Source organism: Bacteroides ilei, from assembly GCF_900128495.1.
In the GTDB taxonomy this organism is placed as follows: Bacteria; Bacteroidota; Bacteroidia; order Bacteroidales; family Bacteroidaceae; genus Phocaeicola; species Phocaeicola ilei.
In genome coordinates, this window is record NZ_LT635801.1 from 980,418 (window position 1) to 1,038,088 (window position 57,671).

Below are 57,671 nucleotides of genomic sequence, written 5' to 3' on the forward strand. Positions count from 1 at the left end.
ACAAATCGGGAAAAGATTTGCTTGCCAATACAATGGGAGTTCCGACAGAAGGTTTCGGCTATTCTACTTATTCCATCAATAACGGTGAGATGATAAATCGGGGAGTGGATATATCCTTATCGGGAGATGTCATTGCAACCAGAGATTTCAGCTGGAACATATCATTGTTATATAGCCATAACAAGAATGAAGTCACTTATGTTAATGTAGAAGCTCCTGTGAGCTATTTGCTGCTCGATTATCCGGAAGCATATCCCCGTATAGGAAATCCGTATAATGCGATTTACGCTTACCGTTGGGCTGGGTTGAGTGAGGATGGTTTGCCTCAGGTGTATGACGAGAACGGTGAAAAGGTTCTTTCTCAGCCGACATCATTGGATGCGATTGTATATGCTGGATCCACAATTCCCACCTATAGCGGTTCTGTAGGCAGTACTTTGCGTTACAAGAATCTGGAATTCTCATTTCTGTTCATTTACGAAGGCGGACATAAGGTACGTAATACCTTCCTGCCATATTTGAACAATATTTATTCAAGTATTACCTATGGTTATCTGGCTACCATTCCGTCTACCTTAAGTGCGAATGTTGCCGACCGCTGGCAGAAACCGGGCGATGAGTTGTATACCGATGTGCCCCGTGTGGTATTTTCAGAAAGTCCCGATTATATGTATGATTCCGGTTCCATTTATAGTTACGCCGATATCAACGTTCTTGATGCCAGCAACATCCGTTTGAGTAATCTGTCGCTGGCCTGGAGGATCCCTTCTTCCTGGTGTGCCAAAGCTTTTCTGAAGAGTGCCAGGGTACAGTTCAATGTAGAAAATCTGTTTACCATAGCGAAGAGCAAGGAAGCTAAATACATGATAGGCGGATATGAGAATCCCAATCTGGTGTGGGGAATTTATTTGAATTTTTAATTGTAGACAGAAATGGATATGAAGAAATATATATCAAAAATTGTTATGGCAGGACTGCTGGCCGGAGGTGTAATGCTTTCGTCCTGCAATGATTATCTGTCTGTTGTACCGAAAGGTGAAAAGATCCCGACTACTCTGGCCGATTTCGAAGCTTTGTTGCGTGACGAATATAATTGCCAGCGTGTGGATGTACTTCAAGAACTGATTTTACTGAACGACCGTTATGTGTCATCGTCTAATCTGAGCTATTATCCGTTGTACAGTGCCAATTATAATTGGGATGAAAGTGCCGACCGCATTAAACTGAACGATGAGGACGAGGGAACATATTACACGACTTATAGTTCTATTTCCACTTGTAACCTGATAATCGAGAATGCCGCTTCTATGACCGAGACGACCGATACCGAACGAAAAGCATTGGTAGCTCAGGCGAAGGTGTTGCGTGCGATGAACTATTTTACGCTGGTCAATTATTATTCTGATACCTATACTGATGAAACTGCTGCACAAAAAGGGGGAGTACCGGTTATTCTGAGTGCGAACATTAATGCCCCTTATACGCAACCTTCTGTCAAAGAAGTGTATGATTTCATGCTGGAAGATATGGAAGAAGCTTATAATGACTTGCCTGAAAAGGCACAGACAATCCTTCATCCCGACAGAGCTACGGCCGATGCCTTTTATGCACGCCTGTATCTGCAGATGGGCAACTATGACAAGGCATTGGAATATGCCGATAAGGCTCTGGAAGCGAATGATGCATTGTTTGACTGGGTGGATTTTTACCGGCAGTATGAATCTGTTATTGAAGATTCTACTGATTTCAATACTAGCTTGCCGTCGCCGATGGGTTTCGATTATGTGGAGAATTATGATTTCCGTCATGGAAGTACCAGCTATTCTACTACAGAAAGTGGTTTGACGCTGGATAGGGCTTCACGTTTTGAAAAAGGTGATGCCCGTATGGCAGCCCGTTGGAAATTAAGGGATATGGGTGACGTAGGTTCATATTACGTAAGTACTATGAGGGGATATTTCAACTATGGTGGAATGACAACCGTAGAAGTTTATTTTATCAAAGCCGAATGTCTGGCGCGTGAAGGACAGTATCAAGAAGCCATGGATTTAGTAAACAAGGTCCGTCAGACACGTATACTGCCCGAGGTCTATACTCCATTGTCGGCCTCTGGAACAGATGAGGCAGTTCGCCTGATTATCCGTACAAAGGCGAATGAGATGATACAGACACAAGTGCCGTTCATTGATGCCCGGCGCCTCAATGCAGAAGGGAAATACCCTGTGACACTGACCAAGACAGTGGACGGAAAGACTTTGACATTGTCGCCTGATTCTCATTTGTGGACGATGCCTTTCCCTCAGGGAGCTGTCAAGAATCCGGGTAATGGTTCGATAACTCAGAATGTTTCAAAATAAAAAGTAAATTGATATGATGATATTGAAAAAATTAGTGTGCCTTGTAGGTTGGGGTTTGTGCAATGCAAGTCTTTTGTTTGCCCAAAGTACGTCATTCGGTATAGAAGGTTCGGTCAAAGGACTGTCCGATGGAACTTGTCTGCAATTGGTTCCGGTAAGTCACATCGATACATCTCCGGTTGCGGAGGCGGTTGTAAAAAACGGAGCTTTCAGTTTCTCGGGCAAGATAAATCCTCCGTTTGCCGTGCGAATGGTAGTAAAGGAAGGAGCCGGATTTTTACCGTTAGTACTCGATAGTTCTGTCGTGATGAAGATTGAGGGAGAAATTGTGAAGGAATCCCATCCAACCTATACTTCTTATGATTTTTCTAAAGTGGTAGTATCCGGATCTCCATTGTCTGATAAATACAGAAGTATATTGAAGGTACGCGATGCACTTGATTCCCTCTATAATGCCAATAACATGAAATATGGTCCGATAAGAGAGGCTTTTGGTAAGGCTTATTCCCGGAAGGATAAGGTGTTGATGGATTCTTTAAGGGCTACGACAGAGTATAAGGCTTCTGCTGAGGCCGATAGCTTGTTTTTTGTTAAGGTAGAACATACCTATTACGATGCAGTGATGCAGAACAAGGATTCATTTTGGGGGCCATTGACCATGATCAGTCTTTTTACTTATCTCGGAAAAGAACAGGCCGACTGGTATAATGCCTTGTCGCAGGAGGCCAAGGATTCCTATTATGGAAAATTGGTGAAAGATGAGATATGGCCTCCCAGACAGGAAGGCTTGAAAGTTGCTGATTTTTCGGTCAAGGGCCAGAATGGGGAAGATATTTCTTTGACTGAGTTATGTCAGGGGAAAAAATATATATTGATTGATTTCTGGGCTTCCTGGTGTAATCCTTGCCGGAAAGAAATTCCGAATTTGAAGAACTTATATGCTAAATATGCGGATAAAGGTTTTCAGATAATAAGTATCTCTATCGATAAGAAGAAGGCCGATTGGGAAAAGGCCTTGCAGGAAGAGCAGTTGGCATGGCCCAATTATTTGGATACAGAGGGTATAGCTTCTTTATATAAGGTAAGGTTTGTTCCTACCATGTATCTGATAGATATGAATAAAACGATTATAGGAGAGAATGTTCGAGGTGAGGCTTTGGCAGAGAAGCTGGCTGAACTTTTCCAATCAAAATAACGTTATCTGTTAATTAATTCTGACCTGATGTATGAGGCTATTCTGGCAGTGATGTTGGGATAGCCGCTTTTTTTATTCTTTCCGTAGGGATTGTCTATAAAAAAGAGCACGGCTTTTATGAATTTTCATAAAAGCCGTGTCGATAATATGTTGCCGTTTTCAAGGTATTCTGTCGTTTATTTTTTCAAAGCTGCAATGCTTTCTTTCAAGGCTGCAATCTTCGTTTCTGCGTCGGCTTGCTTCTTACGTTCCATTTCGATGACATTTGCCGGAGCTTTGCTTACAAACTTTTCATTGCCCAGCTTCTTCATGACACTCTGGAGGAAACCTTCTTGGTATTTAAGATCGGCTTCAAGTTTTTTCAGTTCTTCTTCCACATTAATCAGGTTACCCAGAGGTACTGCGTATTCGGTTGTTCCCACCATGAAGGCTGCAGCACCTTCTGCCTTGTTGCCTACCATATTGATGGATGACAGGTTGCACAGTTTGGCTATGACCGGATTGAATGTGGCAACCGGGCTTTCACCTATCACTTCCAGTGACAGGGCTTCTTTCTGTGCGATGTTCTTCTGCAGACGGATGGTACGGATACCACCGATCACTTCTTTTACGGCTTCGAACTGTGCAATGATCTTCTCATCGTATTTGTCGGAAATCTGCAAGAGCTGTACCATGATGCTTTCTCCCGGTTTACGATCGTAGATATGCTGCCACAATTCTTCGGTGATGAACGGCATGAACGGATGCAGCAGTTTCAGCAGGGTGTCGAAGAATTCCAAAGTCTTTTCATACGTTGTCTTGTCGATAGGCTGGCCATAGGCCGGTTTCACCATTTCGAGGTACCAGCTTGAGAATTCGTCCCAGAACAGTTTGTATACAGCCATCAGGGCTTCGCTCAGACGATATTTGCCGAAGAGGTCGTTTACTTCGGCTGCCGTCTTGCACAGCATGGCATCAAACCATTCTGTAGCCAGTTTGGCATATTCCGGCTGTTCCATGTCGGCTACATTCCATCCCTTGACCAGGCGGAAGGCATTCCAGATCTTGTTGTTGAAGTTACGTCCCTGTTCGCAGAGTGCGTCGTCGAACAGAATGTCGTTACCGGCCGGAGCCGAGAGCATCATACCCATACGTACACCGTCGGCACCGTATTTGTCGATCAGTTCCAGCGGATCGGGTGAATTACCCAGTGACTTTGACATCTTGCGTCCCAGCTTGTCGCGTACGATACCGGTAAAGTAAACGTTCTTGAACGGCATGTCGCCCATGTATTCGTAGCCAGCCATGATCATACGGGCTACCCAGAAGAAGATGATGTCCGGACCGGTTACCAGGTCGGAAGTAGGGTAGTAGTATTTTATTTCTTCATTGCCCGGATTGTTGATGCCGTCGAACAGGGAGATCGGCCACAGCCAGGATGAGAACCAGGTATCCAGACAGTCGTCGTCCTGACGCAGGTCTTCCGGTTTCAGGTTCTGGTTACCTGTTTTCTGTTTTGCCAGTTCGAGAGCCTGTTCCGGGGTTTCGGCTACCACATAGCCGCCTTGCGGCAGGTAATAGGCCGGAATGCGGTGTCCCCACCACAATTGACGGCTGATACACCAGTCTTTGATGTTTTCCAGCCAGTTGCGGTACGTATTCTTGTATTTGGCCGGATAGAACTTCAGCTCGTCGTTCATTACGGGCGGCAAGGCCATATCGGCAAAGTGTTTCATCTTCAGGAACCACTGCATGGAAAGCTTCGGCTCAATGGCCACGTTGGTACGTTCGGAGAAACCCACCTTGTTGGTATAGGCTTCCACCTTTTCCAGCAGTCCGGCAGCGTCCAGGTCCTTTTCAATCTGTTCACGTACATCGAAACGGTCCATGCCCACATACATGCCGGCAGCTTCGCTCAAAGTACCGTTGTCATTGAAGATATCGATCGATTTCAGGTTGTATTTTTCACCCAGCATGTAGTCGTTCACATCGTGGGCCGGAGTAACTTTCAGACATCCTGTACCGAATTCGATGTCTACATAATCGTCTTCGATAACCGGAATAACACGGTTTACCAGCGGTACGATGACCTGTTTGCCTTTCAGCCAGTGGTTTTTCGGATCGTTTGGATTGATACACATGGCGGTATCACCCATGATGGTTTCCGGACGGGTTGTGGCCACTACAGCGTAACGGCGTCCCTGGGCATCACGGTGGACTACTTCGCCTTCTTCACCGGTTTCACCGCTCATATCGTCATTGGCCACGTAGTAACGGAGATAGTACAGCTTGCTGTGTTCTTCCTTGTAGATTACTTCCTCATCGCTCAGGGCTGTCAGGGCTTTCGGGTCCCAGTTTACCATACGTACGCCTCGGTATATCAGGCCTTTGTTGTATAGGTCAACAAAAACTTTGATGACGCTTGCACTACGCTTCTCGTCCATGGTGAAGGCGGTGCGATCCCAGTCACATGAAGCACCCAGTTTGCGGAGTTGTTTCAATATGATACCTCCGTGCTCTTCGGTCCATGCCCATGCATGTTTCAGGAATTCCTCACGGGTAAGGTCGGTCTTCTTGATTCCCTGCTGGGCAAGCTTGTTTACTACTTTGGCTTCTGTGGCGATAGAAGCGTGGTCGGTTCCCGGTACCCAGCAGGCGTTCTTACCCATCATGCGGGCGCGGCGGACCAGAATATCCTGAATGGTATTGTTAAGCATGTGTCCCATGTGGAGCACTCCGGTAACGTTTGGCGGCGGAATGACGACGGTGTAAGGTTCACGTCCGTCGGGTTTAGAACTGAAAAGTTTGTTGTCCAGCCAATACTGGTACCATTTTCCCTCCACGTCAGCGGGATTGTACTTACTTGCTAATTCCATTTTTCTATTTCGTTTGTTAATACTAATCAATATATACGGTTTAGGTTGCAAAATTAATAAAAGTAGTTGAATTACTTACATTGTAAGAGATGAAAATCCGTCCTTTGTCGGTAAAGGTGAACCTGTGCCGCAGGCCGGATGGAAATCTTCAAGTTCTTTTGTCTGGAAGTTCAAGTCCTTTTAACTGGTCCGTCAAGGCGTTTTCATTGACATTTCAAATTCTTTTTTCAGAAAATTCAAGTTCTTTTGGCAGAATATCAAGTTCTTTTTTGCCGTTCCGGATGTTTATACGGCTTAAATTCCGACAAAATGTGTAAATATTCGCCACTTTATTATATATTTGCGGATAAATAATTATTAATCCTTAAAAAAATTCATTGACTTATGTTCAAAAATCATCCTAAAGGTTTGCTGGCAGCAGCAATATCCAACATGGGCGAACGTTTTGGCTATTACATCATGAATGCCGTGCTGGTGTTGTTTCTCTGTTCCAAGTTCGGCTTGAGTGACGAAACCAGTTCCATCATCTATTCGGTATTTTATTGTGGCATCTATGTATTGAGCCTGGTTGGGGGTATCATTGCCGACAAGACACAAAATTATAAGGCTACTATCATGTCCGGGCTGATAGTGATGTCCTTGGGATATGTAATCCTTTCTGTTCCGGTATTGTCTACCGAAAACAATATCGGCTGGCTGTTGCCGCTTACCTGTGTGGCATTATTCCTGATTGCTTTCGGTAACGGTCTGTTCAAGGGGAACCTGCAGGCTATTGTGGGCCAGATGTATGACAATTATGAAAAGGAAGCTGCCGAAAAGGGTCCCGAGGCCCTCAAGGTTGCCAGAAGTCGCCGTGATTCCGGTTTCCAGATATTCTACGTATTCATCAATGTGGGTGGTCTGGTAGCCCCGTTCGTGGCTCCGTTGCTGAGAGAGTGGTGGCTGAAAGCACACAGTCTGGCTTATAACGCCGATCTTCCTGCATTGTGTCACCAGTATCTTAAGGAAGGTGCAGGTATGGCCGCCGAAAGTTTCCAGAACATGTCTGAGCTGGTAGTCAAGGTAGGAGGTACCATGACAGGCGATATGACTGCGTTCTGTACGGAGTATCTTGATGTGTTCAACACCGGTATCCATTATTCCTTCATCGCTTCGGTACTGGCTATGCTCATTTCCTTGTTTATCTTCATCATCAACCGGAATGTGTTCCCTACCCCGGGCAAGAAGACAGCCCAAAGTGCTGCCGGTTATACTCCGGAAGAGAAGGCTGCCATGGCCAAGGAAATCAAGCAGCGTATGTATGCCTTGTTCGCCGTGCTGGCCATCGTAATCTTCTTCTGGTTCTCATTCCATCAGAACGGTCAGTCGCTTTCCCTCTTCGCGCGTGACTTTGTGGTGACCGAAAGTATCGCTCCCGAAATTTGGCAGGCAGTGAATCCATTCTTCGTGATTGTGCTGACTCCGATCATCATGTGGTTCTTCGGGATGTTCACACGCCGCGGCAAAGAGATTTCTACTCCTAGAAAAATTGCCATCGGTATGGCTGTAGCGGGTATCGCTTACTTGTTCCTGGCTATTTATTCCGGTGTTATGGACTATCCTTCCGCCACCGATTTCAAGGCGTTGTCCGACTCGGCCAAAGCAGGTGTAAAGGCAGGTCCATGGGTCTTGATTGTGGTTTATTTCTTCCTCACCGTTGCCGAGCTGTTCATTTCTCCGCTGGGGCTTTCATTTGTTTCGAAAGTTGCTCCAAAGAATGTGCAGGGATTGTGCCAGGGATTGTGGCTGGGAGCTACCGCTGTTGGTAACATCTTCCTGTGGATCGGTCCGCTGATGTATAACAAACTTCCTATCTGGGAATGTTGGGCAGTTTTCTTTGTGGTATGTCTGATTTCGATGGGCGTTATGCTTGGAATGGTCAAATGGCTTGAACGTGTAGTGAACTGTTAAGACATTAACCAGTATATTACAGAATAAAATATCCATAAAAAAGAGTCGCTTCGGCCGGTGCCGGGCGACTCTTTTTTATGGATAAATAGCAGAGGATTATTCAGTGCCTTTCATCATTCCGTTGAGCTTGCCTGAAAGCAGGAAGAGGATGACGGCTGCCGTACCGCTCATGAATACGAACAGCATGAAGAATTCATACAGGTTGGTGATCTGGTATCCCATAAAGCTTCTGGCCATACCTCCTTCCGGATAATAACCGCTTAATACACCTGCAAACTTGTTGGCCGCCGATGTGCTGAGATACCATACTCCCATGAGCAGGGAAGAGAAACGGAGCGGGGAGAGCCTGTATACGAGCGACAGTCCGATTGGGGCCAGGCAAAGTTCACCGATGGTGTGTATGAGGTAAAGTCCGGTCAGCCACAGCATGCTTACCTTTACTCCCGGAGCCACGTCCTTTACTCCGTATGCGATAAACAGGTATCCCATAGATAGCAGGAACAGTCCGATAGCCTGTTTGCGGGGTGAACTCGGCTCAATCCCTTTCCGGCCCAGGAAGGACCAGAATGAAGCCAGTATAGGAGCCAGTACAACAATCATGATGGGGTTGAACGACTGGAAATAGGCCGCTGGCATTTCCCATCCACCTATCATACGGTCGGTCTGTTCGTCGGCGAAAAACGTCAGTGAAGCTCCTGCCTGTTCGTAGGCGGCCCAGAAGAAGATGACGAAAAAGGCTATGATATAGATTACTCCGATGCGTGTCTTTTCGGTTCTTGTCAGGCTCCGGTCGGTAATGATTGTTATCGGAATTACAATGGTTGTGGCATAGATGATGGAGCCTATCCAGTCGGCTCCGGTAAAAAGTCCTTCACCTGTATTTCCCCAGTTGACGGAAAACAGGACTGTAAGAATGACGGTTCCCGCCACCATCCAGGTTGTCCGTTTGTTCCCGTTCTTGTCTTTGGGTGTCTGCGCTTCGGAATCTGCCGGTTTCCGCTTGGGAGCGATTCCTACAGGATTCCCTTCGGGGTCATGAATGTATCTGTTCTTAAAGATAGAGAATACGGCTGCTCCCAGAATCATACCTATGCATGCCGAGAGGAACCCCCATTTGAAATCTTCCGGATGTCCGGTATTCCCCACAAGTCCGCATACCAGCGGGGCCAGCATCGAACCTGCGTTGACGCCCATGTAGAAAATGGTGAATGCCGAGTCTTTCCGTGTATCGTTGTCGGTATAGAGGCGGCCTACCATGGTGGAGATGTTTGGCTTGAAAAAACCGTTTCCTAAGATCAGCAGACCGAGGCCGCAGAACATGAGCCATTTGGCTAGTCCTATCTGGTGGAAATAGCAGGCGCTCAGGAAGAGGAAGAATTGTCCTACTGCCATGGTCAGTGCCCCAACTACGATAGAACGCCGGTTTCCCCAGTAGCGGTCGGCTATATAGCCACCTATCAGCGGAGTCAGATAAACCAATCCGGTATAACTTCCGTATACTTGCGATGCGAATTCTTTGTCGAAAAGAAGTGCCTGTACCATATACAGCATGAACAATGCACGCATGCCGTAGTAACTGAAACGTTCCCACATTTCGGTTACGAAAAGGAGATAAAGTCCTTTTGGATGTCCTTTTGTTGGATTCATTTTTGTTATATTGATAAAATGTTATAGTTTTCTGTAAAAACATTGCAAAAGTAACAAAAAGATTCTTCTTGGCAAAATTCAGGACATTCTCTGTATTGTAGCGGATTACAGAAATAAAAAAAGGCAGCAATTTGCTGCCTTTTTTCCCCTTACGGGCTGATACTGATGATGATACTATTTAGCGTTCGGCCGTTATTCCCTGATAGCTTGTTGTAACCCGGTCCATGAATGTCGGGTCCGGATTGGCCATGATAAGCTGTTGCATCAGGTCGAATACATCGGCTTGGCTGTCAAGTTTCAATGCAGACTGAATATCGGCAAGCGAAGCTTCGTAGTTACCGCTGTTGAGATAGATTTCCGCACGGGTCCGATAGTTTTCAGCGTCATTGGGTGTCAGGCGGATAGCTTCGCTCAGATCTTTTTCAGCATCGGCGTAGTCCTTTGCGTTCATGAGGAGGGAACCCCGTGTAAAATAGGCGAATGAGCGGTATTCGGCATCATTTTCCGGAATCAGTTCAAGGCTGGTGTTGGCAGCTTGGAGGGCCAGTTTCATATCGCCCGCCACGTTGCAGATCAAAGCCATATAACAATGTGCATATCCGTTGTTCGGGTTCCGGTTGATTTCTTCGTTCAGGTATTTGTAGGCCTTTTCTACATCTCCGTTGTTCAAGGCTTCTACGCCTTTGATATAATTGTCTCCTTGCGGTCGGTTAAGGGATTGTCCGGACAGCAGGTTAATGCTCATCAGACAACATAATAGTGTAACAAATAGTGTTTTCATAATAGTTATTAAATTTTTGAGTTGTCGGTTGCAAATCTAATCAGTTTTTAGGAAAGAGAATAATCTGCAAGAATATATTTTTTATGTTTAAAATCAGTTTTTTAACATTTCCGAAAACTGGACAGGTATAATCCGAAGAAGGTCAACAGTCCGTTCAACATCAAAATTTCATATCCGAACTGGTATCCGGTAGTGAGGTATACGCTCCGGTAGATGGCGTAACAGATGATGGGAGAGGCTATGGCTATATAGGGGACAAGGCGGTCGCGCGTGTGTCTTTTGGTAAACAGGCCGAAAGTGAAAAGTCCCAGTAGAGGTCCGTAGGTATAGGACGCCAGCGTATAGATGGAATCTATGACACTTTGGCTTCCGACAGCTTCGAAAGCCAGTATGCATCCGATGAATACGGCCGAAATCAGAAGATGGGCCTGTTTCCGTATGCGTTGTGCGTCGGGTTCGGAATATTTACGTATGTCAATGATATCAATGCAGAAACAGGTGGTGAGGGCTGTCAGGGCCGAGTCGGCACTGGAGAATGCGGCGGCAATGATACCTATTGTAAAGAGTATCAGTACTGTTGGTCCCAAATAACCTTCTGCGGCAAACAGTGGCAGTATATCGTCTCCTTTTTCGGGTAAGGTTATCCCCATCTGAGGGGCGGCGGCAAGCAACAGTATTCCCAGAATCAGAAAAAGGAAGTTGACCGGGACGAATGAACAGCCGTAACAATACATGTTTTTCTGTGCATCTTTCAGGTTGCGGCAGGTCAGGTTTTTCTGTATCATGTCCTGGTCCAGGCCAGTCATGACAATTGTGATGAAGATACCGCTGAAAAACTGTTTGAAGAAATTCTGTTTTGAACCCCAGTCATCGAAAACGAATATACGGTTATGACCGCTTTCCTGTATTGTCCTGATTACTCCGCCGAAGTTAAGATCCATGCTCTTGGTTACTTGTACGATAATGAGGACAAGTGCCAGCAGCAGGCAGAAGGTCTGGAGACTGTCGGTCCATACGATGGTACGGATGCCGCTTTTGCGTGTATAGAGCCAGATAAGGATTACGGTTCCGATGGCGGTGACGGCAAACGGTATCCGATAGGCGTCGAATACATAATGCTGCAGGATGATGCATACCAGATATAGCCGGGCAGCGGCTCCCAGCATTTTGGACAGAAGGAAAAAGGTTGCTCCGGTCTTGTAGGAATGTCGTCCTATCCGTTCTCCCAGGTAGGTATAGATTGATGTCAGGTTAAGCCGGTAATAGAGCGGCAGCAATACATGGGCGATAATCAGGTAGCCGAACAGGAATCCGAGACAGGTCTGCATATAGGTCATGTCGATGCTTCGTACCATACCGGGTACCGAGACGAATGTGACTCCGGAAAGTGAGGCTCCTATCATACCGAAGGATACGATATACCAGGGGGATTGCCTGTTCCCGCGGAAGAATGCGTCGTTGTCACTGTGCTTTTCGCCGGTGAAACGGGCTATTAGAAGAAGGATACTGAAGTAGGCAAGTATGGTTACAAGGATATAAATTCCATTCATGATTTTTCTTTTGTCGGCAAATATACGTGAATTTTATCTATATTTGCCGGCAAATAAGGAAACAATGAATCAACAATATCCGTCTGTTTTATTGGAAAAGGCTGTAGGCGAGTTTGCCAAACTTCCCGGAATTGGCCGTAAGACAGCCATGCGGCTGGTTCTGCACCTGTTGCGGCAGGATACCCAGACGGTGGAAGCTTTCGGGAATGCGGTCATCAAGCTGAAGCATGAGGTGAAATATTGTAAGGTATGTCATAATATATCCGATACGGAAGTGTGCCAGATCTGTTCGAACCCTTCGCGTGATGCTTCTACGGTTTGTGTGGTGGAGAACATCCGTGACGTAATGGCTGTGGAGAATACGCAGCAGTACCGCGGACTGTATCATGTACTGGGAGGAGTGATTTCACCTATGGAAGGAATCGGTCCTTCCGATCTGCAGATTGAAAGTCTGGTTGAAAGAGTGAAAAGCGGAACGGTCAAGGAAGTGATCCTTGCGTTGAGCTCTACAATGGAAGGTGACACGACCAATTTCTATATTTTCCGGAAACTGGCTCCTTATCCTGAGGTCAAACTGACGATGATAGCACGGGGAATCTCCATAGGCGATGAGCTGGAATATACGGATGAAGTGACATTGGGGCGCTCTATAGTGAACCGTACCTTATTTACAGGAACTATGTAAAAACATGAGAGAAAGAAGATGGAAAAGGAAATTAGCCGGCTGCTTAATTGCCTGAGAATAGAATACGGCGTGTTCTGGTTTGCCAGCCTCTTGCTGGTTGTGTTGTATGAGTCTGATATTTTGCCGCAGGGGATAATGGCAGGCGATGTCCGTATGGAATATATGTTGGAGGTTGTCGGCATATTGATGGCCGTTGCATTGATACCTTTGTCGTTACGTCTCTTCAGCCTTTCGCTCACCAGGTATGTGCGCAGCCTGGCCCTGGAGGAGGCCTTGCGGAGTTACCGACGCTGGAATGAAGTGCGCATAGCCTTGCTCCTCGTTCCGGCATTGTTGAATCTGTCGGTCTATTACTGGACGATGAACACCACCGGGGTGCTGTGTGGCTGTATGGTCATGGTGGCTGCATTGTTCTGTGTCCCTACCCGTGAACGTATGCTGGAAGAGCTTGATTTGCAGAATTTAAATCAATAAAGTATGGCGGCTGCTTTATATACCGATAAAATCCGCTTGCGGGCTCCGGAGCCGGAAGACCTGGATATCATGTTTTCGTTCGAGAATGATGAAGAGTTGTGGGAAAACGGAATTGCTACAGGACCGTATTCTCGTTATCAGCTAAAGCGGTATATAGCCGAATCACAGAACAACCTCTTTACCGACGGACAGCTTCGCCTGATGATAGAAATGGATTCGGGGGAGGTTGCCGGTATTGTAGACCTGTTTTCATACGATAACCGTCACCGCCGTGCCGAGGTGGGAATGGTAATCCGTCGGGAATACCGTAGACAGGGGATAGCACAGACAGCCTTACAGCTGTTGGAAAAGCATTGTTTTATGTTGCTGGGTATCCATCAGCTGTATGTCTATGTCTGTAAGGATAATATAGCCGGTATGGCTTTGTTTGAATCGGCAGGATATAAATTATCGGGGATATTGACCGACTGGTTACATTCCGGTTCCGGTTATAGGGATGTCTGCATTCTGCAGAAGATCGCTTCTTCAATTACATGACGGGTATTGTGGATATTTGGCCCATAAGGCATAAGAATTTCCTAAAGTGAACATGCTGGCCTGCCATAGCCTTTTATAGTTATAGTCCAGTAATAGATGTTTGTCGGTAACACCGGTAAACCAGGAATTGTCTTCTATTTCCCTTTCCAGTTGCTCATGTTCCCATCCGGCATAGCCGGCAAAGAAGCGGATATTCCCTTCAATGGGGTTTCCTTCAAGAATGTAGTTCTGCAATTCATTGAAATCACCGTTCAGGTACAATCCGTTTCCAAGGTTGATTGCACCGTTAAGGTCCTTTAGCGTATGAATAAAGAATAGAGTATCCCTACCTACCGGTCCTCCTTTATAGACTGGAATGGAGGGGACGGAATGTAGGTCCGGAACCAGTTGGTTGAGGGTTATATGGTACCGGAAATCTTTATTCATGACAATGCCCATACTTCCTTCTCTGTCATGAGTTACCATCAATACAACAGTCCGTGCGAAATGGTAATCATACAGCAATGGAGATGCAATAAGGATGCTTCCTACATGTGGAAGTACCTTATTCGATTCAACCTGAAAGATATGCATGTTCATGCTCATTAGTGCTATATGATTTGTTTATCATACCAAAGTAATAATTATTATTGAAATATGAAACATTTAGGCGTTTTTTCTAAAAATAATTCGAGAAAATTTGTGTGAATCGAAATTTGTTGTACCTTTGCACCCACAATCAGGAAAGATTGCAAGTGAAACAAAAACATATTGGTGCGTTAGTTCAGTTGGTTAGAATACATGCCTGTCACGCATGGGGTCACGGGTTCGAGTCCCGTACGCACCGCAATAAATATTGAAAATCAATGTTTTATAAAATAAGCACCCGATTTTACACCCCAAAATGTAAAGTCGGGCGTTTTTTATTTTTTAGGAAAAACACCAAGCGAAAAAACACTTGATTTTGTAACATTCCACATGGTTTCGTATCTAAATGGAAAAAGACTAAAGTTATGAAGAATTTAATTTGTATAGTCGGTCTGCTGTGTGTCGTGTTATTGGGTATCATAGATACGGGCTTTGCTCAATCCTTTTCTGTGCAACGTGTAGGTGATGGAAAACAAGCCATTATTCTGATTTCAGGCTTCGCGTGTTCTGGTGAGGTATGGAAACATACCGTTGATAACTTACAAAACAATTTTGCTCTAAATTGGTTTGTACTTCGGCCGCGTATAATAAGAAAACGCAATCGCAAGTCCAATGAATCTGTGAAGTACATTGAAAGTCATAGGGAACAGCTATTAGAATAGGTATTGTCTTTTTGGGCAAATACATAAAATACTTCTTAAAGATAAGGAGTTCTTTACTTTATTATAGGGCTTTTTTATGTAATTTTGCGGCCGATTTTAAAAACCATCAAAAACGAGTTAAATTTAAATGAAAAAATTATTTCTTTTCGTTCTTCTCCTGTCTGCCTTTGTGGGAGAAGTCGTGTCGCAGAACATTCAGTTACACTATGATTTGGGACGTGCCTTGTATAAATCACTTGACGAACGCCCTTGGGTAACTACTACTGTCGAAATGTTCAAGGCCGACAAGTGGGGAAGCACGTATTTCTTTGTCGATATGGATTATACGGATAAGGGAGTGGCTTCAGCCTATTGGGAGATTAGCCGGGAACTGAGATTCTGGAAAGCTCCTTTTTCTGCGCATGTAGAATATAACGGTGGTCTGAATTTCGTCAACAATGCTTTTTTGGGTGGTGCCACTTATTCCTGGAACAACAGTGACTTCTCGAAGACGTTCGGTATTCAGGTGTTGTATAAATACATCCAGAAGAATGTGAAACCACATAATTTCCAGTTGACCGGTACCTGGACCTTGAATTTTTGGCAGGAAAAGTTCACCTTCAGCGGATTTGCCGATTTCTGGCGGGAAAAGCATACGGATGAAAAGGGACAGAATCATAACTTCGTTTTCGTCAGCGAACCGCAGTTCTGGATTAACCTGAACAAGTTCAAGCATGTGAATGACAACCTGAATCTGAGCGTCGGTTCAGAGTGGGAGTTAAGTACGGACTTCGCCACACGCGACGGTTTTTATTTTATTCCGACACTGGCCATGAAGTGGACTTTCTGAAAAACTGATATAGACTTAAAGCAATTATAAAATGAAAATGCTGGAAAAATTATTTGGCTTTAATCCCCGTGAAACCCGTGTGCGTACGGAGATTCTGGCAGGTATTACTACCTTTTTGACCATGGCCTATATTTTGGCGGTCAATCCGAATATCCTGTCGGCTACTGGGATGGATAAGGGAGCCTTGTTTACGACAACGGTCGTGGCTTCTGCTTTTGCCACCTTGCTGATGGCGGTGTATGCTAAACTTCCTTTCGGACTGGCTCCAGGAATGGGACTGAATGCGTTCTTTGCCTATACGGTATGTCTGACATTGGGATATTCCTGGCAATTCGCCCTGACGGCTGTTTTGTTGGAAGGTATTATCTTTATTCTATTGACGATTACCAATCTGCGTGAAAAGATAGTGGATGCACTTCCGCTCACGCTTCGAAATGCCATTGGAGCCGGCATCGGTCTGTTCATTGCATTTATCGGTTTGCAGAATGCCGGTATCATTGTGAACAACGATGCTACACTGCTTTCATTGGGTGACATCACTTCAGGCTCTGCGTTACTGGGTGTGATTGGTCTGCTGGTTACTTCCATTCTGCTGATCAAGAAGGTACGCGGTGCCTTGCTGATCGGTATCCTGTTGACAACCATCATTGGTATTCCGATGGGACAGACCCATTTGAATGAGGTATTCAGTACACCACCTTCTATGGCTCCGATTTTCTGTCAGTTCCAGTGGGAACATATCTTTACCAAGGAAATGGTCATTGTGGTATTCACTTTCCTGTTTGTGGATATGTTTGATACCATTGGTACCCTGGTTGGAGTGACAACAAAGGCCGGGATGGTGACAAAAGACGGAAAAATTCCTCATTTGAAGCAGGCCTTCCTGGTGGATGCAATCGGCACGACGGCTGGGGCCGTATTGGGTACCAGTACCATTACCACCTTTGTGGAGAGTGCTTCGGGAGTAGGAGAAGGAGGACGTAGCGGACTGACTTCATTTGTTACGGCCGTTTGCTTCCTGTTGTCTTTGTTTTTGGCTCCTTTCTTTTTGGCTGTTCCGGGAGCGGCTACTGCTCCGGTGTTGATATTGGTGGGACTGATGATGATGTCGTCTGTCAAGAAAGTGGATTTTCTGGATTATTCTGAGGCTATTCCTGCCTTTATCTGTATCATTTTCATGCCGCTGGCCTATAGCATTTCTGATGGTATTGTGTTGGGAATGATCAGTTATGTATTGATTAATTTGTTGTGTGGACATGTCAAGAAGCTGACACCGGCCATGTATATCTTGTCGGTTATTTTTGTCTTTAAGTTTTTCCTGTAATTTAAGTCTGTTTTGATATATAAGTAGGTGGAAATACCGGTGTAATGAATACCGGTATTTCCATTTTTTTGTATAAAATCTTACCCGTTTTTTGTTGTCTTTTTTATTTTTAAGTTTAATTCGTTGTCTTATATTTGTCGAGTTCTGCATACTTATTTGGAAAATATTTGTTTTATTTTCGTATTGATATAATGGGGTATTTATATATCTGAAAGTATAAAGGATGTATCTGAAAGTGAAAGGTAGTTTGAAGAGGTCTGTGTTAATTTAGCAACATCACAGATAAGATAATATTATATGAAAAAAACACTTCTTTTGCTTGCTACGGTAATGGCAGGTGTCCTTCAGGCACAGAACCCCATTATCCGAGACCAGTTCACTGCCGATCCTACGGCACGAGTATTCAACGGTAAGGTATATCTCTATCCTTCGCATGACATTCCCAGTCCCGTAGATAGGTTGGATAAATGGTTCTGTATGGCGGATTATCATGTCTTTTCTTCTACTAATCTGACGGATTGGACCGATCATGGTGTGATTCTCGATCAGAATAATGTGCCTTGGGTACAGCCTGATTCTTATTCCATGTGGGCTCCCGATTGTGTATATAAAGACGGCAAATATTATTTTTATTTTCCCAGTACTCCGAAAGGGGAGGGACGACGTGGATTTAATATTGGTGTAGCTACGGCCGACAATCCTGAAGGTCCGTTTACTCCGGCAGCCGAACCGATAAAGAATGTTTTCGGAATAGATCCTTGTGTATTGGTCGATACAGATGGAGAATCCTATATATATTGGTCGGGAATGGGTATATCAGTTGCCAAACTGAAACCGTCCATGATGGAACTGGCTTCAGAACCGATACGTGTTCAGGGACTTCCTGAAGGTTTTAAAGAAGGTCCTTTTGCATTCAAGAGAAATGATAAATATTATCTGACCTTTCCATGGGTAGAGAACCAGACTGAAACATTGGCCTATGCCATGAGTGACAGTCCTACCGGTCCGTTTGAATTTAAAGGGGTGATTATGGAGGAATCTCCTGTGGGTTGTTGGACCAATCATCATTCTATTGTGGAATATAACGGACAGTGGTATCTGTTTTATCATCATAATGACTATTCACCGAATTTCGACAAGAACCGTGCGGCGCGTGTTGATTCGCTTTTCTTCCGTGAAGACGGTACAATCAAGAAGGTAAAAGCTACTTTGCGGGGAGTCGGTATTACTGCTGCGAAAAACAAAATCCAGTTGGACCGTTATACGTCTTTGAGTCCTTATGGAGCATTTATCGACTATTTGAATCCTGCAAATCCGTTTGAAGGATGGTTTTTGCAGATTAATCGTCCGGAAGCATGGGTAATATATAATACGGTAGATTTTGGATCTGATACCGTGAAGAAAATGAAGGCACGTGTGCGTTCTGAAAAAGGAGGAAAGATTGTTGTGCGGACTTCTGGAGAGAACGGAAAACCGATAGCCGAACTTCCGGTAAAGGCTACAAACGGATGGGTAGAAATGAATGCGGACGTAAGTTATGCGCCTGCGGGTATCCAGAACCTTACTGTTGTTTCAGAAGGAGAATACCCGGTGGCCATTGACTGGATCAGTTTTGAGTGAGATTCCCTGATTTCTGGCCCGACATGATTTCTGTCGGTGTTTTCCCAAAATATTCTTTAAAGACTTTACTGAAGTAAGCCAGACTGCTGAATCCGCACATCTCGCTTACTTCAGTTGCGTTGAATTCGCCTGAACTGAGTTTTTCCATGGCATAGTTGAGACGGATGGATCGGATAAACTCTACTACAGAAAGATTGGTCAGAGCCTTGATTTTCTTATAGAGCAGTGAAGGGCTTAATGCCAGTGTGGAAGCAAATTCTTCTTTCCCGAATTTTTCATTGGCTATGTTGGCACGTACACATTCTATGGCTTTCTGGATGAATTCGTCATTGATATGATTATTATGGGTTATGGTATGTATATCATTCTGTTTTGTCTGGATGGCTTTCTGGAAGACGGTTCGTCGGTTACGGATGATAGAATCAATACGGCTTGCCAGCAATGCCATGTCGAAAGGTTTGACCAGATAGTTGTCGGCTCCCAATCCTAGTCCGTGCAACTGGTCGGTCTTGTCGGAAAGTGCCGTAAGCAGGATTATAGGAATATGGGAAGTCTCGTATGTGGATTTTATTTTCCGGCACAGTTCGAATCCGTCCATGTGGGGCATCACTATGTCGGAGACTACCAGGTCGGGTTGTAGGGTGGCAATCATTTCCCAGGCTTCTTGTCCGTCATGGGCGGTTGTTATATGGAACCGGTCGTGTAGTGACCGACTCATAAATTCACACAAGTCTTGATTGTCTTCAACGATAAGGATATCGTATACGTTTTGTCCGCTATTTTCGGAACTGTCAGGGTCGTCTAGGGAAGGATGTGTGATTTTACATTCTGCCATTTCCTTGGATGAGGCTGCCTGTAGAGGGACGGTAACGTCAAAAGTAGTTCCTTTGTCGAGTTCACTTGTGACAGTTATTTTGCCATGATGGAGTGCGATGTACTTTTGGCTCATCAGCAGGCCGACTCCGGAACCGATAATCTGTGCATTGATAGCGTTGTCACTGCGATAAAACTCATGAAAAAGTTTACGTTGTGCTTTTTTGCTCATACCTATGCCGTAATCTTTGATACGCAAGTCCCAGCTTGCAGATAGTCCGGTAAAGGTGATTTCAACCTGTTCTCCTGGTCGGGAGTATTTTACGGCATTGGACAGCAGGTTGTCTATGACCCTTTCCATCATACGTATATCGGCCTGTATCCAATAATCTTCCGGTGAGAAACCGGCTTTGATATCTATCTGTTTTCCCATTGCATAGGCTTTGTATACTTCAATACGCCGTCTTATCAAGTCGGCTATGTTTACATTGCTGAATGAGGCTTGTTCACGTCCTATGTCAAGTTTTTCGAAATCAAGTAGTTGGGTGGCCGTATCCGATAGACGTTTGGTCTGTTCGGAGGCCAGTTGCAGGCATCTGTTACCCCATGGAGAAAGTCCTTTTTCTTTGTAAAGTTCTTCAATCGGTGCTTTTATAAGCATGAGTGAAGTACGTATGTCGTGAGCCATTTGGGTAAAGAAGCGTATTTTTTCATCGGCATATCGGCGGTGCAGGCGCTGCATGTAGTAGCGTATGCTTAACCATAATATGCCGATGATTACAGCTAGGATAGATATCCGGAACCATATGGTATTCCAGAATGGAGGCTTGACTATGATATCCAGTTGCCGTTGTGCCAGAATATTTCCGTCGTAGAGCCGGATGCAGAGCGTATATTTTCCCGCTGGAAGATTGGTATAGTTGATATACCGGTTTGAGTTGTATGTACTCCATTTTTTATCTTGACCTGTAAGTTTCCATGAAAATGTAGCCGAGTTGCTGACATATCCTATTGGAAGGACGGATAGAGTGAAAGAATTTTGTGGATAGTCCATCTGGAGGGTAGATAGATGGTCGACAGGAACCGAGAGGTTAAAATCCTCTATATCACGGATGGAACGTCCTGCCAATTGTATGTCGGAGAAATAGATACGTCCTGAAGAGGGGGTCGGATCTATTATATGAGGATTGAACATGATAACTCCTTTGTTGCATCCGAAGGCCAGTCTGCCGTCAGGCAGCCGGTAAGCAGAATTGGCATTAAAGGATTCGTCGGCCAGTAATCTCTGGTTGGCAAATGTCTGTACTTTCTTATCGGTAAGGTTAAGACGACATAGCCCGTTGTCGGTACCTATCCACAGCTCATTTCCTTCTAACAGCATACTTTGGGTACAATTGCTGGGAAGACCTTGTTGGGTAGTGATATGTGTCTGTTTGCCGTCGTGTCTGTCTAAACCGATGATGCCGTCACCGGAGGTGCATATCCATATTGTTTGTCTGGTGACGATAATGTTATGTACGGTGCGGTCAGACAGGAGTGTATTGGTCTTCCCTGTTTCCTTATTTATCTGAATCAGTCCATGGGCACATCCCAGTAGTATTTTTCCAGGAGAGAGTTCGGCAAAGCAATAGACATCTTGTGGCACATATGTGTTCAGTTTTCCACTTTCTGGATGATAGCAATGTACGTTGCCTTTGACTCCTCCTAACCATACATCGCCTTCACTGTCGGTGTAAGTGGCAAATACAAATCCACCGGGACTAAAAATGCCCCCCTTGTTGTCGCTATAATGACGGATTTCATGTCCGTCGGATTCATCCAATACATAGAAACCTTCTCCGTATGTGCCGGCATAAATCTGTCCTTTCTTATCGGTTGTAAGTGACAGGAAGGTGAGCTGGCGTCCTCCATATAGCTGTTTCCATTCATGTGTGCGGGCATTACGGTAACTGAGACCGTTGTTTGTCGCTATCCATAGGTTTCCTCTGGAGTCGGTAATAATATGGTTTACCTCGTTGTTGTGTAGGGACTGTGGATTGTTGATTTCATGTATCAGATGTTCGATTGCTGATGGCTTTGCATCTGTATATTGTAGTCCTCCGCTGGTAGTGGCTGTCCATATTCTGTTGTAATCATCGAGTAATAAGGCATAGACACTGTTTCCACGCAGAGAAGATGGATCATCTGGATTTTCATGCAGTTTATTCCCTACTTGGTTGGTTTGTCGGTCAAGTATCCAGATACCTGCCCCGTCAATTCCTATCCATATGGAATGGTTGTCCGGTATCAGTATGGACCGTACAATGAGTGCCGGAAAATCTGTGATAGTAACTTTTTTGAGTTTTTGTTCCTTCAGTCCATATTGCCATACTCCGGCATCGTAAGTTCCGATCCATACTTTCTGATTGACAACATCATAGCTGGAGGAAGATATAAGATGGGGCATTGTTCCTTTTAATTCCTTTAATGCATAGTTATGCGTATCAATCTTGTAGAAAGATGATTGTATGCAGGCCAATATTTCGTGTCCGTCCAGGGTTGTAACATATGACATACCTGCTTTTTGTACTAAAATAGGTATTGTTTCTTCTCCTTTCCGGATATAGATTCCCCGGCTGGTACTTATCCATACTTTACCGTCGGTATCTATGAGCAGGTTGGTTACCCAGTTTTCTTTTTGGAGTAGGAGTGAAAGGGTAAACCAGTATTCGAATTGGTCAAGAATAGGATTGTATCGAAATATCTCTCCGTTTTGTGTAGCAGCAATCAGTTGGCTGTCACGGCAAGCCAGTTTGATCTGCATGACGTTTGTTGTAACGGATGGAAGGCTATAAAGGCGATAATCATTGGACGCTACACGTAGGATGCCAGTGCGGGAGGCTGCCCAGATAAATCCGTTGTTGTCACGTACCACTGCTGTAATTCCTTTTACAGGCAGTCCTGAGAGGTCATTGATATTGTTGAATGCAAAATCCTGAGATACTGCATGAACAGGTAAAAGGAGTATTAAAATACTTGTTATTAATAATATTGTGTTTTTCATATCTTTGGTCTTTTCCTTTGGTAAAGGTGTTACAAAGATAAATAAAAATGCGTCATATTATTTAAAAGTGCAAGGAAAGTGTCTGAAAGTGCAAGATTGAGAGTGTATATCTGGTTATATTTGTGACAAAATCAGAAACCTTAAAGGATTGATATGGTGTAGACTTATCCATTTTTATATAATAATGAAAAACACAATTTTGATGAAGACTTTTTATTTCAGATCAATGCTGGCGATTTGTTTCGCCGTGCTGTCGGGTGTGTATGGATATGCCCAGAAAAAGGCAACGGATTATAGCTTGTCTCCTTATTTTTCACCGGGTACAACCCAAGTCATGTCGCCTGACCAAGATGGTTTTATCCGACGTTGGTTATTATTGGACCCTATTGACAAGCCAAACCGTAGCAATACAGTTTTTACAGACAGTTATCTTCGTGAAGTACTTACGGCCAAATATTATTCCGAACAATTTACGAAATTGCCTAAAGATGGTGAAAAGGTAAAGGTCGGAAAACAGAAACTGACATGGCATGCACTTGAGAGCAATATGTTTAATGTGAAACTTTTCCGTTTTGCCTCTAGACGTGATAAGCAGGTATATGGTGTATTGTTTCTTGCAGCTACTGTAATTGAGTGTCCGGAAGATTTGTCTGGCGTCAGAATGTCTGTAGGTTCGAATTCTGCTTCCATGTGGTGGCTCAACGGGGAGGAGGCTGTTCTGTTGTCTGGTGACCGTCGAATGGTAGTGGATGATTGTCTTTCAAGACGGCTTACATTGAAAAAAGGCAAGAATGTTATTTGGGGGGCTGTTATCAACGGACCGGGAATGAGTGATTTTTGTCTTCGTTTCCTGGATGAAAATGGAAATCCCATCAAAAATATTACTGTCAGTTACAAATAAACACTATATACTATCTACTACTTACAAATAAAATTATGAAAACAAAAGTTATATTTTGGGGTATGGCTGCCCTTTTACCTTTTATGATTTCAGAAAAAGCCGTAGCACAGATTGGTGAACCTTATATACATGATCCTTCTACTATAATGGAATGTGATGGAAAGTATTATACTTTCGGTACAGGTGGCGGTGGATTGATTTCTGAAGACGGGTGGACATGGAAAGGTGGAGGTGTAAGACCGGGCAGAGGAGCAGCTCCCGATGCTATAAAAATAGGAGACCGGTATCTTATTGCTTACAGTGCTACCGGGGGAGGCTTGGGTGGAAGCCATAGAGGGGAAGTTTTGACTATGTGGAACAAAACGCTGGATCCTGCTTCTCCTGATTTCAAATATACTGATGCGGTGGTGGTTGCTATGTCGGAAGATGGTGATGACTGTGATGCCATTGATCCGGGATTGTTGCTTGATCCCACAGATGGACGTCTGTGGTTGTCGTATGGTACATATTTTGGTTTTATCCGGCTGGTTGAACTTGATCCTGCTACCGGTAAGCGGATAGAGGGAAATGAACCTATCAATATAGCTATCGATTGTGAAGCTACTGATCTTATCTACCGTAACGGTTGGTATTATCTGCTTGGTACGCATGGAACATGTTGTGATGGTCCTAACTCTACTTATAATATCGTAGTTGGACGTTCACGTAAAGTTACGGGACCTTATCTTGATAATATGGGTCGGGATATGTTGGAAGGCGGTGGAAAAATGGTACTTGCTGCTGGAAACCGTCAGACCGGTGCCGGTCACTTTGGCCGCTTTATCGAGACAGAAGGCGTGGAGAAGATGTCGTGTCATTTTGAAGCGGATTTCGACCGTGGAGGTCGTAGCGTGCTTGCCATACGCCCGCTTTTATGGAAGAATGACTGGCCGGTGGCCGGTGAAGTCTTCAAGGAAGGTACTTATGAAATAGAATCAGAGCGAAGAGGTTATGGACTTGAACTGTGTGTTGACTTCATACGTATGGAAGGAGGAATGCATCGGTTCTGGGAAAAGACAGAAGAGCCTATTGTGCCGTTAAAATCGCAGACACTGGAAGATGTGATTGATACATGGCCGAAGGGTAATATAGACGTAAGGATCGGTGACTATATGTTCCGGCCTCATCAAAGATGGACTATTACTGCTGTACCCGATGCCGGCGGATATCTGGGAGCTCCTTATTATAAGATTGTGATTGAAGGCACAAACCGTGCTTTGGCGGCTACGTCTGATGCGGAAGTAGTGACTGTTCCTGAATTTACGGGGGCTCCTGAACAACTTTGGCGGATAGAACAACTGACCGATGGAACTTATCGTATTATGCCGAAAGAGATACCGGGTGTAGACGAAGAATTAGTATTGGTGTCTGTTGGTGATAGTACTCCTTCATTGGGTAAGTTCGATATGAACAGTGATAATTCCAAATGGAATTTCCGTGACCATTGATGCCGGGTTGTAGCGTCAGATTAAAGAACCTTGTTAACCTTAAATGCTATTTAAAAAATACCGGAAATGGGATTTCCGCATTCCATTTTGTGCTGTTTTGTCAGATGTTTTATTTGACTATTATATGTGTTATACGATTCAAAAGAACCAGAGGGTTCAGGTCATTGTAATCGGATAGTTATTATTAAAATGATATAGAGACAGATAAATGTTTTAATGTTAACCTTAATAATTAAAGATTATGAAATGTAAGTATGACGATGGTTAGCCGCTGTTGCAGCAATAGTGGCTGATTTAAACAAGAAAACACACAATTATTAATCCTTAAACTAATGGTAATGAAAAATGTAATTAAGAAAATTCAGAAAATTCCTTGCCTGTTTATGTGTATGCTTTTTACATGTGTATCAGCATATGCTCAATTCCAGGTTAAAGGTTCGGTCGTGTCGGCCAAAGATTCTGAGCCTATGATTGGTGTGGCTGTTCTGGAAGAAGGGACAAGCAATGGTACGATTACTGATTTTGACGGTATTTTTTCGCTTCAGGTTCAGAGTGAAAATTCGACACTGGTTGTGTCTTTTGTCGGTTATAAGACACAGACTATCAAACTTAATGGACGTAATTCTTTGGATATTCGTTTGGAGGAAGATTCCAAGTTATTGGATGAAGTGGTTGTTGTAGGTTATGGTGTCCAGAAAAAAAGTGACCTTACCGGTTCAATTGCTTCTGTCAATGGGGATGATATCCAAAATTTGGCTACGGTAGATGCTGCAGCCGCTCTTCAAGGTAAGGCTTCCGGTGTCCAGATTCTGAATACTTCCGGTGCTCCTGGTGCAGGGGCTTCCATCCGTATCCGTGGTTATTCATCAAATTCAGATAAGTTAGGCCCTCTGTTGATTGTTGATGGTTTGAAAGTTGATAATATCCAGTATCTGGATCCTTCCATGATTGAATCAATCGAAGTTTTGAAGGATGCTGCATCGGCTGCCATTTATGGAGCCCAGGCAGGTAACGGTGTTGTCCTCATTACGACAAAAACCGGTAACGGTGAAAACGGGCGTCCGAAAATCACGTATTCTTTCAAGGCTATCAATCAGAGTCTCGGTAAGACTCCTGAAATTTTCGGTGCCAAGGACTGGATAAAATATAAGGAATTGTCGGGTTATGATATGAAGACTCTTTGTGCAACCAATGGAGTGGATTATGACAATCCTCAGGAAACGAATTGGGTAAAGGAAGTTTTCGGTAACAGTTGGGCTACCCAACATTCGCTCACATTCCAGGATGGTAATGACAAGGGACATTTCTTTACATCTGTAAACTATGTCAACAATGATGGTATTGTACGTGGAAAGAAAGATACTTATACCCGTCTTACCGGTCAGCTTAATGCCGATTATCAGTTATATAAATGGATTAAGGTAGGAACGAATACTTCTATTGAAAAATGGGAGACTCGTAATATCAGTCATCAGAGTGCTTATGGTTCCATGTTGGCTCCTGCACTTTTGCTTGACCCGCTGACTCCGGTATATTGGGATAGTGTAGATGACTTTACGACAGATATGAAGGAACAGTATGCCATTGCTCCCGAAACCATTCTTATAGCTCCGAACGGGAAGTACTATGCAACTTCAAAATTCCAGATGGATGATAATGGTAACCCTCTGCTTCAACGTGACCGGCGTAATGCGAAAAGTTCCGGTTTTACAGTCCGTGGAACCGCCTTTATGGACCTGACTCCGTTCGACGGCTTTGTGTTTACATCACGTTTCTCATATCGTATCGCACAGACCAATAACCACGATTATTCTGAACCTTATTATATGAACGGTCAGGCCAAGGCTACTGATTACTCCATTTCGGCTTCGGCATATAATAATCATTATTATCAATGGGAAAACTTTGCGAATTATAACAAAACGTTTTTGGAGAAACACAATGTAGGTGCCATGATCGGTATGTCGTATACAGAATATCGTACAGATGATGTTTCAGGTTCGGCAACCGGTACAGGTGGAAATAAAATTCTTACCGGTGACACTCCGAATTTCCAGTATCTGAATTTTGTAAATTCGGCTGAAACAACGACAAAGTCTATTGGAAATCTCCCTGGACTTTCTACAAGTCTTTCTTATTTTGGACGTTTCCTTTATACGTATGATAACCGTTATAGTGTGCAGTTCAATTATCGTGCCGATGCATTCGATACTTCTAAGCTTCCAGCAGACAAACGTTGGGGAAAATTCCCTTCTGTTGCTGTAGGATGGAATATCAGTAATGAAAAGTTTATTTCGGAGAATATCAGCTCAAGCGTAATGTCTTTCTTGAAGTTCCGTGCTTCCTGGGGACGTAACGGTAATGTCAATGTGCTCAATAATTATCCGTATATATCACCTATCAGTTACAATGCTGCTTGGTATCAGTATGGTGATGATCCAGCTTTGCATTATGGTTCTTATCCTTCCGGACTGGCTAATCCAAACCTTAAATGGGAGACTTCCGAACAGTTGGACCTCGGTCTTGACATGCGTTTCCTGAACGATCGTTTGACTTTTAGTCTCGATTATTATAACAAGAACACGAAAGACCTTTTGATATCCATAAATCCGGTTCCTGAAGTTTATGTGAATTCTACCACAGTCAACGCCGGAAAGATAAACAATAAGGGTTTTGAATTCGAAGGCAGTTGGCGGGACCATATCGGTGATCTGGAATATGGTATCAATGCCAATTTCTCAACGCTGAAGAACGAGGTGACTTATCTGTATGATGACATTACCCGTATCATCAGTAATCAGGGTGGTGTAGACGGAACTAACAATATGGTATGTACCGCATTTGAGGAGGGACATTCTATCTGGTATTTCCGTGCATATGATTATGCTGGAGTTAATAGAGAAACAGGTGAGCCTCAATTCCGTAACCATAACGGTGATATCGTTTCATCTTCTGAGCTGACAGACGGAGATATGACCGACATAGGTAGTGCTATTCCTAAGTTCACTTACGGTGTGACTCTTAATTTGGCTTATAAGGGATTTGACTTTACCGTATTCGGTACCGGTGTGGCAGGAAACAAGATTTTCAACCTTCTTTACCGTGCAGATACTCCGATGCGTAATTCTCTGAAATATTATATGGACAATGCCTGGAGTGAAAATAACAGAGATGCTTCTATGCCGTCTGTAGCTAGTGTAGCTCACGACCGTTACTTCTGGAGTTCAAGTGCATCTATGTTCAACGGATCTTATTTCAAGATTAAGCAGATGCAGCTGGGGTATACATTACCTAAGAAACTGACTCAGAAGATTGCAATTAAGGATGTACGTTTCTTTGTTTCTTTGGATGATTTCTTTACATTCTCCAAATATCCGGGTATGGATCCGGAAACAGCAACGACTTCTAACAATGGTGGTGCGGGCTTCGATATCGGTACATATCCTACTATGAAGAAATGTACTTTCGGTGCAAGTATTTCATTCTAGTGAGAATTATGTTTTTGAGGAAAATTAAAAATAGTTCATTATGAAAAAAATAATATATTCCCTTTTAGGTATTGCGTTTCTTTTCAGTGGCTGTGAAGATCGTCTCAATATTGAGCAGAAAGGAGTTATCCCCTTCGATAGCTTTTATAAGACCGATGATGATGCAGAGAATGCACTCAATAATCTTTATCAGTCGTTTTGTTTGAATATAGCTGGAAATGAGGGTATTTATGTAGCTCTTCCGGTGCTTTTCAATGAGGCTGGCGATGATATGTTGGCTGCTGGTAATATGTATGGTGACAATGATTTCGGGGCACAGATTAATGAGTTCCGTTATGATTCACAGAATGAGGTCATTAAAAATACATATTGGGGACTTTATGGTGTGATTTATGATTGTAACCTCATATTGGACAATATAGAGCCGAATTCTACAGTCAAGAAGCGTGTTTGTGCCGAAGCACGTTCATTACGTGCTTGGTCACATCTGATGCTTGCTATCGGGTGGAATTGTCCTCCATTAGTCGACCATATTCTTCCGGCAGATGCTAAACCGAGTAATTATGAAGGCGGGCACGACGCCCTTTTGGAGTGGTGTGCTACGGAAGCGGAAAGTGCGGTTGCCGATCTTGAGGAACGTGAGAGTCCGACGGATAAGGTAGGGGCATCGAAGGTTACAAAAGGATTTGCCCTTACTGTAGCCGGCAAGGCCCGTCTGTTCAAAGGTGATTATGAAGGTGCCAAAAAGAATTTGAAGCAGGTCATTGATTCTAAGAAATATGAACTTGTGCCAACAGACCGTTGGGCAAACCTTTTCCATGCCTCCGGAGATCTTTGTGAAGAGATGATTTTTCAGGCAAATGCGCTTGAAAATACCGGTGTAGATGATTGGAGCAATAAGATTCAGCGTACATCCTGGATGTGGATTCAGTTCTGGAACTGGCGTACCGACAAGTTGGCTTCCAAACCTTCATTTATTGGTCCAGACGGTTGGGGAGGACATGCTATCCGTGCTGATTTTGCAGAACGGATGCTGGCGAATGACGGTGATTCACCCCGTCGTAAGGCGACCTTCCTTACCGGTGATGAATTCTTGTATGAAATGGAATGGAACGGAACTAAAGGTCAGAATCTGACTCGTGAAGAATTGGAAACATCCGATCAGATCGGTATCAAGGATCCTACGGGGCTTTATGGATTTGCCGGTTATTTTGCAAATAAGTTTGTTGCATGGCCGGAAGATAATGAAAAAGGATGGTATGGATTTAAAAATTTGACTATTTTCCGTTACGCCGAAGTGCTGTTGATGTATGCTGAGGCTTGTGCACAGACGAATGACCCTGACGGGTTGCAGTATCTGCAGGAAATTCAGAAACGTGCAGGTTCGGCACATATCTCAACAGAGCTTACATTGCAGGAAGTAAAGAATGAAAAGAGTTACGAAATGTGGCTTGAAGCTGTACGTTTCCCGGATATGGTACGTTGGGGAGATACAGACGGTATTGTAAATAACGGTAAGGATATTCCGTCTACTATGGATGCTTTCTTCTCCAAAGGTGAACCAAAACATCGTCTTTATGTTGAATATGCAAACCCGAACAAAGGCAAGACTGGTTTTGTAAAAGGTAAACATGAATATTTTGCATATCCGTATGCAGCGACTTCAATCAATCCTAATTTGAAACAGAATCCGAGCGGAGAATAACCATCAGTTTTAAAAGGTCACATCTGTGGCTGCAAATTCTTTTGTCGCCATTTTGAAAAGTGACAGCTTAAATGAGTCTATAAGTGAAAGGTGAGGATTTTCCTGTAACGTGGAGCCTCACCTTTCTTATTTTTAATCTGTTTATAAGTTTATGTGGAATTATAAAGTGTTTATGGAACGGTATGTAATGTAAATGAAAGCTTATGTTACATGGATAATGGCATTAGTTATAAAAAAATTCGTTCTTTGCATATGTTTATCATCGTATGATATACTAGTTTATAATATTATAATTTACTATGAAAAAACTTTTTTTATGTGTGGCTTGTGTGCTTTGTACACTTGTCGGTAAGGCCGAGAAATTTCCTTATCAGAACCCCGACCTGAGTCCGACAGAAAGAGCTAAGGATTTACTTTCCCGTCTTACTTTGGAGGAAAAGGCTATTCTGATGTGTGATGATTCGGAAGCTATTCCACGGTTAGGTATCAAGAAGTTTAATTGGTGGAGTGAGGCACTTCACGGAGTGGCTAACCAAGGAAATGTTACTGTTTTCCCGGAGCCGGTAGGGATGGCGGCTTCCTTCAATGATGATCTGGTATTTGATATCTTTACTGCCACTTCCGATGAGATGCGCGCCAAGTACAATGAACGTCAGCGTAACGGATTGGAGGATGAACGTTTCCATAGTCTGTCGGTCTGGACTCCGAATGTGAATATTTTCCGTGATCCGCGTTGGGGGCGTGGGCAGGAAACTTATGGTGAAGACCCGTATCTGACGTCCCGTATGGGAATAGCTGTCGTAAAAGGTTTGCAGGGACCTGAAGATGCCAAATACCGGAAGCTGTTGGCATGTGCCAAGCACTATGCAGTGCACAGTGGTCCGGAATGGAGCCGTCATTCAGTCAACCTGAATAATGTGAGTCCGCGTGATTTGTGGGAAACTTATCTGCCGGCTTTCAAGGCATTGGTACAGGAAGCTGATGTACGTGAGGTGATGTGTGCTTACCATCGGCTGGATGATGATCCTTGTTGCGGAAACAATCGGTTGCTCCAGCAGATTTTGCGTGACGAATGGGGATTCAAATATATGGTAGTATCCGATTGTGGTGCTATTTCCGATTTCTATACGTCACATAAGTCTTCGTCCGATGCAGTACATGCAGCTGCTAAAGGTGTATTGGCCGGTACAGATGTAGAATGTGGATATAACTATGCTTATAAGGAATTGCCGGATGCTGTCAGACGTGGACTGATTTCTGAAGAGGAGTTAGACAAGCATGTGCTCCGTCTGCTTGAAGGACGTTTTGAATTGGGTGAAATGGATGATCCGTCTTTGGTGTCGTGGTCAGCTATTCCGGCATCGGTCATCAATTGTAAGGAACATCGGAATCTGTCACTTGAGATGGCCCGTCAGACTATGACTTTACTGCAAAATGAAAATGGTGTGCTGCCTTTGGCGAAGAACCGTCGTATAGCAGTGATAGGTCCTAATGCCGATGAAAAGACGATGCTTTGGGGTAATTATAATGGTACTCCTAACAGTACTGTAACAATTCTGGACGGTATCCGGAGTAAGATCGGCAAGAATAAGGTCACTTATTTGCGAGGTTGTGATCTGGTGAACGACAAGATTCTTGAATCTTATTTTGACCAATGCAGTATAGACGGGAAACCGGGAATCAAGGCTACTTTCTGGAATAATCCCGACCGTTCAGGTGACCCCGTATCAACTATACAGGTTACTTCACCTATTAATGTCACTACTTACGGACAGCATGCTTTCGGTCCGGGTGTGAATCTGGAAAAGTTTTCGGCTTGTTATCAGACGGTATTCCGTCCGAAGGAGTCAGGTAAAGTGTTACTCAGTCTGGAAGGATGCAGTTATTTTGAATTGCTGGTAAACGGTGAATCAATGACAAAGCACCGTACATGGCGTACAACTGATACCCGTACTGAAATACAGGTTGAGAAAGGAAAGGAGTATAATATAGAGATACGTTATGCACAGGTGGAAAACTGGGCAGCTAACCTGAAATTCAATCTGGGAAGAGAAAGAGACATTGATTATGCACAGACCATTGAACATTTGAAGGGTATTGATGTCGTTGTTTTCGTGGGAGGCATATCTCCACAGCTCGAAGGTGAGGAAATGCCCGTAAAACTGCCTGGATTCAAAGGTGGTGACCGTACCGACATCGAACTTCCTGCTGTACAGCGTAATTTCCTGAAAGCACTGAAAGAAGCGGGTAAGAAAGTGGTGTTTGTCAATTGTTCGGGTTCTGCCATCGCTTTATTGCCTGAAACTAAGACTTGCGACGCTATCCTGCAGGCATGGTATGGCGGTGAACTGGGTGGAACAGCTGTTGCTGATGTTTTGTTTGGTGATTACAATCCTTCAGGAAAACTTCCGGTAACATTCTATAAATCAACCGACCAGCTTCCAGACTATGAAGACTATTCAATGAAGGGACGTACTTACCGTTATATGTCGGATGCTTTGTTCCCATTCGGTTATGGGTTGAGTTATACTACATTCCAGGTAGGTGATGCCCGTATGGATAAAGATGCAATGACTATTACGGTTCCGGTAAGTAATACCGGTAAGCGTGAAGGGACAGAAGTTGTACAGGTTTATGTCCGTAAGATAGGTGATACGGATGGTCCGTTAAAAACGCTGAAAGCTTACCAGCGTGTAGAACTTAAGGCTGGTCAGAGTAAGGATGTTGTGTTGAAGCTGGATTCAGGCGCATTCGAATTCTTTGATCCTGCAACAAATACTATGCGTGTAGACCCTCAGGCAAGTTATGAAGTGCTTTATGGAAACAGTTCCAGAGACTGTGACCTGAAGAAGTTTGTCCTGGATGGGGTAGCCATGAATAAATGATATGGAATAACTGATCTACCTAAATTCCGCAGCATTTTAGTTTAACTTATTTTATAAGTACCTGAGCAACAAAAAGTTGCTCAGGATTTTGCCATGTCAGATTTTTCACCTATCTTAGTGTTGCAAATCAAAATATGTATCAAACCCGACAGACATGGCAAAGGTAGCAATAAAATCTGAGAAACTCTCTCCTTTTGGAGGAATTTTTTCAATAATGGAGCAATTTGACTCCAATCTCTCATCTGTAATCGACTCAACCCTCGGTATGAGATGTAGGCTGTATGGTTATCAATACAGCGAAATCATCCGTTCGCTTATGAGCGTTTATTTCTGTGGCGGCTCATGCATAGAGGATGTCACCACTCATCTGATGTATCACCTCTCGCTTCATCCGACACTTCGCACATGCAGTGCCGACACGATTCTCAGAGCCATAAAGGAACTGACCCAGGATAACATTTCCTACACATCCGACACTGGCAAGACCTACGACTTAAACACGGCAGACATGCTGAATACACTGCTCCTCAATTGCCTATTGTCCACAGGGCAGCTGAAAGATGGCGAGGGGTATGACGTTGACTTCGACCACCAGTTCATAGAGGCTGAGAAGTTTGATGCGAAACCCACATACAAGAAGTTTCTCGGATACCGTCCTGGCGTGGCGGTTATTGGCGACTTGATTGTCGGCATTGAGAACAGCGACGGCAACACAAATGTCCGTTTCCACCAGAAGGACACGCTGAAGAGGTTCTTTGAAAGGTTTGAAAAGAACAAGCTTATGATCAACCGTTTCAGAGCTGATTGCGGCTCGTGTTCTGAAGAGATAGTGGAAGAGATTGCTAAACACTGCAAGACCTTCTATATCCGTGCCAACCGATGCAGTTCGCTCTACAATGACATCTTTGCCCTCAGAGGTTGGAAGAAAGTGGAATTGGGCGGCATTGAGTTTGAGCTGGCCTCCATTCTCATCGAGAAATGGAAAGGGAAGGCATACCGTCTTGTGATTCAAAGACAGAAGCGGATAGACGGCGAACTCGACCTGTGGGAAGGAGAATACACCTACCGCTGCATCCTTACAAATGACTACGAGTCTTCCGAGAAAGAGATTGTCGAATTCTATAACCTCCGTGGAGGGAAGGAACGCATCTTCGATGACATGAATAACGGATTCGGCTGGAACAGGCTTCCAAAATCCTTCATGGGAGAAAACACGGTGTTTCTTCTGCTTACGGCACTCATACGCAACTTCTATAAATTCATCATGGCGAGGCTTGACGTGAAGAGGTTCGGACTCAAAGCAACAAGCCGCATCAAGGCGTTTGTCTTCAAGTTCATCTCTGTGCCAGCCAAATGGGTCAGGACATCAAGGCAGTATGTGCTGAATATCTATTCATGCAACAACGCTTATGCTGATGTGTTCCAGAATGACTTTGGATGACACCGACAACTTATGGTCGTGATTTTGCGTATTGCCTCAAGTCGCATGGTGGGGTAAGGGGATTTAATGCGTCTTTGTGGCGATTTTTGCTGCGTTGCACCCTCTTTTGCCACAGTGTCGCTACCTTTTTGACCTCTGTGTCATCTTATGAGGGCGGTTGCGGATTTGAGGATCTATAAAAAATATATATGAAAAAGACATTTTTTTCTGTTTTACTGTTGGTCGGCTTGTTCTTTACAAGTCTGGCTGCATCTGCACAGGATGCAAATTTTTATATCTATCTGTGCCTGGGACAGTCGAATATGGAAGGGAACGCTCCATACGAGCCTCAGGATACTTTGGTAAATCCGCGTTTTCAAGTGTTGTCGGCTGTCGACAACAAGGAATTGGGTAGGGTGAAAGGTAAATGGTATCCGGCACGGGCTCCGCTATGCCGTGAACATACCGGACTGACTCCTGCCGACTACTTCGGACGGACAATGGTGGAAAACCTGCCGGAAAATGTACGTGTGGGTGTGGTACATGTAGCTATCGGTGGTTGTAAAATCGAGCTTTTCCAGAAGGATAAATGTGAGGAATACATCAAGACTGCACCCGACTGGATGTTGAATATGCTGAAGGAATATGATAATGACCCTTATGGACGTCTGGTTGAAATGGCCAAGATTGCCCAAAAGGACGGTGTGATTAAAGGTATCCTGCTTCATCAGGGTGAATCGAATACCGGTGAGAAGGACTGGCCCGAAAAAGTAAAGAGCGTATACGAAAGCCTGCTGGCCGATTTGAATCTGAAGGCCGAAGACGTTCCTTTGCTGGCTGGAGAAGTGGTAAATGCCGATCATGGAGGTACTTGTGCCGTGATGAATGACATCATTGATACGCTGCCTCAGGTTATCAAGAATTGTGCTGTAGTGTCTTCAAAGGGACTGAGCTGTGCTGCCGATCATCTTCATTTTGATGCTGCAGGCTATCGTATCTTGGGACGCCGTTATGCCGCTGCCATGTTGAATATGATGGGTATTAAGCTTCCTACAACGGAAGATGTCATCAAAAACACTGTAGAGGCTTCATCTAATATGCATGGTTGTGATTTCCCGCGTCTCGACAAGGAGAACCGTGCTTATTTCCGTATATATGCTCCGGATGTAAAGCGTCTTCAGGTAGACATCTGCGGAAAGAAATATGATATGGATAAAGATGAATTCGGCTGGTGGACTGTAAAGACTGATCCGTTGGTGGTAGGTTTCCATTATTATTTCCTGCTGGTAGACGGTTTTTCTGTTATCGATCCGATGAGTACTACATATTTCGGATGCAGCCGTATGGCAAGCGGTATCGAAGTGCCCGAAGGTAAGGAAGGTGATTATTACCGTACCCAGAATGTGCCTCATGGACAGGTACGTACCTGTACTTATTATTCCGAAACACAGAAGCGTTTCCGCCGTTGTGTAGTATATACTCCGGCCGAATACGAAAAGAATACCAAGAAACGTTATCCGGTACTTTACCTGCAGCATGGCATGGGAGAGGATGAAACCGGATGGAGTACTCAAGGATATATGTATAATATTCTTGACAATCAGATAGCTGAAGGGAAGTGTGTTCCTATGATTGTTGTGATGGAGAGCGGTGATGTGGAAGTAGGATTCCGTCCGCGTCCAGGTAAGGATGTAAATGAAGAACGCAACCTTTATGGAGCTTCTTTTGCCACTCTTATGATAAACGATTTGATTCCGATGGTAGACAAGACTTTCCGTACGTATACCGACCGTGACCACCGTGCTATGGCTGGCCTTTCATGGGGTGGTAAACAGACTTTTGACATTACGTTGACAAACCTTGATAAGTTCTCTTATATTGGAGGTTTCAGTGGAGCTATTTTCGGCTTGGATGTCAAGACTGCATTCAACGGTGTGTTTGCCGATGCTGATACTTTCAACAAGAAGGTACATTATATGTTCCTGGGATGTGGAACAGAAGAAAATATGGGAACAGCGCAGCTTGTAAAGACTTTGCGTGAATTGAATATCCATGTTGATTTCTATGAATCACAGGGTACAGCTCATGAGTGGCTTACATGGCGCAGATGTCTGAATGAGTTCTTGCCTCATCTGTTCAAGAAATAATGTATGTCTGTTCCGAATTAAGTTAAAGTAATGGAACAGATCAATTCAGCCCGTTTGTTCCGGTATCTGTATGTACCGGGACAGACGGGATAATTGTATCTATTGCCGACAACTTTCTGATCAAGGAGTCACGCAGTATGGTAAATTGTGGCATGTTGGCCGGACTGATCGGTTTCTTGGGCTGTGACTTGATTAGCAGCGGATTGATAGGCTTACCGTTTTCGAATACACGGAAATCCAGGTGTGGACCCGTAGAAAGTCCGGTTGAGCCTACATAACCTATCACTTCTTTCTGTTTTACTTCCGACCCTACCTTGATTCCTTTTGCAAATCTAGACAGATGCATGTAGGTGGTGACGTACACACTGTTATGTCTTATTTTCAGAAAATTCCCACCTCCGTTGGCCTGGTATCCTTTCGCTATTACCTTGCCGTTTCCTATACTGTAGACCGGTGTACCTGTTGGAGCGGCATAGTCTACTCCGTGATGGGCACGGTAACGTCGGAGTACAGGATGGAAACGGCTGTTCGAAAAGCGGGATGTTATCCTGTAGAAATCCAGCGGGGCTTTCAGAAATGCACCCTCCAGGCTGTTTCCGGTAGCTCCATAATATAATTCTTCACCGTCTTGCACGAAGGGGATAGCGTAATATAGACTGTCCGAATACCGGAATGATGCGGCCAGGATATGGAAACTGTCCAGTTCCTTGCCCTCCACACATTCCTGCTCGTAGATAACCCGGAATTCATCTTCTTTCTGAAGGCTGAAGAAATCGATAGTCCATCCGTATAGATTGGACAGTTCCATGGCCAGCAGAGGGGATGTGTCCAGCTTCTGCATGGCTACCCATAGGGATGATTCCACCTTACCGCGGATTTCCTTCTGTCTCCATTCTACCGGATTTTCTCCACGGTATACTTTACATTCATTGCGCAGGTCGAACACAATGTATGACTTGGGGTTTTCTTCATATACGAAGAAACGTACCAGACGGGTACTGTCAGGGCGTAGAAATACGGCATACGATTGTCCGTCGCGGATTTTCCGTACATCAAAAACCCCTTTTGCCTTTTCGTTCAGTTGATGTATTTCTTCTGTTGTTACCCCATGGTCTTTCAGAATGTTCGACAGATTCTGCCTGGGTTGTACGATACCATATTTGATGTCGTAACGGTCTACCGGTATTCCGTATTTGCAGACTATTTCTTCCACTTCGGTCGAATCGGTTATTTCCACTTCATCCAGCGGGGTATTTATCTGTGATTTCAAGCAGAAAATCAGTACTAATACTGCTGCAATGAGGACAAATATTCCTCCTATAGTTATTTTTAATGTCAGATTCTTTTTCATGCGGGTAAAGTTAAACATTATATCTGTATCATTTGCATGGGTTTTCAAACAAATATGCCAGTTGCAGGTTTATTGCGTTATCTTTTCTGATATTGGGATCCAGCATTCCCGCGATGGAATAGTTACATTCTCCACAGATATCTACTCCTATCAGCCGGTCATGCTTGAGCAGAATGAGCAGAAGTCTTTTCAGTTCCTGTAGGGTTGTTTTTCCTTGGTCCCAGTTGGTCTTGTCTTCTCCAGTGTCCAGGACATCTTTGTCTATAGAGATGTAGATGGGCAGGTTCAGGTGTATGGAATAGAAGTCCTGCCAGGCTTGATGGTCTTCCAGCTGTGATTCCTTGAATTCGATGATTCTGTCCAGATATCTGGGCTCGATTTTTTTCAGCAGGTCGTCCGATGTTCCGATCAGAAGGACCTTTTTCAGATGCCGGTTGGTATCCAGGGCTGCCTTTACCCATGATCCGCATGTGAGGAGTTCATCAAAAAGAGACGGCTGCATGTCGGGATGATGGTCGAATACCACCAGTATGAAATCCTCCTGTATCTTGTCGGTAAAGAATCTAGATATATAATGATAATTACCCGAATCTATGAAATGGATGCCTTGAGGTTGCAGATGCTGTATCTTCCGGGAGATTGTTGCCGAAGCTTCTTCATCACAGAAGCAGTCAGATCCTTTGATATCTGTACAGTCTATCCATTCTATATGTTCGTTTTTATAGAATGTTTCTTCTGTATAGACATTCGAAAAATTCATTATGACTATTTTGTTCATGTCTTTTTGGACTGTTTCTTTTATTGACATTTTATTGTATTTTATTCGATCGTTTCTGCTATTAGAGTTACCTTCTGCCGAATGGTTTAAATTGCTTCTTTTCTAAAATAAAGATATTATAGGTATATATCTCGGAATATTTTGACTTTTTTAAGACTTAATATGCATTTCTTGTTTCTGTTTTCGATACTTTTACTGACATTATGTAAATATAAGATATTTATTTTATGAATGTTAAAATCAATACAATGAAAAAACAATTTTTTTATTTCTCTTTTTATGTGGATTGGGGAGTTACTTGTGGGCTGCAGATGACGTAACTGTAAAATCTTGGCAGGGTATCCACCAGACGACTTTGGCACAAATGGAAGATGTTTTTGCCGATCCTCCCGCTACGTTTGCCAATCATGTCATTTGGGGTTGGAACGGACAGATGGATAGAAAAACCATATGCAATGATTTGGATTCTATTAAAAGTAAAGGTTTCCGTGCCGTCATTTTTGAGGCGGGTTACCAGCTTCCGTTCAAATATTTGTCCGACGGGTGGTTTAAGGCCGTCCGTACTGCTGTACTTGAAGCCAAGAAAAGAGGGTTGAAGGTATGGATTATTGATGAGGGTAAATATCCGAGTGGATTTGCCGGCGGAAAATTTACCCAAGAACGTCCCGACTTACGTATGCAGGCTTTGGTTGTAGATGAACGGATTCCGGTACGACGAGGGGAAACATGGGTCGGGAAGGAAGTGCCGGCTGGAGTCATCAGTGCAGTGGCTGTAAGCAAGAGCGGAAAGCCGAACCGTACCGTGGAGCTCAAGGACGGGAAACTGGATTTCAATGCCGGAAATGACGATTGGGAAATACTGCTTGTCCGCAGTGATTTCCGTACTGCTGTTACGCGTGCCGTCAATAATCCGACAGGAGGAAAGGATACAAGCAATTCCTTGTGCGACTATTTGAATCCGGTAGCGGTACAGCAGTTTGTGGACTGGACGCATGCCCAGTATAAGAAATATCTGGGTAAGGAATTGGGGACTACTGTACTGGGGTTCCGTGGCGACGAGCCCGACTATGCCCACATGCCTTGGACGCCGGAAATCATTACTGTGTTTAAACAGATGAAGGGGTATGACCCGACCCCTTGGCTGGCTTCGTTCTTTACACCGGTGCTTACAGTGGCAGAACAGCGTGTCAAGGCCGATTATTGGGATGTATGGTCGACTCTTTTTGCAACTCATTTCTTCAAGCTTCAGGCCGACTGGTGTGAAGCGAACGGTGTGGCGTATATCACTCATCTGAACAAAGACCATTACATGCCCGACTGCATACGTGCCGAAGGGGATTTCTTCCGTACCTTGAGTAAAGTCCAGATTCCGGGTGTTGACGCTATCTGGAACCAGATTTTTCCTGATACGGTCAATAACTTCCCGAAACAGGCCTCTTCTGTGGCACATGTATATGGAAAGCCTCGTGCATTCAGCGAAAGTTTTGCTGCCTATTATACATCTCCTTCTATCCGGCAGGCGAAATATGTTGTCGATTACCAGATAGTAAGAGGCATCAACTTCTTTGAATTCATGTTTTGGGGTGCGGGTTCCCGGCAGCCGAACTGGATGTCGGATCCGGGAATGAAAGATTTGAATGACTATACGAACCGTACCACTTATTTGATGACGCAGGGAAAACCCGGGGCACGTATCGCAATGTATTATCCGGTTTCAACTATGTGGACGGGAAATAATGCTGTCTATCCGGATATCAAGGCTTGTACGCAACTGTTGCTCGACCACCAGCGGGATTTCGATTATGTCAATGAGGACGCATTTTCCGAAGCCTTGAAAGTGGGGCCGGGATACCTGGAAAACATGAGCGGCCAGCGTTACTATACATTGATTATACCTTCGGCCGATGTAGTTATGGAGAAGGCGTGGGAAAAGATCCGGGAGTTTGTTGCCCGTGGAGGTAAGCTTTTGTTCTGGGGAAGAAAGCCGGCATCGGTGGTAGGGCAGAGCTTTATGACCCCGAAGCCTTTGCCCGAGGTGGACGCTTATGTATATGAACCGGCTGTGAAATGGACTCCGAAAGTGGAGGCTTGTATGCCCGAACCTGAAATGTCTGTCCTGCAGAATCCGGATCCGGATATCCAGTATACCCGTCGGGTGATGTCCGACGGTGACCTGTATTTTATATTCAACCAAGGGAAGGAAGCCGTGACATTTGTTGCTGCTTTTGATAAAGTCGGTACGGTACGTGAATGGGATACTTCTGATGGAACGCTCCGGAATATCCAGGCATCTGCAGTCGGAGGCCGTACCCGTTTGGAACTGACATTACAGCCATGGGAGAGTCGGATTATTTCTATTGAAAAGTGTAACCGGATCTATAATGTCAAGGATGCCGGAGTGAAAGGCGATGGTGTACAGGTGGAGACTGTTGCCATACAGAAGGTAATCGATGAAGCGGCATCACGAGGTGGAGGAAAGGTCGTTTTTCCTGAAGGGACTTATCTTACCGGTGCATTGTTTTTTCCCCGTGGTGTAGACCTGCATATAGATAAGGGTGCAACATTGGTAAGTACGGTCAATCCTGATGATTTTCCGGTAATCCCTACACGTTTTGAAGGTGTTGAACGTAAATGGCGTTGTGCTTTCCTCAATTTTACCGGCTCCGAAGGAGTGATTGTCGATGGTGAAGGGACTGTCGACGGGAAAGGGGTAGAATGGAAAGATATACCGTTCGGAGATTCCGGGCGTCCCCGGATGTTCTGTTTCACCGATTGTCCAGGTGGAAGAATTTCGGGACTGAAAATGGTCAACCAGGCATCCTGGTGTCTGCATGTGCTGTATACTGATGGTTTTGACATTGACGGGGTGGACATCCGGGCTTTGGAATACATTCCGAGTTCGGATGGTATTGACATCGATTCTTCTAATGATGTCAACATCCTGAACTGCCGGATAGAGGCTCATGATGACTGTATATCAATCAAATCGGGAAAGGATGAAGACGGTCGTAGGGTAGCACGCCCAAGCGAGAATATTCTGGTAGAAAATTGTCATTTTGCCTATGGACACGGAGGTGTGGCTATGGGTAGTGAAGTTTCGGGCGGCATACGCAACGTTACGGTACGTTCCTGTTTCATGGACAATGAAAACTGGAATCCTTTACGTTTCAAAAGCCAGCCCAGCCGTGGAGGAGTGGTAGAGAATATTCTGTTTGAAGATGTAACTATCAGGAATGCACGTAATCTGTTTGAAATCAATATGGAGTGGCGCATGGTCCCTCCCTTGGCTCCGGCTTGTCCGCAGCTTACGGTGTTAAGGAATATCTGTTTCAGAAATATATATGCCGAGACACAGTCTGCAGGGATGATACACGGATTCAAGGATGCTCCTTTCACGAAAGATTCTTTCCGTTTCGAGAATTGTACAGTCAAGGCACAGAAAGGTCTGCGGCTGGCCAATGCGGATGAAGTCTGTTTCGACGGATTGAATCTGGAAGTGGCCGAAGGTGAGAAATTTATCCGATAAACGTCGGTGGTGACAGATAGCAGATTGGAAAAAGCCCTTCTCCGGAGTCCCGTTTGGGATGGTAGGAGAAGGGCCTTTTTTTATTCCAGACATTCGTCCAGGTCGTGTGCCAGTTGTTCCTTGTCCAGGTGTTGGCCAATGAACACGATTTTCTGCATACGGTCGCCGTATTTTTCATCCCAGTCACGCAGCAGTCCCGGTTCTTGCTTCATCAGTTCGATCAGATCTTTTTCCGAAGCGGTGGCGTACCATAATCCGGCTTCTGTAAGCTGTTTCTGGATGCCGGCCTGCTCAAACAGGTAAGACATGTCGCGGTTATGTGCGAAATAACATACACCCTTGGCACGTATTACGTTGCGCGGCCATTTGGTTGCAATGAACTGGTCGAACTTATGGATATCGAAGGCTGGCCGGCGGTAGTATACATAGGTCCCGATTCCGTATTCTTCCACTTCTCCGCCTTCATGGTGATGATGGTGATGGTGGTGATGCCCTTCCCCTTCTTCGTGGTCGGAGTGATGTTCATCTTCGTCATGGTCATGATGATGTCCGTGCTCTTCTTCATGATGATGTTCATGCGCTTTTGCGTCTTCTTCCTGTTCGTCGGTGATCTGTTTTTCTATTTCGCGGATCCATCCGGCCGAAGTTGCTACATCACCGAAATTGAACATGTTTGTGTGGATAATCTTGTCGAGGTCCACGTCGGCGTAATTACATTCAATGATTTCTGCGTTAGGCTGCAGCGCTTTGATGATGTGTTTGATACGGTCCAGTTCTTCGGGTTTCACTTCCGATGCCTTGTTCAGCAGAATAATGTTGCAGAATTCAATCTGCTGGATAATCAGATTCTCGATGTCTTCTTCACCGATATTCTTACGTGTCAGGTCATTACCACAGGCGAATTCACTTTCAAGGCGTAAGGCATCGACTACGGTGGCGATACAGTCCAGCTTGGCTGTTCCGTATTTTGTATAGGTGCCTCCCATACTCGGGATAGAACAGATAGTCTGTGCAATAGGTCCCGGTTCGCAGATACCGCTGGCTTCGATTACGATATAGTCGAATCGCTTCATTTTGAGGATATCGTTCAATTGCTCTATCAGGTCCATTTTCAGTGTGCAGCAGATACATCCGTTCTGCAAGGCCACCAGGCTGTCGTCCTTTTTGCCTACGATACCGCCTTTCTGGATCAGGTCGGCGTCGATGTTCACTTCACCTATATCATTAACGATTACAGCAAATTTGATTCCCCGTTTATTGGCGAGGATATGGTTTACCAGAGTTGTTTTTCCACTGCCCAGATAACCGGTCAGAAGCAGTACTGGAGTTTCTTTTGTTTCCATTGTCATATAGAGTTTTCAGTAATTGTCATTATTGTCATGCAAAAGTACAGTTTATTTTGATATGTGGTATATCCGTTTTTTATATTCTGAGCGAAAAAACTTAAAAGGCTTTAGCCTTCCGGTTGAGTGTATATAAATATAATATGTAAATATATTTAACTGGATAAAATTTTGTAGGTCATGCCTGGAAATCTTCCTGGAGAGTGCCGGGAAAGAACTTGAAGAATGAGTGGAAAGATTTTCATCTTCTTGATAAAAGAACTTGATCTTTTATGAAAATATGAAGTTCTTTTTTGGGGAGTAAATAAATCCGGTCTACAGATGCTTCTGAAGGAGATTTCTGGTAGCAGGTAACGGGATTGGGAAAAAACAGGTTAGAAAGTTTGTTCTTGTGGTATGTAAATTTTATTTTAGTGCCGGAATAATTGGAAGGAGAGTATGGAAGAACAGAAATATTGTTATAAATATCCACGGCCGGCAGTGACGACCGACTGTGTGATTTTCGCTTTCGACGGAAATAAGTTACAGGTTTTGCTGGTAGAACGTGGACGTGAGCCTTATAAGGGACATTGGGCGTTTCCGGGAGGTTTCCTGAATATGGATGAAGATGCCGGTGAAGGTGCCCGCCGGGAACTGGAAGAAGAGACAGGCTTGCAGACAGTTTATGTAGAACAGCTACATACGTTTACAGAAGTGGAACGCGACCCGCGCGGACGGGTGATTTCCATTGCTTATTATGCTTTAGTCCGGATGGAAGATGTGAAAGGAGGTGACGATGCTGCACAGGCACGTTGGTTTGCTGTAAATGAGATTCCGACACTTGCTTTCGACCATGACCGGATTCTCCGTGCGGCTCTGTTGCGCCTGTATGAGTTGCTCCGTTTCAGGCTTTCGGGATTTACAAGATTGCTGGACATTTTTTCGGTCGACGAACTTCAGTCTCTGTGCAGGCTGCTTCAGGCTTATGTGACGGAAAGTAAATAATATGGATGAATGTTTCCGGAATAACCATGTGTCCGGATAATGGAAGTACGGCTCTATGGATACAGCAAATGCGGACATCCTTTTTAATGGTTGTCCGCATTTGTTGTATGGATTATTTCTTTATTTGTCGAAAGTGACAAATTTTGTTCCGGAAATCTTTAAGTCTGCTGTTTCGTCGGTATCGATATCTTTTTCTGTATAGAAGAAAGTACTGTTATCGATGGTTATGCCGTGTACGCAGTCCAGTCCTGGAAGTCCGTGAGCCGATATCGCAGTTTTTGCCCCTCGGCATATTACATCCGATATGTGGATATCGGTAAATTCAGGAGCGAAAGGAGCGTCTTTGATTACTGCCGACTTTTGTCCGTCTTCTTTTACACTGTATTTTTTATCAATATAGCTACATTCGAAGATGATGGCTTCATCCTTGATGTCGGTCATGTAGATGTTACTGATATAGATATTTTCTGTCTTTCCTCCGCGTCCTATTCCACTTTTGAAACGCAGTCCTGTATCAGTTCCGCTGAAACGGTTGTTACGTACCACAATATTTTTCATTCCGTTGGAGAATTCCGAACCGATGACAAAGCCTCCGTGAGCATGGAATACAGCATTGTTTTCAATCAGGATATTTTCGCACGGGCCGTCTTCGGGGGAGTTGTTCCCGACCCCTCCTTTCATGCAGATACCGTCATCACCGGCATCGATAGTGTTGTTTATAATCAGTACGTCCTTGCAGCAGCTGATGTCAAGGGCATCACCGTTCTGGGCGTTCCATGGGCATCGGATAGTCACTCCGTCTACAATTACATTTTGGCAGTGTGTCGGGATAAGGTGGAACTTAGGTGAATTCTGTATGGTTACTCCTTCCACCAATACATTCTGACAGTCGGTAAGACGGATCAGGTGCGTACGCATCTTTTCCTGTGCTTCCGGAGTGGAAGCGATGTTTCCGTAATGTTTCAGGTTGAATGGGAACCAGAGTTTCCCTCCGTCCGTTTCGGTTCCTCCCATTTCTTTGAATTCATTCCATTCGGTATCGCTTACTTTTGAACGTTTTACCGGTCGCCAGTAGGCTCCGTTTCCGTCTATCACTCCTTCACCGGTAATGGCGATGTTCTTGCGTTTGCTGGCTGTGATCAGTGGGGTGCATTTGCTGTCTTTTTTACCGTTCTTTTCTTTTATGAAGAGACTTCTTTCAGGCGATGCCATAATGATGGCATTCTTTTCGAGATGCAGGTCTATATTGTCTTTCAGAGAGATGAGTCCTGTCATCCATACACCGGCAGGAACAACCAGACGGCCACCTCCTTGTTTTTCCAATGAACTGATGGCTTTTTTGAAAGCTTCGGTGTTGAGAGTGATTCCGTCACCTACAGCCCCGAAATCTTTCAGATTTACTGTATTTTCGGGAAATACGGGTGCACTGACTGACGGCATGGGTGTAGGCAGATTCCGATAGTACGTTGTGTAGTCTTTTGCCTGTATCTCTGTGCACAGGAAAAGCAGAAGAGAGACTCCTAAAGCGGATAATTTTTTCATCATTAGAGTTGTTTTTTTATGTTTGATGGCGCAAATTTAGCGGTTGATATTGAATTTTCAAATATTTTTCTGTAAGTGATGAGGGGTATGTCTTTTCCTCTTTTTTATTTTGTTATGGATAGTCTATATAATATATTTAGGTGTATGATGGAATTCACATTTTGAACGTAATGAGAGAAGCGACTTTTCTATTTCTCTGAAATAAAGTATGTTATGATTATTTTGAATAAAATTTATGAAAAAAGTTTTTGCAAATATTTGCAAGTCTCAAAAAAAGTCCGTAATTTTGCAACCGCTTTCGAAAAGGAAGCAGGATCTTTGAAAGACTTTAGATAAACAAACAAGATGTAGTACAAGAAGGTCATGACCCCTTGGGGTTGTGATTGAATGAAAGAACCGTCAATACTTTATAGTAATAAGGTAAAGAAATCGGCATCCTGGACAGAGCAAAACAAGATATGTACCTTCGGGTATGTGTCTGAAAAAGATATTCTACAAACTGGTAGAGGTCATATACCTCCTGATAGTTTACTTTTTCTTTTGCCATAATCATTATTGTTAAAGGTTACGGCGCAAAGGTAGGGTTGTGAATAATGTGCGTCAAGGCGGAAAATAGTATGCTTACATTTATATCCACAGTTTCAATTCCATAAGGTACGATTAAAACGCAGATGAAGATGATGACGAAAAACCGACAATCGGGTTTCAATTCCATAAGGTACGATTAAAACCGCTTAATACATCCTCTGCATATTGTATGTATTTCTTGTTTCAATTCCATAAGGTACGATTAAAACTACAACACCTATTGCCGCTCCTGCTGCTGAACCAATGTTTCAATTCCATAAGGTACGATTAAAACCCAGGAAGGTGGAACCACATCTGAATTCAGTTACGAGTTTCAATTCCATAAGGTACGATTAAAACTAAGTACCATATTCAGCAAGATATTCCAACATGTCATGTTTCAATTCCATAAGGTACGATTAAAACTCTGTTGCACCGTTTCATCCCTTTGTTCGTTTACCTGTTTCAATTCCATAAGGTACGATTAAAACTGTTACAACAAGACAGCAGAGCATAAATCTAAGGTTAGTTTCAATTCCATAAGGTACGATTAAAACACAGCGCGGAGCTGAAGAACGTGCTTACCTCCTCCAGTTTCAATTCCATAAGGTACGATTAAAACAATCGTGAAATTTTGAGACGATAAACTGACGAAATGTTTCAATTCCATAAGGTACGATTAAAACTGTGCAACAACAGCTTCTGCGTCCGCAATCAATCCTGTGTTTCAATTCCATAAGGTACGATTAAAACTCTGACTGATTTTCAAGAAATGTGCTTGCAGCAGATTGTTTCAATTCCATAAGGTACGATTAAAACGATAATTGTGCTATTGATACGCATTGATTATACAAAGTTTCAATTCCATAAGGTACGATTAAAACTGCATTACTATCATTCCTTATTTACCGTATATCAGTGTTTCAATTCCATAAGGTACGATTAAAACAGAAACGATCACCCCTTATATATCAATAGATATGCATGTTTCAATTCCATAAGGTACGATTAAAACTCATCATCGTTCTTCTTACCGCCATCTTCCGACAGTTTCAATTCCATAAGGTACGATTAAAACTTTTCGGAGCCGAAGGATATGGAGGTAATCTTACTGCGTTTCAATTCCATAAGGTACGATTAAAACTATGACCAGTTTCAGTATATCCTTCCAGTTCATTTTCAGTTTCAATTCCATAAGGTACGATTAAAACGGAGCGAAACGAAGGGGGGCGCCAGCCGGGTGGAGGGTTTCAATTCCATAAGGTACGATTAAAACCTTCTTTAGTCTCCAACTTTATTACATTTGCTTTAGTTTCAATTCCATAAGGTACGATTAAAACCGAGAGCGGTTGTAATACTATTAGTATATCATAAGTTTCAATTCCATAAGGTACGATTAAAACTATATAGAGTTGTTGATGACAAATCTACTGTAGTCCCGTTTCAATTCCATAAGGTACGATTAAAACAAAGGGAGCGGGCTTTATAGTTAATACCCTCCCCCTGTTTCAATTCCATAAGGTACGATTAAAACCCGGTGTTGCACCGCTCGAATATTATTTGCACCTTGTTTCAATTCCATAAGGTACGATTAAAACAAGGCAGAGGGAATGGATATACTGAACATGTCTACGTTTCAATTCCATAAGGTACGATTAAAACAGCGGTACCTGGATAACTTCAAGGCATACCGGTTCAGTTTCAATTCCATAAGGTACGATTAAAACACCGAAAAGCCACCTTTGCGTTTCCATTTGTAAAGTGTTTCAATTCCATAAGGTACGATTAAAACAGAAACACCGTTGTTCAAACGTGTATTTACCGTTGTTTCAATTCCATAAGGTACGATTAAAACCCGGTAAACTGACCGTCACCGACAACAACAATTTGCGTTTCAATTCCATAAGGTACGATTAAAACCCGGATTCAGTGCGTGACGCAATTTACAAATGTGAATGTTTCAATTCCATAAGGTACGATTAAAACATTGAGAGACCCGGAAGGTGAATCAAATTATTTCCTGTTTCAATTCCATAAGGTACGATTAAAACACTGGAAGGATATACTGAAACTGGTCATAAACGTACGTTTCAATTCCATAAGGTACGATTAAAACCACCTTTTCCCGGTTGATCTTGAAACGCCTCATCTTGTTTCAATTCCATAAGGTACGATTAAAACTCATCTTGGTGCGTTGAACTGCCTGCGTATAGCTTCGGTTTCAATTCCATAAGGTACGATTAAAACTCAGCAGAAAACTTCAGATCTGTTGAACAACCACGTTTCAATTCCATAAGGTACGATTAAAACAAGAAGGGCAGGCAGCTTCATTCCAGATAGCAAAGTTTCAATTCCATAAGGTACGATTAAAACCGGGGGAGCACGCACCGGAGCCCGGCTGGCGGCACGCGTTTCAATTCCATAAGGTACGATTAAAACATAATCCACTTCAACCATCTGACCTACTGCTAGCCACGTTTCAATTCCATAAGGTACGATTAAAACAAACCGAGCAAGCAGTTTGAAGAAAAGAAAATAGAGTTTCAATTCCATAAGGTACGATTAAAACATTAATGGCTGCAAAATCAACTGTTAAAGTATTTTCAGTTTCAATTCCATAAGGTACGATTAAAACAGTATATATCCGACAAGTTCAAGTTCGTCATTACCAGTTTCAATTCCATAAGGTACGATTAAAACGAATAAATCACATCTCAATTCAATTCTTTTTCTATGTTTCAATTCCATAAGGTACGATTAAAACCGTTACATCAATCTCCCTTTGCGTATTGGTAGTCATGTTTCAATTCCATAAGGTACGATTAAAACCCAGAGTGAACCGGTTATTGATAGAATTGATATCGTTTCAATTCCATAAGGTACGATTAAAACCCCTATAAAATAGGGATAATAATATATTTGATTTTTAACTATTTATGTGTTTACAAAGATAGGGAAAAAATTGAATTAAAAGTGTCGATTGCCAGTGATAAAAGAAGTACCGGCAATCGACAACTTCAATAAGTTATTGTGTTTCAATAAGTCAAAGATCTTTTGATGTAGAAATGCTAATATAGATGAATATTTAGATATTTCATCGACAATAAAGTTAAAGGAAAATATCAATCCTACTTCGCTCTTTTCCGATAATCTGTTTGTCAAGGGCTTTTTGGGTATGACCGCTGAAGATAATGATACTATCTTCATTTTTTTTCATAAATTTATCACTTTGCATTAGCAATTCTTTTAGTCTCGCTTCGGAAATTTCTCCTTCGAATACAGAATTCTGTATCCAGTTCAGATATTTCCGACAGAGTTTGAGCATTTTATTTACCCGTTTCTCTCCAAAATCATATACTAGAATTACATACATATATTGTTTCCTATTTTTACCAATACATTTTAAATGGTTTATACTCTTCCATCGCAAGAAGATGTTTAGCCAGCTTGTAACATTCCAGTTTTATCAAGTGCCGGTAGCTGACTGAGCGTTTCAGAGAACGATGCTGAATGGTTTCTTGGAGTCGGTCTTCCATTGATTTGATGAAAATCTTTTTACCGGAAGTATTCAGTAGGCATCTGTTCAGTTTTCGGTCAAAATGTTTGGCCTGAATTTCTTTTTTGTTGAGAACTTTAAAGACTACACGGTCTACAATGATGGGTTTGAAAATTTCAGCAATGTCTAAAGCAAGTGAATACCGGCGCTCTCCTGGTTTATGCAGGTAGCTGATAGTCGGATTCAATTGTGTCTGATGGATAGCTCGTAGACATAAAGTATAGCATATCATGTTGCCGAATGAAATTAGAGCATTTACCTCGTTAAGGGGAGGCTGCTTGGACCGGTTTCCCATCTCGAAATTATTGATTATTAGGTTGAAAGCTTCATAATAATATTGCCGGATTTGCCCTTCTATTCCCATCAGTTCTTCCACACTTGTAGTATTTTTGATTTTAGTACCAAGTTGTTCGATGGGGGAGATGATATCTATCATATCCTTGCCACGACGGTCATAGTATTTCAGGTTCTTTACCATATTATAGGCCGCTCCTTCAATGAATTTTCGGGCAATGACCAGTCGTTTCTTCTTGTCTTGATAGTGAGTGGTTTGTGCCAACAGCATTTTTCCGGACAGCAGCGAGTCACGGGGCATGAACGAACCGGTGTAGTTTTCATAATAATCGAAGAAGTGTACCGCTATATCTTTTTGTCCAAGAAAATTAAATAAGGCACTATTGGCCCGTAGACTTCCGAAAACATAAAATTCGCTGATGTCTTCTACCGGTAGGTAACGTGATTGGGCATCCGGAGACGGGGATTCTCCATCTTCAGATGCTACAGGCGTGAACTTTAGGGTATTGTCCTTACGTTCCAGTATTCCCGGGTTGAACAGGTAAAATGTCTTTTTCATTCTTCTTCCTCCCGACTATAACAAAATTCATAATAACTGCAGTTTTTACAGATACTTTTTTTCTGCAGGGGCGGACACGTATCATCGGAAATGATTCGGGCGATGTCTGCTTTCATACGTTCGATTTCTGATGTGTCCAAATCGCTTAGTATAACTTTTTGTGTCCGACGGAGAGTAGGGTATTCCAGTATGCCGGTCACATCTTTTATTCCGTTCTGTCCGAATACATAAAGATAATATTTCAGTTGCCATTCATGTGCGATTTCCACTTTATTCGATTTTTTGATTTCATGGATAATTTTGTTCTTGGCATCGTAGAAATCAACCTTGATGCCATCCAGTTCTATCTCTTCATACCTGGCTGCACGTTGCGGGTAACTTTCTTCGTGAATAAGCTTTCCCTCGAACACCAGATCGGACGTATGTTCGAAATTAATACCGTTGGCAAACAGCCATAACTTGCGTTTGCATACTTGGTAGTAGTTGAAGTGTGTGCCTATAATTTGCATGTAAAATCAAAATGTACCAATAACTTTTTGAGAGGTCATTGGTACATGTATTTAGTTATTATAATTGATGCTCATAATCAAATGACATCATTCTATTCACAAGGGATTTTTTAGCATTCTCCAAAGCATCGACTGATTCCGATTCTGTTAATATATAGCTAGCACAAGGTAAAGTAACGTACAATTCAGCTCCAGCATTTTCATCCACAATCGGTTTAGCTTTAGGTTTTTCACCATCGTCAATCAATTTCGCCCGAATAGCAGAAGCTATCGTGTTGGCATTATCACTTATGGCTACAGCCAATGTTTCCATCAAACTGAATGTACGGGCTTGATTAGAAGTGATTCTCCAGTTGAGCAATGCATCTGCCAATGCTGGAATAACTTTCTCACGTTCCTCTTTGGGTAGAACCAAACAATGCCCAAAAACATTCTGACTTTCTACCCAACCTTTTTCTTTTAAAGAGCTGATCATTTCTTTTGTTATCTCTGGCTCATGCTGATTTGTAGAGACACAAAACAAAGTACGTAAGTCAATAGCAATATCATAAACAAAGAGTCCAGTTGTTCTTTTATTATCTGGAATCCAAGTTCTACGGGATAAAGAACGATTGTTTTCATTCAAGAAATTTTCTATTTCTTCTTCCGTCAATACTCTATCAGACCCGGCCATTCGAACTTTTACAGGATGATAATCTGGTCTATCGCTTCTATCAAAGGTAATATTTTCTTTTTCAATTCCAGCTAATAAAGGATGCAAAGGTCTCATGGCAGATATTGACAAAGGGCTTCTGCGTTTCAGAACGCTATTTTCCTTTGCTTGTTCTGATTCTTTTTCCTTGCTTTTTCCAGAAGTAGTCTTTGCTCTCATCCATCCTCCTAAAAGTTGATCGATATAGGTAGGATCACATGGTGACCAAGGTTCCTTATTTTCCAGTTCTTTATTCGTAGTAATATTGTAATTAAAGGTAATAGGGGCTACTGGAACATTTAAGCTATCCGTAAGTGATTGAAGTACAGATCTTTTAATCTGTTGGCCGCTAGAAAAAGCTAAAAGCCTTCCAAATTGGGTATCAAAATAAGTTTTTTGACCATCTTCAACACAAAAAACTGTATGTTCTGCATGCTTTAATGCGCGTAAATAAATGTAAGGATTCATAATTATTTCTTTTTTGTATTAGTAAATATTGCGTAATGAAATCTGATTAAAGTTAGAAAATAAGGAACATTATCAGAAGGCATAGCATTAACGATAGAAGCCATTTCTTTCATTTTTTCTACATTCTCTACATCGTCAACAATATCAGCCATACCCTTCATAAAATTCATCTTGTTATTTGCCTCCAACACCATCTTTACTTTGTTTACATTTACAGTCTTAGCTCTGTTACCACTCGAACTGTATTTATAAAGCTCAGATGCAAACTCTTGAGCTTTATCCCATAAATCTTGATTGTTTAACATTGCCATAATCCAACTTTGATATACATTAAAACTTATTATTTGTTCTTCTTTATTTGATAATTTGGGCATTTTACCATTTTCTATATAATCTCTTAACCCTTTGGGTTCCATCGCACGAAGACCGATAACACCTGCTTGACACGCTTTATTAAACCCCATAGCTGTTCCCCATAATTTATCAGCCTCATGCCCAGAATTCATACCAAAAAATTTTTTATATAATTGAATAGGACGTGAAATCTGAGATAAATCGAAAGGTATAAAGCCTATAGTTGTGTTAGTTTGACCATAGCTATATACATATCCTATTATCTGTTTATTAGGACATTTTTGAGCTATTCCAATTAAAATTTTAGTCCATGAGATTGTATCAATGGAAATTTCATTATTCTTTATCGTATAAGGATTAAAATCAGACAAACAATCCCGGTCATTAAAAATACGGCTATATCTATGGGCTAACCATTGCCCATTCCAAGTCAATATTTTATTTCCAGGAAATTTATCTATATTGTCTATGGACTTTCTATACCATTTCCATCCTTCATATACATTTAAAAGAATGTCGACATTATAAAATAATATAGATAATCCTCCTTGGACTCCAATTCCTAGTGCAGAACCAAACCACGAAAAATATACGTCGTCCTTAAATATAGGGAAAGCCAAATTAGAAACCTGTCCAGAAGTCGTTGCATATTCTTTCTCTTCAGAAGCAGGATAACCAATGGCAATACTTGCATCTGAAACTCCGCTATTTATTTTTTCAATGAAATTATCCAGCTTTTCTTTTCTTTCATCAGGTGTTAGTTTCTCAACCTTTTGCCCCTTTTTCATTTGGACAAAGGGAGAATTCTGTACCCAATACAGATATTTATTACTATTAAAAAACAATGGATAAAAGACTTCCAAGAAAAACTGTTCCGCACTATACGAGGTACCATATCTCGCATTATATGCATCTAAAAATATTTTACCAATTACAGATGTTACCATACATTTACATAATTTCAAATTGTTTATAGAATTCTGGTTTAGCATAAGCTAAATCCAACCCCAGACTTTCTGTATAACTTTTATCCGGTACTACAAATGGATACGTTCCCATTTTAATTACTTGTAGATGATTAAATCCAACAGATTTAAAACTCATAGGTATTTCCATTTTAGTTCGTTCATTACTATCTCCCTCTTTATACAATTCTACATCCGATTCCAAGATGCAAGAAACAGAATTGATATTCAGTGCTTCCAATAAAGCGGATTTGGCACAATGACACAATTTTTTAAGTATCCATTGATTATCTTTGAAAATAACACCTGAATAATCAATATTCATAAAACGGGTATCTGGATAGACTTTATCCAACATCTGCTGAACTTTATTTTCTTCTAAAACTGCACCATTGGGTAAAACATCATAACTTCTCCGAAGAACATCCTCATCGTATGGCAGTGCATCAGTCCCCCCATAAGGTACTATTACATAAATCGGTTTATAATGTCCTATCGTTTCACGAGTACGTTTTCTATTCACACGTCCAAATCGCTGAATTAACGCATCAATTGGAGCACATTCCGTTATCATCATATCAAAACTAATATCAAGACTAACTTCAACAACTTGAGTCGAGACTACTATACAAGCCTCACTCCTGACATTATAATGATTTGTTAAACTTTCCTCTAAACGCTGTCTGTCTACCCTTCTGAAATGACTATGAATTAACATGATAGGAACATTTGGATAATCTTCCTGAAGAGACAAATAAATAGTTTGTGCCCTTTTCACCTGATTGCATACCACAAGTATCTTTTGATTCTCAGAAAGAGCCCTTCCAATTACTGAGCGAACCTCTTCGAATTTTTTTATTTTATAGATTTCATGTCTGTTGAATCCATCTAATTCATCAGGAGAAAGAAAAACTTCATAAACATTTGATGCACCACCAAGTATCTCCAATATTCGATTATACAAAATCCGAGGCATTGTGGCTGTCCCTACGTGTATCTTACATCCAATACTGACCAAAATTTCAATGATTCGCAAAACGATAGCCTGTATTTCACTGGAATAAGTATGTATCTCATCTAGTATAACATCACATCCATACAAATCTACCAACATTGCTTCATATCCCTTTACACCATAGATAATAGAAGCCATCTGATGAGGAGTAATCACTTTAATGGAAGCTCCTATGTGCCTTTGCATAATACGTTCTTCCCACTTCCCTTCTTCCAATTTTAGATTAGAAGCTGCATGCAAAAGACAGATTTGAGCATTAGTATTTTTTAAATCTGATTTCAAACGATCATACATAGCATTTATAGATGCTTGAAAAGGCAAAGTATAAAAGACTCGTCCGGTGCATCTTCTCAATAAAAAATCCGTTTTGCCAGCGCCTGTCGGTGCGGTAACGAGGGTATGTTTACGTGAATCATTTGCTTTGTACAAAGACAAAGGATACAAACTATTTTGTCTGCAATAGAATGATAAATCAGGTAAAATAAACAATTTACTAATTTCTTCCTGAGTCTTATTGCCTAAAGCTGATGCCAAATGATCAGCTCCCATCAGCACCCCTTTCCACACAGAGAATCCTAAACCAACTTTTTCACAATAAGAAACTGCATAATTATAATTGTCTTCTGCCTCATCTAACGTTATTTCATGAACGGTAAACCCCAACAAAGACAATATGCCTAAAGCATCAAGAACCCATAAATCAAAGTCTTTGGAATGAATTCCAAAACTGTCTTCTAAATCTTCTAAATCCAATATTCCCAGTTCATGGACATCATTATAGATAGATTTGTGATGAGCCGCAATCATTTCTATTGCTATATTCTTTTCTTTCTCATTATTTAAAAGCGAAAGGAAGAATAGAGATGCTATTTCATGTCTGAATATAAAATTATAAGGACGTATATAACCATGTTTAAGTGTCTTTTGAAAGACAGAACTAGCTTTACCTATATCATGTAATATTGCACCTTTTTTTGCAATAGAGGTATCAAGGCCCATATTACTTGCTATAGCTTCGGCGGATATTGAAACCCAATATAGATGGGTTAATAATGGCATTGAACCATCGTCTTCGTGTTTTGCTAATATATAATCGTATTTTTCATTCATTGATTTATAAGATAGATTGTCCATCGATTTCCAGCCATCCATACATAGGGGAATTATCGAATCTGTTATATCCAACCATAAATGATTTATCGGACTTTCCAAATCTTAATTCAAACCCTTTTATAGAATTGAAACTATCTTCATCCATTTCTTTTATCAAAGAATCTGGAAGTAAAATATCTTCGTTGCGGCACAAGCAAATATGTAATTTACTCGCTTGTAAAGCGTCAGTGTAATCTTTAAACGCTAAATATAATATGGGATCAACCATAATGCCTCGTTTCAAAACAGATTTGTCTCGTGTCTTTTTTTTACCGTTGAATCCTCTTGTTTGAGTTTGTTCTTGCTGTACATCAATGGATGAGTAAGATAATCGATAACGTTTTATTTTACTGATTACACCATTCTGAGAAAGTGTTTCGGGAAATAATCTTTTTTCTATACCTTCTAATGTTGATGGAGACAAAAATTGTTGGCTATAAGTTAATCCGTCACGAACTGCCGTCCAAGGTTTTATGAAACCGAACTTTCCTGTATATTTGACAATATAATACATAATATATTGATTGTTTTTTTAAGTTAGTATATTGATCCAAATCCAATACCCGTAGAGTTCCCTATCCCGACATTCCAAGCAAAGGCTTTTGTTTCAGGAGTTCCTTTTATATAGATCGGACATAAACTTGCTTTGTTCCTTATATTATGGTAATTGATGTATTTGATTTTTTTCTTTTCATACGTTAAGTCAAAACCTATTTCAAGCGTCTCATCAGTTGGTAAACCAGCCATGTGCATTTTATGAAGTAAGGTTTCTTTCATTAAATTGTTTGATTCAGGATCTTCGAAAGTGTAATGTTTATTTGTTAGATTACCAGGAAAGGATCTTTTAAGAAAAATGGGACTGCCTAGAGAAAAAATTTCTTTAGAATTGAAATCTGGAGTTTCTTCTATTGATATATCTGTTACACTCATTCCATTGAATATTTCTGGGAATTTTCGTATTTCATTGATTATTACTTTAAGCTTTTTATTGTCATAAAAGCTTATAAACCAATATGCTCCATTCGGAAAATCGAA

At 42.6% G+C, this 57,671-nt stretch carries 39 protein-coding genes, 1 tRNA gene and 1 CRISPR repeat array (2 of these 41 cut by a window edge); of the genes, 21 read left to right on the top strand and 19 right to left on the bottom strand.

All coding sequences use genetic code 11. The features are described from left to right. The 3 genes in view from BQ7489_RS04170 to BQ7489_RS04180 are tightly spaced (at most 18 nt apart) and all read left to right on the top strand, a layout consistent with a single transcriptional unit that may run on beyond the window. On the top strand, positions 1-920 hold the 3' end of the coding sequence (locus BQ7489_RS04170; RefSeq protein ID WP_072530060.1) for a SusC/RagA family TonB-linked outer membrane protein. It extends 2,359 nt beyond the left edge of the window; only the last 920 of its 3,279 coding nucleotides appear in the window; its start codon lies off the left edge, out of view; it ends in the stop codon at positions 918-920. A gap of 18 nt (positions 921-938) precedes the next feature. Then, complete coding sequence (locus BQ7489_RS04175; RefSeq protein WP_072532017.1) at positions 939-2,357, top strand: RagB/SusD family nutrient uptake outer membrane protein; 1,419 nt, start codon at positions 939-941, stop codon at positions 2,355-2,357. 13 nt (positions 2,358-2,370) lie between these two features. Next, complete coding sequence (locus BQ7489_RS04180; RefSeq protein ID WP_072530061.1) at positions 2,371-3,552, top strand: redoxin domain-containing protein; 1,182 nt, start codon at positions 2,371-2,373, stop codon at positions 3,550-3,552. Between the two features lie 176 nt (positions 3,553-3,728). Here the strand turns inward: BQ7489_RS04180 and BQ7489_RS04185 are convergent, their stop codons facing one another. Next, positions 3,729-6,407, bottom strand: coding sequence for a valine--tRNA ligase (locus tag BQ7489_RS04185; RefSeq protein WP_072530062.1), 2,679 nt, complete (start codon positions 6,405-6,407; stop codon positions 3,729-3,731). 384 nt (positions 6,408-6,791) lie between these two features. Here BQ7489_RS04185 and BQ7489_RS04190 point away from each other — a divergent pair, with 384 nt between their 5' ends. Next, on the top strand, positions 6,792-8,357 hold the full coding sequence (locus BQ7489_RS04190; protein WP_072530063.1) for a peptide MFS transporter: 1,566 nt from the start codon (positions 6,792-6,794) through the stop codon (positions 8,355-8,357). A 96-nt stretch (positions 8,358-8,453) separates the two neighbouring features. Here BQ7489_RS04190 and BQ7489_RS04195 read toward each other — a convergent pair whose 3' ends face one another. From BQ7489_RS04195 to BQ7489_RS04205, 3 genes are all read right to left on the bottom strand, one after another. After that, complete coding sequence (locus BQ7489_RS04195; RefSeq protein WP_072530064.1) at positions 8,454-10,004, bottom strand: peptide MFS transporter; 1,551 nt, start codon at positions 10,002-10,004, stop codon at positions 8,454-8,456. Between the two features lie 178 nt (positions 10,005-10,182). Beyond that, positions 10,183-10,785, bottom strand: a complete 603-nt coding sequence (locus tag BQ7489_RS04200) for a tetratricopeptide repeat protein (RefSeq protein WP_072530065.1) — start codon at positions 10,783-10,785, stop codon at positions 10,183-10,185. A gap of 101 nt (positions 10,786-10,886) precedes the next feature. Continuing rightward, positions 10,887-12,335, bottom strand: a complete 1,449-nt coding sequence (locus BQ7489_RS04205; protein WP_072530066.1) for a sodium:solute symporter — start codon at positions 12,333-12,335, stop codon at positions 10,887-10,889. Positions 12,336-12,399: 64 nt separating this feature from the next. On the opposite strand from BQ7489_RS04205, the gene recR reads away from it, so the two are divergent. Genes recR through BQ7489_RS04220 form a run of 3 tightly spaced genes read left to right on the top strand, consistent with a single transcriptional unit; the run spans position 12,400 to position 14,031 of the window. Next, positions 12,400-13,020 carry a recombination mediator RecR gene (recR, locus tag BQ7489_RS04210; protein ID WP_072532018.1) on the top strand — a complete coding sequence of 207 codons (621 nt, stop codon included), beginning with the start codon at positions 12,400-12,402 and terminating at the stop codon, positions 13,018-13,020. Between the two features lie 18 nt (positions 13,021-13,038). Then, entirely contained in the window at positions 13,039-13,494 is a 456-nt protein-coding gene (locus BQ7489_RS04215; protein ID WP_072530067.1) for a hypothetical protein, read from the top strand. A 3-nt stretch (positions 13,495-13,497) separates the two neighbouring features. After that, a complete protein-coding gene (locus tag BQ7489_RS04220; protein ID WP_072530068.1) occupies positions 13,498-14,031 on the top strand; it encodes a GNAT family N-acetyltransferase in 534 nt (177 codons plus the stop codon). Here BQ7489_RS04220 and BQ7489_RS04225 read toward each other — a convergent pair. Further along, on the bottom strand, positions 14,020-14,610 hold the full coding sequence (locus BQ7489_RS04225; RefSeq protein WP_072532019.1) for a YqgE/AlgH family protein: 591 nt from the start codon (positions 14,608-14,610) through the stop codon (positions 14,020-14,022). The genes BQ7489_RS04220 and BQ7489_RS04225 overlap by 12 nt on opposite strands. Before the next feature lie 173 nt (positions 14,611-14,783). Here BQ7489_RS04225 and BQ7489_RS04230 point away from each other — a divergent pair. The 5 genes from BQ7489_RS04230 (at position 14,784) to BQ7489_RS04250 (ending at position 19,093) form a co-directional block, all read left to right on the top strand. After that, positions 14,784-14,857 (top strand) — tRNA-Asp (locus tag BQ7489_RS04230). Positions 14,858-15,023: 166 nt separating this feature from the next. Next, entirely contained in the window at positions 15,024-15,320 is a 297-nt protein-coding gene (locus BQ7489_RS17640) for a hypothetical protein (protein WP_204352740.1), read from the top strand. 127 nt (positions 15,321-15,447) lie between these two features. Beyond that, on the top strand, positions 15,448-16,149 hold the full coding sequence (locus tag BQ7489_RS04240; protein WP_072530069.1) for a nucleoside-specific channel-forming Tsx family protein: 702 nt from the start codon (positions 15,448-15,450) through the stop codon (positions 16,147-16,149). Positions 16,150-16,186: 37 nt separating this feature from the next. Beyond that, positions 16,187-17,473, top strand: coding sequence for an NCS2 family permease (locus tag BQ7489_RS04245; protein ID WP_083580672.1), 1,287 nt, complete (start codon positions 16,187-16,189; stop codon positions 17,471-17,473). Between the two features lie 297 nt (positions 17,474-17,770). After that, the gene (locus BQ7489_RS04250) at positions 17,771-19,093 is read left to right on the top strand and encodes a family 43 glycosylhydrolase (RefSeq protein ID WP_072530071.1); all 1,323 of its coding nucleotides are present in this window, start codon (positions 17,771-17,773) and stop codon (positions 19,091-19,093) included. On the opposite strand, the gene BQ7489_RS04255 is transcribed toward BQ7489_RS04250, so the two are convergent. Beyond that, positions 19,080-22,949 carry a hybrid sensor histidine kinase/response regulator transcription factor gene (locus BQ7489_RS04255; RefSeq protein WP_072530072.1) on the bottom strand — a complete coding sequence of 1,290 codons (3,870 nt, stop codon included), beginning with the start codon at positions 22,947-22,949 and terminating at the stop codon, positions 19,080-19,082. The genes BQ7489_RS04250 and BQ7489_RS04255 overlap by 14 nt on opposite strands. 202 nt (positions 22,950-23,151) lie before the next feature. On the opposite strand from BQ7489_RS04255, the gene BQ7489_RS04260 reads away from it, so the two are divergent. From BQ7489_RS04260 to BQ7489_RS04290, 7 genes are all read left to right on the top strand, one after another. Next, positions 23,152-23,850, top strand: coding sequence for an acetylxylan esterase (locus BQ7489_RS04260; RefSeq protein WP_072530073.1), 699 nt, complete (start codon positions 23,152-23,154; stop codon positions 23,848-23,850). A gap of 35 nt (positions 23,851-23,885) precedes the next feature. Then, complete coding sequence (locus tag BQ7489_RS04265; protein WP_072530074.1) at positions 23,886-25,337, top strand: family 43 glycosylhydrolase; 1,452 nt, start codon at positions 23,886-23,888, stop codon at positions 25,335-25,337. 338 nt (positions 25,338-25,675) lie between these two features. Then, positions 25,676-28,825, top strand: a complete 3,150-nt coding sequence (locus BQ7489_RS04270; protein ID WP_204352741.1) for a SusC/RagA family TonB-linked outer membrane protein — start codon at positions 25,676-25,678, stop codon at positions 28,823-28,825. Positions 28,826-28,865: 40 nt separating this feature from the next. Then, complete coding sequence (locus BQ7489_RS04275; RefSeq protein WP_072530076.1) at positions 28,866-30,530, top strand: RagB/SusD family nutrient uptake outer membrane protein; 1,665 nt, start codon at positions 28,866-28,868, stop codon at positions 30,528-30,530. 299 nt (positions 30,531-30,829) lie between these two features. After that, on the top strand, positions 30,830-33,415 hold the full coding sequence (gene xyl3A / locus BQ7489_RS04280) for a xylan 1,4-beta-xylosidase (RefSeq protein ID WP_072530077.1): 2,586 nt from the start codon (positions 30,830-30,832) through the stop codon (positions 33,413-33,415). 154 nt (positions 33,416-33,569) lie between these two features. Continuing rightward, the gene (locus tag BQ7489_RS04285; RefSeq protein WP_071147970.1) at positions 33,570-34,856 is read left to right on the top strand and encodes an IS1380 family transposase; all 1,287 of its coding nucleotides are present in this window, start codon (positions 33,570-33,572) and stop codon (positions 34,854-34,856) included. A gap of 188 nt (positions 34,857-35,044) precedes the next feature. Then, the gene (locus tag BQ7489_RS04290; RefSeq protein ID WP_072530078.1) at positions 35,045-36,982 is read left to right on the top strand and encodes a sialate O-acetylesterase; all 1,938 of its coding nucleotides are present in this window, start codon (positions 35,045-35,047) and stop codon (positions 36,980-36,982) included. Between the two features lie 40 nt (positions 36,983-37,022). Here the strand turns inward: BQ7489_RS04290 and BQ7489_RS04295 are convergent, their stop codons facing one another. Together BQ7489_RS04295 and BQ7489_RS04300 are read right to left on the bottom strand one after the other, a co-directional pair. After that, complete coding sequence (locus BQ7489_RS04295; protein WP_072532020.1) at positions 37,023-38,333, bottom strand: M23 family metallopeptidase; 1,311 nt, start codon at positions 38,331-38,333, stop codon at positions 37,023-37,025. 28 nt (positions 38,334-38,361) lie between these two features. Beyond that, positions 38,362-39,111, bottom strand: a complete 750-nt coding sequence (locus BQ7489_RS04300; protein WP_083580452.1) for an arginase family protein — start codon at positions 39,109-39,111, stop codon at positions 38,362-38,364. Between the two features lie 364 nt (positions 39,112-39,475). Here BQ7489_RS04300 and BQ7489_RS04305 point away from each other — a divergent pair, with 364 nt between their 5' ends. After that, complete coding sequence (locus tag BQ7489_RS04305) at positions 39,476-42,637, top strand: glycosyl hydrolase (RefSeq protein ID WP_083580674.1); 3,162 nt, start codon at positions 39,476-39,478, stop codon at positions 42,635-42,637. Positions 42,638-42,717: 80 nt separating this feature from the next. On the opposite strand, the gene BQ7489_RS04310 is transcribed toward BQ7489_RS04305, so the two are convergent. After that, positions 42,718-43,980, bottom strand: a complete 1,263-nt coding sequence (locus BQ7489_RS04310; protein WP_072530080.1) for a CobW family GTP-binding protein — start codon at positions 43,978-43,980, stop codon at positions 42,718-42,720. Between the two features lie 438 nt (positions 43,981-44,418). Here BQ7489_RS04310 and BQ7489_RS04315 point away from each other — a divergent pair, with 438 nt between their 5' ends. Beyond that, positions 44,419-44,964, top strand: a complete 546-nt coding sequence (locus tag BQ7489_RS04315) for an NUDIX domain-containing protein (protein ID WP_072530081.1) — start codon at positions 44,419-44,421, stop codon at positions 44,962-44,964. 120 nt (positions 44,965-45,084) lie between these two features. Here the strand turns inward: BQ7489_RS04315 and BQ7489_RS04320 are convergent, their stop codons facing one another. The 10 genes from BQ7489_RS04320 to cas6 form a co-directional block, all read right to left on the bottom strand. Next, positions 45,085-46,506 carry a glycoside hydrolase family 28 protein gene (locus BQ7489_RS04320; RefSeq protein ID WP_072532022.1) on the bottom strand — a complete coding sequence of 474 codons (1,422 nt, stop codon included), beginning with the start codon at positions 46,504-46,506 and terminating at the stop codon, positions 45,085-45,087. Positions 46,507-46,867: 361 nt separating this feature from the next. Beyond that, positions 46,868-47,053, bottom strand: a complete 186-nt coding sequence (locus tag BQ7489_RS17545) for a hypothetical protein (protein WP_162617774.1) — start codon at positions 47,051-47,053, stop codon at positions 46,868-46,870. A 91-nt stretch (positions 47,054-47,144) separates the two neighbouring features. After that, positions 47,145-49,965: direct repeats of the CRISPR family, unit length 29 nt; unit sequence GTTTCAATTCCATAAGGTACGATTAAAAC. Between the two features lie 217 nt (positions 49,966-50,182). Further along, a complete protein-coding gene (gene cas2, locus BQ7489_RS04325) occupies positions 50,183-50,446 on the bottom strand; it encodes a CRISPR-associated endonuclease Cas2 (protein WP_072530082.1) in 264 nt (87 codons plus the stop codon). Between the two features lie 16 nt (positions 50,447-50,462). Further along, positions 50,463-51,482, bottom strand: coding sequence for a type I-B CRISPR-associated endonuclease Cas1b (gene cas1b / locus BQ7489_RS04330; RefSeq protein ID WP_072530083.1), 1,020 nt, complete (start codon positions 51,480-51,482; stop codon positions 50,463-50,465). Then, positions 51,479-51,991: a CRISPR-associated protein Cas4 gene (gene cas4, locus BQ7489_RS04335; RefSeq protein ID WP_072530084.1), complete on the bottom strand. Its 513-nt coding sequence runs from the start codon at positions 51,989-51,991 to the stop codon at positions 51,479-51,481. The genes cas1b and cas4 overlap by 4 nt, the downstream gene beginning before the upstream one ends. A 58-nt stretch (positions 51,992-52,049) precedes the next feature. Further along, on the bottom strand, positions 52,050-53,150 hold the full coding sequence (locus BQ7489_RS04340; RefSeq protein WP_072530085.1) for a CRISPR-associated protein Cas7: 1,101 nt from the start codon (positions 53,148-53,150) through the stop codon (positions 52,050-52,052). Positions 53,151-53,152: 2 nt separating this feature from the next. Beyond that, the gene (locus tag BQ7489_RS04345) at positions 53,153-54,451 is read right to left on the bottom strand and encodes a hypothetical protein (protein WP_072530086.1); all 1,299 of its coding nucleotides are present in this window, start codon (positions 54,449-54,451) and stop codon (positions 53,153-53,155) included. Positions 54,452-54,455: 4 nt separating this feature from the next. Next, positions 54,456-56,636, bottom strand: a complete 2,181-nt coding sequence (cas3, locus tag BQ7489_RS04350) for a CRISPR-associated helicase Cas3' (RefSeq protein ID WP_239496919.1) — start codon at positions 56,634-56,636, stop codon at positions 54,456-54,458. Then, on the bottom strand, positions 56,599-57,150 hold the full coding sequence (locus tag BQ7489_RS04355) for a hypothetical protein (protein ID WP_083580454.1): 552 nt from the start codon (positions 57,148-57,150) through the stop codon (positions 56,599-56,601). The genes cas3 and BQ7489_RS04355 overlap by 38 nt, the downstream gene beginning before the upstream one ends. Before the next feature lie 23 nt (positions 57,151-57,173). Next, positions 57,174-57,671, bottom strand: the 3' portion of a protein-coding gene (gene cas6, locus BQ7489_RS04360; protein WP_072530088.1) for a CRISPR-associated endoribonuclease Cas6. The gene runs 168 nt beyond the window's last position; only the last 498 of its 666 coding nucleotides appear in the window; its start codon lies beyond the right edge, outside the window; it ends in the stop codon at positions 57,174-57,176.

Coding starts and splice junctions, on each gene's coding strand:
- BQ7489_RS04175 (WP_072532017.1), top strand. CDS start 939: ATGAAGAAATATATATCAAAAATTGTTATGGCAGGACTGCTGGCCGGA.
- BQ7489_RS04180 (WP_072530061.1), top strand. CDS start 2,371: ATGATGATATTGAAAAAATTAGTGTGCCTTGTAGGTTGGGGTTTGTGC.
- BQ7489_RS04185 (WP_072530062.1), bottom strand. CDS start 6,407: ATGGAATTAGCAAGTAAGTACAATCCCGCTGACGTGGAGGGAAAATGG.
- BQ7489_RS04190 (WP_072530063.1), top strand. CDS start 6,792: ATGTTCAAAAATCATCCTAAAGGTTTGCTGGCAGCAGCAATATCCAAC.
- BQ7489_RS04195 (WP_072530064.1), bottom strand. CDS start 10,004: ATGAATCCAACAAAAGGACATCCAAAAGGACTTTATCTCCTTTTCGTA.
- BQ7489_RS04200 (WP_072530065.1), bottom strand. CDS start 10,785: ATGAAAACACTATTTGTTACACTATTATGTTGTCTGATGAGCATTAAC.
- BQ7489_RS04205 (WP_072530066.1), bottom strand. CDS start 12,335: ATGAATGGAATTTATATCCTTGTAACCATACTTGCCTACTTCAGTATC.
- recR (WP_072532018.1), top strand. CDS start 12,400: ATGAATCAACAATATCCGTCTGTTTTATTGGAAAAGGCTGTAGGCGAG.
- BQ7489_RS04215 (WP_072530067.1), top strand. CDS start 13,039: ATGGAAAAGGAAATTAGCCGGCTGCTTAATTGCCTGAGAATAGAATAC.
- BQ7489_RS04220 (WP_072530068.1), top strand. CDS start 13,498: ATGGCGGCTGCTTTATATACCGATAAAATCCGCTTGCGGGCTCCGGAG.
- BQ7489_RS04225 (WP_072532019.1), bottom strand. CDS start 14,610: ATGAACATGCATATCTTTCAGGTTGAATCGAATAAGGTACTTCCACAT.
- BQ7489_RS17640 (WP_204352740.1), top strand. CDS start 15,024: ATGAAGAATTTAATTTGTATAGTCGGTCTGCTGTGTGTCGTGTTATTG.
- BQ7489_RS04240 (WP_072530069.1), top strand. CDS start 15,448: ATGAAAAAATTATTTCTTTTCGTTCTTCTCCTGTCTGCCTTTGTGGGA.
- BQ7489_RS04245 (WP_083580672.1), top strand. CDS start 16,187: ATGCTGGAAAAATTATTTGGCTTTAATCCCCGTGAAACCCGTGTGCGT.
- BQ7489_RS04250 (WP_072530071.1), top strand. CDS start 17,771: ATGAAAAAAACACTTCTTTTGCTTGCTACGGTAATGGCAGGTGTCCTT.
- BQ7489_RS04255 (WP_072530072.1), bottom strand. CDS start 22,949: ATGAAAAACACAATATTATTAATAACAAGTATTTTAATACTCCTTTTA.
- BQ7489_RS04260 (WP_072530073.1), top strand. CDS start 23,152: ATGAAGACTTTTTATTTCAGATCAATGCTGGCGATTTGTTTCGCCGTG.
- BQ7489_RS04265 (WP_072530074.1), top strand. CDS start 23,886: ATGAAAACAAAAGTTATATTTTGGGGTATGGCTGCCCTTTTACCTTTT.
- BQ7489_RS04270 (WP_204352741.1), top strand. CDS start 25,676: ATGAAAAATGTAATTAAGAAAATTCAGAAAATTCCTTGCCTGTTTATG.
- BQ7489_RS04275 (WP_072530076.1), top strand. CDS start 28,866: ATGAAAAAAATAATATATTCCCTTTTAGGTATTGCGTTTCTTTTCAGT.
- xyl3A (WP_072530077.1), top strand. CDS start 30,830: ATGAAAAAACTTTTTTTATGTGTGGCTTGTGTGCTTTGTACACTTGTC.
- BQ7489_RS04285 (WP_071147970.1), top strand. CDS start 33,570: ATGGCAAAGGTAGCAATAAAATCTGAGAAACTCTCTCCTTTTGGAGGA.
- BQ7489_RS04290 (WP_072530078.1), top strand. CDS start 35,045: ATGAAAAAGACATTTTTTTCTGTTTTACTGTTGGTCGGCTTGTTCTTT.
- BQ7489_RS04295 (WP_072532020.1), bottom strand. CDS start 38,333: ATGAAAAAGAATCTGACATTAAAAATAACTATAGGAGGAATATTTGTC.
- BQ7489_RS04300 (WP_083580452.1), bottom strand. CDS start 39,111: ATGAACAAAATAGTCATAATGAATTTTTCGAATGTCTATACAGAAGAA.
- BQ7489_RS04305 (WP_083580674.1), top strand. CDS start 39,476: ATGGAAGATGTTTTTGCCGATCCTCCCGCTACGTTTGCCAATCATGTC.
- BQ7489_RS04310 (WP_072530080.1), bottom strand. CDS start 43,980: ATGGAAACAAAAGAAACTCCAGTACTGCTTCTGACCGGTTATCTGGGC.
- BQ7489_RS04315 (WP_072530081.1), top strand. CDS start 44,419: ATGGAAGAACAGAAATATTGTTATAAATATCCACGGCCGGCAGTGACG.
- BQ7489_RS04320 (WP_072532022.1), bottom strand. CDS start 46,506: ATGAAAAAATTATCCGCTTTAGGAGTCTCTCTTCTGCTTTTCCTGTGC.
- BQ7489_RS17545 (WP_162617774.1), bottom strand. CDS start 47,053: ATGGCAAAAGAAAAAGTAAACTATCAGGAGGTATATGACCTCTACCAG.
- cas2 (WP_072530082.1), bottom strand. CDS start 50,446: ATGTATGTAATTCTAGTATATGATTTTGGAGAGAAACGGGTAAATAAA.
- cas1b (WP_072530083.1), bottom strand. CDS start 51,482: ATGAAAAAGACATTTTACCTGTTCAACCCGGGAATACTGGAACGTAAG.
- cas4 (WP_072530084.1), bottom strand. CDS start 51,991: ATGCAAATTATAGGCACACACTTCAACTACTACCAAGTATGCAAACGC.
- BQ7489_RS04340 (WP_072530085.1), bottom strand. CDS start 53,150: ATGAATCCTTACATTTATTTACGCGCATTAAAGCATGCAGAACATACA.
- BQ7489_RS04345 (WP_072530086.1), bottom strand. CDS start 54,451: ATGGTAACATCTGTAATTGGTAAAATATTTTTAGATGCATATAATGCG.
- cas3 (WP_239496919.1), bottom strand. CDS start 56,636: ATGGATGGCTGGAAATCGATGGACAATCTATCTTATAAATCAATGAAT.
- BQ7489_RS04355 (WP_083580454.1), bottom strand. CDS start 57,150: ATGTATTATATTGTCAAATATACAGGAAAGTTCGGTTTCATAAAACCT.